Raw genomic sequence first — 57,671 nt, 5'->3', positions numbered from 1 at the left:
TATTTATTCTTATTTTTATTGGTATATGCAGCTTAGCAGACCACATAATGTATACAATCAGTAATTAGATCAATTCCATTTTTGCATATAGGTACAAGGAAAATGCAGATTGTATATTACATAATGGTTACAAAGTATCTAACACTTGATATTAACCTAAAATTTACAAACCAAAAATCACACAAAAATAACCAACAATAACAACAAGTTAAATTAGAGTTACATTGTCGTTTACGAAACCATAGTTGTGCATTTTTTTCTATATAACTAAAAAATACATCATATACTTACAAAAAGTTACGCTTTACAATTGCGAACTTTTCAATAACGACTTTTACAGCCTAATTTAACGTTTTATTTAAAGTTGTGGGTATTTATGCAAATAAAGGGTGAATAAATATTCCTCAAAGAATTCTAAACATATATAAATCAAGACATTTACTTTCAGTTGCTTAAGTTCTTCAGGAAATAACCTGATAGCCAAGTATAGTATTCAATTCATAAATTGAAATTAAACGACCAAGACTTTGTACCTAACTAATGCCGACACGTTGTAGCTTTAATTCAAATCCTAAACCGCGACTATTCCCGTAAAACGCCATAGGAGGGTTTTCAAATAGCCTGAGCATTGTGATAACCGAAATCCCAAATTATCTATTTATGAATCAAACGACTATCTAAGTGTTACGTGATTTTATCGATTGCGTACACAAGTAATGGATATAGTTAACCAATGAAGCACATTAGATTGATTACAAGTGACCAGCAAAGGAGGCAAAAAATTGAGTGGTGTTTGAAAAGAAGAGAGTTGATAACAAATAAAGCCAGAAATAATTCTGGCTTTAGAAAAATATCACTAGTTTTAATCAGTTATAAAATTAGAACTTATAACCGACTGTAACAAAGTACTCCATACCAACTGGGTTGTACTTAGAAATGTCTGCAAATGGCCACCACTCTTCTGATTCATGGAAGTGTGGTTCTTTATCAAACAAATTAACGACAGATGCAGATAGTTCTAAGTCATCAGTGATCCAGTAGTTAACGTTCAAGTTATAAGTTGTCCAAGCGCCGTAACGCTCGTTAACATCATCAGAATGCTCTACTGGAGATGAGCCTAAACGATTCATAAATAATGAAACTCTTAAGTCTTCACCTGACCAACCAACAGTTGCAGTAGTTTGTGTTCTAAACTCTCTATTCCACTGATAATCTCGGATATCTTCGATGTCATCTTCCGGTAAGAACCTTTCATTGGTTTCAAAGATATGCGTGTAGTTTACATTGAAGAAAATATTCCCTGCGTCACCTAAATCGTGAGTAAATCGAGATGATAAGTCCATACCTTCTTGCTGACGTAAACCAGTATTAAATGGGTTAGCATCAACAGAAAGTACCGAATCATCGCGATCACGACGTGTTACTCGCCCTGTCATTTCTTGACATTTAGGAGAATTAATATCAACAGATTGGCCATATTGATCAAAACCGACTTTACATTCAGCTTCATAGCGAAGCACTGTGTCCGCACCTATAACGCCTACTTTTTTCTCAAGCGTAATATCATAATAATCAAGTGTTAATGACCAATTGTCAGTGATATCCAATACAACGCCAACATTTAAACTGTCACCCGTTTCTTCTTCAAGATCTGTATCACCTTGTGAATATTGTCTAATATCACCGGTTGCATAATCTTGCTTAGAACATGGATCACTCCAGCTATCACCGCTACTAAGCCCTTCTGTTTGCACACACTCTAGGTAATCGGTACCTGAAGTATATGAAGAACTTCTTTCCGCATAGAGTAGATGCATGTCTGGCGCTCTAAACGATGTCGCATATGACGCTCGTACCATAATCTCTTCTAACGGTTTCCACGTTAAGCCATATTGGTATGTAAATGCACCATCAACGTTCGACTCATCATCATAATAGTCATAACGACCAGCTAGTTTACCTTCAACGTAACCAATTGCGCTATCTTCGCTAGCAATTGGAATAGCAAACTCTACGCCTGTCGAATAACGCGTGCGGTCACCGCGGCCAACGATGCCACTCCAGCCATATATTTGGCCTTCTACCGTTGGTTTATCCGTATCAAATTCATAACCTTCACGCATAACTTCAGTAATAAACGAAAACTGCAAGTCGCCAGCAGGTAGCTCTACGATAGAACCCGCTATATCAAAAGCTAAACTATATAAGTAAGAGTCACCTATACCTTCTGAGTTATGCGTTGCACTGTCAAACATATCAGGAGTAAGTGGACCCAAGATATCAATATTCGTTGGCAAGTAATTGTTGTCTAACGCTGATGGATTTACCGTAACCCAAGTATCGCCACTATCTTCCCAAGGCATGTCCCAATCGGTACCTCGTTCGCCAAATAGAAGCCCCATCATATCCTGGGTATCAAAGCGAACAACCGTATCTTCATAGTCGTATTGGCTAGCAGAAAAGGTAAGTGAGTAATCATATTCATCAGCGATAGTACCTTCGATACCCGCGATTGCCATAATCGAGTACTCTTCAAACTCTTGGTTAGAGGTAGGTACTTCAAAGTTTCTAAACCGACGCCAGAAGTGACGGCTTGCTTGTCCCGTCCAGTTGCCATCAGCATCATAAGGGTTAGCTACATCGTCATGAACACTGTAATGGGCACCGAAACTGTATCTGTAAATACCAGCGTCTGCTTCAGAGTGAGTTCCCATGATATTAGCGAATACTGTTGAATCTTCTAATTCCCATTCAAGGTTTATAAAAGCAGAAACTCTATCACGTTGGTTACGAACGGAATAAGTATCGTATAGGTTATCACCACAGTAGTAACGATCATCAGTTACATACCAAGGTTGTGCTTTCTCATAACCTAAAGGACCACACTTTTCCCCAATATCGATCAATTCCCAGTTAGAACGGTTCCAGAAAGACATTACTTGAGATAGGTCATGGCGAGCTTCATTAGGGCTATCATTTGGGTGATCCATCCAATCACGATCAGAACCGTAAATTGGGTCGCGCTTATCTACCTCTAACACGGCAGTGTAATTAAAGTTATCTACTTGACCACCCGTACTTAATGTTAGCTTCTGACTTTCGCCGCCACCGTGTTTGGTATCGCCTAAACGAAGGGTCGCCTTGCTTCCTTCATAATCATCTTTAAGGATAATGTTGATTACACCAGCAACAGCATCTGAACCATAAATAGCCGATGCACCACCACTTAACACTTCGACACGTTTTACAGCTTCGGTAGGAATCATTGCTAGGTTTACAACGGCACCTGATACAGCGCCAGCAGGTTTAGGAAGTACCGGAATGCGACGACCATTTACCAGTGTTAACGTGTAACCCGAACCAAAACCACGTAAGTTTAGCGCTTGAGCGTTTGCGTTAAAGTTATTACTGCTTTCTTCACCAACAAAAATACCTGTGTTCATAGAAAGCGCATCTAACGCGTCATATACGTTAGCATGACCTTGCATTTTAATATCTTCTGCAGAAATCACGACAACTGGAGAAATGTTTTCCATGTCTACGCGCTTAATGCGAGAACCAGTTACTTCAATAAGTTCTACTTCTTCTTCAGCTACTTCCGTATTATTTGCAGCTTGATCCTGAGCTAAAACAGCCATAGGTAACAAGCCTAAAGAAATAGCCACTCCCCTTGATATAGCTTTTAATTTCATTTTTTATTTTCCAAAATCGTTTAGTTACAAGAAACGTTTTTTAGTATTTGTTTAACGACATGTTAACATGATGTTACACGACATAAATATAATGTATACAATACGTAGTAATAGCAACAATTATTTGTAAATTTAATGTAAATAAATATGAAATTTTTGGTTTTTTGTTCGGTATCGGTGAATAATTATCTATATAGAAAAGTCACGATAGAAATTGATCTACAAGGTGCAATTGAAAAATAAATAACAATATTTCAATAAGTTAGAAGATAACTTATTTTCAATCTACAAAGAAAATTTATTTAAAAGGCTAAAATCAACCGGTGAAATTTTATTTTTGAGAAGGTCAGGGTTAGTACTGAATGGTATAAGATAAAAATATTTAAGATAAAAAAATACTAACCGAATACGTGAGGTATTCGGTTAGTAAACATTGGTTATCCGATGATATCAAGTAACTCAACATCAAAAACTAATGCGGCGTAAGGTGGAATAGCGCCGTGTGAACCACGCTCACCATAAGCTAAGTGATAAGGAATATGTAAACGCCACTTTGAACCTACATTCATAAGTTGAAGCGCTTCAGTCCAGCCTGCAATAACACCACTTACTGGGAATTCCGCTGGTTGACCGCGATCATATGAGCTATCGAAAACTTCACCATTAATAAAAGTACCATGGTAATGAGTTCTAACAGTGCTTTGTGCCGTTGGTTTGTCGCCGTCACCTTCAGTTATAACTTCGTATTGAAGACCTGACTCAAGTACAGTTACTTCTTCACGCTTTGCATTTTCCGCTAAATAAGCTTCGCCTTCAGCAGACTTTTCTTTAGCTGCTTCTTGCTCTTGCTCTTGAAGTTTCTTAGAAACAACAGCAAATGCTTCATTTAAGTCAGCTTCTGAAACTTGGCTTTCAGCAGCGGCTAACGCATCAGCAAGACCTGCTTGTACTGCAGTCACATCAAAATCTTTAAAAGGGTTGTTACGCAATTGATCACCTAGTTGGCGACCAACACCGTAACTTACGCGTTGTTCGATTGATTCAAACTTATTGTCAGACATAAATCTCTCTTTTAAGTTGGGAGCTTCTTAATACGAAAAAGAAGCGATAAAATAAACGCGCAAATAATATCACAGTGTTCAAAGACTCTGTAGTGAAAAGGCAATGATTTAATAACGATATGTTGCATAGGTTAGACAAGTATGCCATAAGAATTTCATAGACTTTTTAGCCAAATATATTATTGTGAGCAGTAACAATAATGACAATCACATATATATGAATAAAGCAGTTAATCACTCAAGCGAAAAAAATCCAATTGCCCTACTCCCATTCATTGTTTTCTTAGGTTTATTTTTAGGAACAGGTACAGTTTTAACCTTGCAAGGAGTTGAGTTCGCTTTTTATCAACTGCCCGCTAGTATCGCAATTATCCCTGCTATTTTATTGGCAATAGCTCTTGGAAAAGCCCCAGTAAATAAACAAATACAACAGTTTGTCGAGGGCGCAGGCCACAATAATATTGTCACCATGTGCTTAATTTATTTATTGGCAGGTGCTTTTGCTACAGTTGCAAAATCAACAGGAAGTGTTGATGCCAGCGTACAACTTGGATTATCGATATTCCCTGACTATTTGCTTTTACCGGGCCTATTTCTTGTAGCAGCGTTTATCTCTACAGCAATGGGAACCTCCATGGGGACCATTGCGGCAATCGCTCCAATTGCCCTAGGTTTTACTGAATCAGCAGATATAGATCCTAGCTTATTAGCGGGTGTTATTATTTCTGGGGCAATATTTGGCGATAACTTATCTATTATCTCTGACACAACGATTGCTTCGACCCGCTCACAGGGTGCCCATATGAAAGACAAATTTAAAGTTAACTTTACTTTTGCAGTACCTGCAGCAATTGCTTGTTTAGTCATTTTTTCTTCTGCAGGAGTTTCTATACCGGTTACTGAATCAAGCGAAGCTTCGTTTATTGGTATTGTCCCTTACTTAGTCATATTAGTATTAGCTTTGATGGGGGTGAACGTATTTATCGTTCTTTTGTTAGGTATCGCCTTAGCTGCCGGTGTCGGAATGGTAACACAAGATTATCAAATGTCTGCATGGATAAAGGACATCAACCAAGGCTTTGCCAATATGCAAGATTTGTTTATTTTGGCCCTATTTATTGGAGGGTTAAGCGAGCTGATCAAGCGACAAGGTGGTTTAGCGGCGTTAACAGATATGGTTAAACGTCTTGCATCTTCGTTAAGCAAAAACAACCCTAAGAGAGCCGCAGGGTTTGGTATCGCAGGCTTAGTATTTAGCAGTAACTTTTTTACTGCTAACAATACGGTTTCAATCATAGTAACAGGTGATACGGCTAAACAGCTAGCAGACAATGGTAAGTTAACGCCAGCCCAATCTGCCAGCATCCTTGATATTTTTGCATGTATAAACCAAGGGCTATTACCTTATGGTGCTCAAGCGCTATTATTGGGTACCACCCTTAGCATTTCTCCGATAGACGTTGTTAGCCAAGCATACTATCCAATGATTTTGTTTTTTGTTGCCGGCTTTGCATTTTGGCGCTTAACTAAGTTAGAAAAATAAACATAACTTTATAGTGTGAAAAAAGGCCAGCATAAGCTGGCCTTTTTTCAACTTAATATCGTATTTGGTTAGAACTGAGCAACTACCTGATTAACAATATCTGTTAACACGACATCTGGCTGCTCTTTGTCTGCAGAAGTAATTCTTTTTACCGCCCATCCGTGCCACGCAGGCTGATGCGTCTCTACATCAAATACATCTATCGCTAAGTGCCCTTCATCGTATTGTCTAACACGCGTTTCGGTAGTCGTCACGCTTCCATAATATGGCCCCCCCCAACGAAAGCCACCATGGTAGGTAGTGGGAAAAGAGTCCACTTTAATTTTTTCGCGGCTACCAACAGTATACGAAATGGCGAAATCAGCTTGCTCAGGATTACTCACTAATCGATACCCTTTAGCAACGAATGCTTGCTCGATAGAGTCTTCCAAACGAGCTTTTCGTACAGGGTTTACATTAACATTTTTTGTCAGACTCTTATTTTTATTTAGCCATGCAAATGTTTTGTAGTTTTGTGTATTAATGGCGCTATTACGATCAAATCCTACTTTCGCGGGATGAGTTGATGCACAACTGACAAGTAAGGACATTGCCATGATTGCTGTAAGTAATGTTTGTAGCTTTTTCATAAAAATGTTCCTTTTAAATTAGCTAGTTACTACACGTGAATATAAACAGCTTAGTATAAATATCAATAATAGTTGATTAAACTTTTGCAACTTTTTGTAATCAAGAAAAAACAGCCTTTAAGTCGCCTATTAAGCACTATAAATATTACGATTGTTCAAGGTTATACCGATCACTTTGCAAAACTAAAAAAAAGTTATCGTTAATTTGTTAATTTTTGGTTGACAGAAGTGACAACTTCTCTAAGATTACCAGTAGAAAGTATACAAATTAATATTTGAATAAATAGCAACTAATGAACAATTTACGCACAGTACTCAATGTCCTTCTCCTAGTCGTGGTGGTCTTTCCTTCGCGGGGGCGATAGCGTGCGTTTAATTTAAAGAATTTTACGAAACCCCCGCTCTACCAAGACCGGGGGTTTTTTATTGTTTTATTTTGCATAACAAGAGTAAAAGGTAACTCTAATGACGACACAACTCTATACAGGCGCAGAAATGGTGGTTAAAGCCTTAGCCGCATTGGATGTGGAATATATATTCGGCTACCCAGGCGGGTCAGTTTTGGATATTTATGATGCAATTTTTCAACAACAGGAAGTTGGCCATATACTCGTTCGTCATGAACAAGCTGCAACGCATATGGCCGATGGATACAGCCGTGCAACAGGTAAAGTTGGCGTCGTCCTAGCGACTTCAGGCCCAGGTGCAACAAACTGTGTTACTGGTATTGCAACGGCATATATGGATTCAATTCCAATGGTGGTTTTAGCAGGCCAAGTACCAACCAACTTGATTGGTGATGATGCTTTCCAAGAAACAGATATTGTTGGTTGCTCTCGTCCAATCGTAAAGCATAGCTTTAACTGTCGTGACTTGAGTGAAATTCCAAACGTTATTGCAAAAGCTTTTTATATTGCAGAATCTGGTCGACCTGGTCCAGTTGTTGTTGAACTACCAAAAGATATTCTTATTCCACAAAATAAAGCGGAATTTCATATCGAAACGGATGTTCAAATGCGCTCGTATAACCCGACGAAAAAAGGCCACCCTAAGCAAATTAAAAAAGCCGTTAAAGCCATTACAGAAGCTGAAAGATTAGTGGTTTATTCAGGTGGCGGTATTGTCTTAGCGGATTGTTCCGAATTACTTACTCAGTTAGTAGAAAAGCTCAATGCCCCATGCACAAATACACTAATGGGCTTAGGCGGCCTTTCTGGAACACATGACAATTTCATTGGTATGTTAGGCATGCACGGTAGCTTGGAAGCCAATAAAGCAATGGCAAACGCAGATGTTATTCTTGCCTTAGGCGCACGATTTGACGATCGCGTTACCAACAAGGTGGAAAAGTTCTGTCCTAATGCCACCATTGTTCATGTTGATATTGATCCAACCAGTATTTCTAAAACCATTAACGCTCATGTTCCTGTCGTAGGATTAATAGATATTGTCTTAGAGCAAATGTTAAAAGAGCTCGATGACATTGACTTCACTATCGATAATGACAAAAACCAATCTTGGTGGCAGCAAATTAACGATTGGCGCAGTGTAAACAGCATTAGCTACACACAAGACGAAGGAAAAATTAAACCGCAACGCGTGGTTGAAGCAATGTATAAAGTGACTAATGGCGAAGCGTATGTTTGTTCAGACGTAGGTCAACATCAAATGTTCGCCGCGCAGTACTACCCTTTTGCTAAACCAAGACAATGGATAAACTCAGGCGGTTTGGGCACAATGGGCTTTGGTTTGCCCGCTGCGATGGGCGTAAAACTTGCGTTTCCTGACAGCCACGTTATTTGTATTACCGGCGATGGTTCTATTCAAATGAACATTCAAGAGCTGTCTACATGCTTACAATACAACTTGCCTGTTGTTATCGTTTCTTTAAATAACCGCTCATTAGGTATGGTGAGACAATGGCAAGACATGATTTATGATGGTCGCCACTCGTCAAGTTACATGGAATCTTTACCCGACTTCGTCAAACTGGCTGAAGCCTATGGTCATGTTGGTATTCAAATTAACGAATTATCTGAATTAGACCAAAAATTAGAAGAAGCATTTAGCATTCGCAACAAGCTGGTTTTCGTAGACATTTTAGTTGATGAACTTGAACACGTATATCCAATGCAAATTCGTCACGGTGCCGTTGACGACATGTGGTTAGGAAAAGGAGTAAAAGCATAATGCGCCGTATTTTATCTATTTTGCTAGAAAACGAACCAGGATCTTTATCACGCATTACTGGCTTGTTTTCTCAACGCGCCTTTAACATTGAAAGCCTAACGGTTGCGCCAACAGAAGACGATACGCTTTCACGCATCACCATAGCAACAAGTGGAGATGACAGAGTCTTAGAGCAAATCGTTAAACAAGTGAATAAGCTGATTGATGTCATCAAAATATCGGATATCACGGAACGTGACCACGTTGAGCGAGAGATATTATTGATAAAAGTATTAGCGATGAACGAAAAGTCTCGGACCGAAGTCATGCGTATTACTGATATCTTTAGAGGCTCAGTTGTCGATGTAGGTAAACAAGTTTACACCCTACAATTGACAGGTGATGCTGATAAGCTAAATGCCTTTATTAAAACGCTCGCCAATGAAACGGAAATTGTCGAATCTGTACGTTCAGGCACCGTTGGTATTGCCCGTGGTGAAAAAGCATTACGCGTATAAAAATACCTCTCAGAAAACTAAAAAGCAGCTAATACAGCTGCTTTTTTTATGTGACGAATAATAGAGCAACAAATAAGTTTTAGCGTCTGTTAGCCATTTTTAATTTCAGTAACAATCCATCGCTAGCATCTTCCACTAAGTCCAATACGTATTGAAATCCTCTTGCGCCGCCATAGTATGGATCTGGCACTTCAGTATCTTGATAGTTTGACGCAAATTCCAAAAACAAGTGCATTTTATACCTTAAGTGCGGTGGTGCTATTTTTTCGAGTTCGCTAATGTTGTGTTCATCCATTGCTAAAACTAAGTCAAACTCAGCAAAGTCGTCGACGGTAACTTTACGAGATTTAATTTTATCGAAAGAATACCCTCGCTCCATACCGGCTTTTTGAGAACGATGATCCGGTTTTTCTCTTGCATGTGCACCTGTTGTGCCAGCGGAATCTACCACTAGATCCATCTTCTTTAGTTCTGCTTTCGTTCTAAATACCGCCTCTGCTGTGGGTGAACGACATATATTCCCCATACAAACAAAAAGTATTTTCTTAACTCCTTTAAGGTTTATTTCGTTAGACACAATATCCAACTCCTATCAGTGCTTGTTTAAATCAATCCCAACGTAAAATAAAATCAATAACTTGTAGATTTGTTTAAGGGAATTTTTAGAAGTAAATTAAAGGTAAAAAATACATCACTCGACAGTAAAAAGCGAATAGTAATATTTGATATTTTGCTTTAATTAGAAAATAGTTTGTTTTAGTGCAATTTATTGCATCAACCTAAATACAAAGATAGTTTTGGATACTAAAAGCACACAGTTGAACAATGGTGATATGGTAAGTAAAACAAGTTTCGAATATGGCGCAGTAGCAGTTGGAATATTCAAAGCTATGTTATGGTCGACAGTTCTGGTATTTGTAATAACCCCATATTACATCATACATTACATTGCTCTATTGAGTTTTTTAGGCCTTTTTCTAAAACCTTTACTAATAAAGACAGGACTTTACAATTTGTATCAAAGGTTCTTATCTCACAAAAATGACAGGACAAACCAAAAGTTAAAGCAAGGTTACAGCAAAAGAAATGCTAAGAAAATATCTCAACAATCGTTGAAACGAGAGAAGATGCGTCAAGCTTTGCAACCAAAACAAAAATAATGTTTGCGCAAGGGTTTCTATCTAATCTTTTATACTGAGTCTTTGAGGTGAAGTTACAAGCAGTTAATCATTGAGTTCTACCTGTTGACTATCCACTAACGTACCATTTTGCATCATACTCTCAAGTACTGGCACCATCAAACTTGCCAGTTTTGTCTCATATTCAGTAAGGTTTAGTTCGTATCTCCTAGCAGTTTTTAATCTTTTTTGTAGTATAGGGCTACCACTATTAGCGCCAAGCACTAACCAAGCATAATCCTCTACTCTTGCCTTTTTATAAAGGGCGTAGTGAGACATTTGTTCTGCAGCTACAGCTAACAATAATGTATTCCCCTGTTTATGAGCTTCGGCAATTGCTTTCCTCGCCCAATGCTCACCTTCTTTATATAAACTTTTATCTCTGTTCTCTAATATATTTAACGATAATTCCAATTGAGCCCTAAGGTTATTATTATTTCCCATTTCTCTCAATTCATCTTCATTATAAACGGTGTAATCTGTGTTGTAGATTTGCTTTACCCTTTCATCGCGCTCAAGTGCTACAGCCATTTCTATATCTGTGTCCTGCATACCTCCTTGCGAAGTACTTGAAGGTTGCTCATCATTTAGTGCCGCTTTTACCATTCCAATAGAATCAACGTCTTGCTTTGTATCTGGGGTATTTACAGCAGTTACTTGCTGAACTAAATAATTTGCGGGTACCTCCTTTTGTTCGCATTCAACAATTTCAGCCAAAGGTATGTGTGTGTTCGAAGAATCATCTGTCGTGTATATGTAAACTATGAGCAGAACAATGATACAAGTAAATACTATGTTTAATTTATTCATTACATTAATCCATTAATTTTGTTGTTCCAATATGTATTGTTACTTCTTCATGCCACAGTAATCCACTCAATTTCTTCAATTACTGCATTCTTGCTGACAGCTAACACTAGAGAGAAATTTAATAGCGCATCAAAACAATCTAACTCCGCAATAGCATTGAGCGCTTGCACCGATTTATTAAGATATTCCGTGCTCGATGAGGATAAGTAGACTTAACTCAATATCCCTTAAAACAAAATCAAAACACCTGTTTATTGTTACTCAAGTAAATAATTTGCTAAAGTTACCGTTAATTAAGGTTTTTTTCGTTGCCGTTAATGACAAAATTTAAGCGCTTTCTCTCATCTTCTTTTTTGCTCTTGTCTCTGCTTGTAGTTGCTACCCTACTCATCACAATCTACTATTTAGCTATCAATAACTTAACAGAAATAAATGACGACAGACTGTCACCTAATATCCACACAAAATACAGCTATTTAGTTGACAAAAAAAGTGAGTACACTCTTGAAAATTACCAAAGGTTCAAAGAAAAACTAATCCCTTCTACAAGTAACAAAATTCCGTTTGAACTGTCTGATTATACCTACTGGATACAAATTGATGTCGAAAACCTAAGTTATCGTTCTGAAGATTTAGTCTTGTATGCTGACAATAATTTACTCGACACTTTTGAAATCTACGCTGTCAATGCGAGAGACAAGTTCGAGCCAATGGCTCTGGAGGGAGAAAAGCGCTTTTCGCGTCTATATCCTCACACACTTTTTTCATTAGCGCATGACAGCGACATTTCGTTGCTATTGAAAATTCAAACCCAAGGGCCGCCTAACGTGCCTCTCATTGTGATGAGTGAAAGCAATTTTACTAAGCATACGCTTTACGCCCAGGTAGTGTACGGTGCCTTTATTGGCATCGTCCTGTTAATGAGTTTGTATAACTTTGTGCTTTATTTCGCAATTAAAGACAAAGTGTATTTAATTTATATTGGCTATTTACTGAGTGCATTTTTGGTTCTGTCGAGCTTAACTGGTTTTGGTAACCTGCTGTTTTCGCAAGACGTGCAAGGCTTTATTGATAAGTACCTGTTATTTATCGATTACTACTTAGTAATATTTTTACTTTATTTTACCCTGTTTTTTTTACGCTACGATCAACAAAACAACAAAAGCTATAAGTTTGGGCTATTGTTAAGTGGGTTGTTACTCATCACTTCTTTTGCTTCGTTAAGCTTATCTATTATCGAGCAAACCAAACTATTCTTTTCAATTCAACCAATATTCTATCTCTATGCTCTGTATCTGATCGGTAGAAGAATTCGTTCTGATTTTTCATGGGCAAAGTACTATGTGCTATCTTGGTGCCCTTTACTTATTGGGGCTGCAATTCAACCCCTCGTGCTTTTAAATTATCTGGATTACTCTTTTATCACCAGAAACGCGTTTTTATTTGCCATCATGCTGGAAATTACCTTAATGGCATTTGCCTTAGCAGAAAGAATGCGCAGAAATGAAAAAGAACGATTAACCCACATCGCTTATCATATCTCTAGCGGCCTGCCGAGAAAATCAAATTTAGAGAGTAAGATTAATGAACTTTGCTTGCAGGGTGGAAAAGACTTTAACGTTATTGTGATAAAGCCCGAGCATATCGAACAAGTTATTTTATATATTGATGATGAAGAAAATACCCTGTTATTTAGGCGCTTAGCGCAAAAGCTATCTGCATTATTCGAATATAACGATGCGATACTGCCGCTGACTGATAAACGAGAAAAAATCGCGTTTATCAATAACAATAGTTTTGCCATTATTCTTGATAACGTAAAGAATCAGCAGAAGATAGAAACCTTGATCGGCTCAGTACAAAAGATTGTACTTGATAACTTTCGCATTAAAGACATAGATTTGCCTTTAACGGCTTTAGTAGGAGTTGCCAGTTACCCCGAGCATGGTAACAAAAGCCACCAATTAATTAATCACGCCATGATGGCGTTACCGCAAGCAGAGCTTAATAGCAATAAGTGGAGTATCTATACCAGCTCTTCATCAGATCAGGCCAACTATTTGCTTCAACTTACCAGTGACTTAAAGGCAGCATTAGCAAGTGGTCAACTTGCGATTTATCATCAACCTCAAATTGATCTAAAAACGCAGCGAGTTTGTTCTAGCGAATGTTTAATCCGTTGGATTCACCCTGAAGAAGGGTTCATTCCCCCAACTGTTTTTATTCCATTAGCTGAAGACTTAGGCCTTATCAACCAATTAACTTACTGGGTTATTCGTCAGTCGCTTTCACAGCAGTATTATCTAATTAATGAACTTGGCTTTAACCATATGGTGTCAATCAACATTAGTGGCAAAGATATTTCTTCAAAAGCATTTTTACCAAATGTTTTACCTATCATTGAGGAATCTAATGTCCCTGCTGAGAAAATCATCTTTGAACTCACTGAATCTGCAAGTTTAACCGATAACGAGCACGCAATGTACGTGATTGAGCAGCTCACAGAACTAGGAATAACAATAAGTATCGACGATTTCGGTACTGGCTATTCTTCAATGTCACAAGTTAACCACTTACCTTTCCAGGAGCTAAAAGTAGACCGTGAATTTGTTGAGAATATTAATCACGACCCGAAACGTTTAATCATCGCTGAATCTACGGTAAAAATGGCAAAAGGCTTAGGTTTAGAAGTGGTAGCAGAAGGCATTAATAGCCAAGAAGACGAACACACACTTCGTTTATTTGGTTGTGATATAGGCCAAGGCTACTATTACGCTAAGCCTATGAAGTTTGAGGATTATCAACAATGGCTTGAAAAACTAGACCATGGTCGAATCCCTTCTCCAGTTGAAGGAATGTTCATTCCTAAAGACAAAAAAAGTGAAGCCTAAGCTTCACTTTTTTATTGTATAACGCTTTAAAGCAAATTTAGTTATGCGCTTCTACGTTTTGCCACCGCTTCATTTAATTGCGCTAACAAGGTTTCAGTATCTTCCCACCCGATACATGCGTCAGTAATAGATTGACCATAAGTTAACGGCTCACCTTCTACTAAATCTTGTCGACCTTCGACTAGGTGACTTTCTACCATTACGCCAAATATATCTTCATTACCTTTGGCAATTTGCTCACTGACGTCTTGGCAAACAAGCATTTGGTTTTCAAACTTTTTCATTGAATTGCCATGGCTAAAATCAATCATGATTTTACTGTTTAAACTGGCAGATTTTAATTGGTCAGTCACTTGGTTAACACTATCTGCATCATAGTTTGGCTGCTTGCCACCACGTAAAATGATATGACAATCACTATTTCCTGTGGTTTGTACGATGGCAGAATGACCGTACTTAGTTACCGACAAGAAGTGATGTGATGCTGACGCTGAACCAATTGCATCAATCGCAATTTTAATCGTGCCATCTGTGCCATTTTTAAAGCCTACAGGGCAAGACAAGCCAGAAGCCAGTTCTCTATGTACCTGACTTTCTGTCGTTCTTGCGCCAATAGCGCCCCAACACATAAAATCAGCCATGTACTGTGGCGTGATCATATCTAAAAACTCACCCGCTGTTGGTAAGCCAAGGTCGTTTAAATCAGCCAATAATTTGCGCCCCATGCGCAGACCATCGTTTAATTTAAAGCTATTGTTCAAGTAAGGGTCATTAATAAGCCCTTTCCAGCCAACGGTAGTGCGCGGTTTTTCGAAGTATACGCGCATCACGATTTCTAAATTATCACGATACTTCTCGCGCAATTTAACTAAACGCTCACCGTACTCAACAGCAGCTTTAGTATCGTGAATTGAACAAGGCCCTATAACAACAAGAAGTCTATCGTCTTGGTTATTAAAGATTTTTGAAATAGCCGCTCTACCACTAAACACTGTTTCCGACGCTTTTTCAGAAGCCGGAAATCGCTCCAGTAATGCCACTGGAGGTAATAATTCTTTAATTTTTTCGATTCTTACATCGTCCGTTTGGTAGAACATAATTTCTTTTTCTCTTTACTTTTTCTATTGATTAAATTGGTTCTAGAACCCTAGATTATTGACCCACGGGCTAATCTATCAGTCTTGAATTACGAAAGCCATCATAAACTAAGAAAAAAGCGATATAATAAAGGTCAAATAATTGTGGAGTATTATTTACATGCTTAACCCCAAATTGCCTTTGCTTGATTTGCACCGGCACCTTGACGGTAATATTAGACCGAACACTATATGGCAACTGGCTCAACAAAACGGCATAGCGTTGCCCGTTAAAGAGTTTGAATCATTCTTACCTTATGTACAGATTCAAGAAAACGAACCTGATCTTATTTCATTTTTGAAAAAGCTTGATTGGGGCGTTAACGTGCTTGCGTCATTAGATGATTGCTATCGTGTCGCCAAAGAAAACGTTGAAGACGCGTACAAGGCTGGCCTAGATTATACGGAACTAAGGTTTTCTCCTTATTACATGGCAATGGCTCACCAACTTCCTGTACAAGGTGTGGTTGAAGCAGTCGTTGATGCAGTAAAAACAACGTCTGACTCATTACCTATTCAAGCTAATTTGATCGGCATTTTAAGCCGCACTTTTGGTCAAGATGCATGTCAGCAAGAGCTTGACGGCATTCTTGCCTGTAAAAATGACATGACGGCGGTAGATTTAGCCGGAGACGAGTTGAACAAGCCAGGAGAGCTTTTTACCTCACATTTTGATCAGGTAAAGAAAGCTGATTTGCAAGTTACAGTGCATGCTGGTGAAGCAGCGGGCAGCGAGAGTATTTGGCAAGCGATCAACCAACTTGGCGCAACTAGAATCGGCCATGGTGTTGCTTGTCAGCACGATCCTGAGCTAATGGGTTTTATGAAGCAGCACAGTATTGCCATTGAGTCTTGCCTAACGTCTAACCTTCAAACAGGAACAGTTAAAGATTTATTTGACCATCCAGTCAAGTTATTTCTTGAGAATGACTTATTAGTTTGTTTAAATACTGACGACCCTGCCGTTGAAAACGTCGAAATTCAAGATGAGTTCGCCTTAGCTTCTGATATTGGCTTAACTGACTCTCAAATTTCGACGTTACAAGAAAATGCTATCGAAGCAAGCTTTCTATCAACCAATGAAAAGCAGGAACTTAGGAGTAAAAATCAATTTAATCGAACAACATTGATCGAGTAAATTGGATAATTAAGACTAAACTATTAAAAATACAAGAGAGTACTGACTATAATGAATGAAATTCTTTTAGCATTATTGGCAGGGTTTATTGTCGGCGTAATATTTACTGCGGTAAAATTGCCTTTACCTGCCCCACCTGTTTTAGCAGGTATCGCAGGCATTGTCGGCATTTATCTAGGCGGTGTTAGTTATCGCTGGATACTAGAACGCTTTGTCCAATAATTTAACAACTTAAGTAAACATTTATTTTTATCAGTAAAAAACCCTTGATAGCGGTGTATGTGGCATTTCACCGGCTTGAAACTTACTGAATTATTCTTTTAAAGGTATATTTCATGACAACACCACATATTGCAGCAAAACCAGGTCAATTTGCAGAAACAGTTTTAATGCCAGGTGATCCTCTTCGAGCAAAATTCATTGCCGACAATTTTTTAGAAAACGCAGAGTGCATTACCAAAGTGCGCAACATGCTAGGATTTACTGGCACCTATAAAGGCAAACGCATTTCGGTTATGGGCTCAGGCATGGGCATACCGTCTATATCAATTTACGCGACAGAGTTATACAAAGACTTTGGCGTTGAAAATATTATTCGAATCGGCTCTTGTGGCGCGGTTCGTGATGACATCAAAGTAAGAGATGTTATCGTTGGCATGGCGGCAAGTACTGACTCAAACGTAAATCGTCAACGATTTAATCACTGTGACTTTGCTGCGTCTGCTGATTACGGCTTGCTACACAAAGTTGTATCTACCGCAGAAAAGCTAAACAAGCCGGTACACGTAGGCAACGTGTTTACTGCCGACCTTTTCTACACTCCACAACCAGAAATGTTCGCTACCATGGAAAGCATGGGCATTTTAGCAGTAGAAATGGAAGCTGCTGGCCTTTACGGCGTTGCAGCTGAAATGGGTAAAAAAGCGCTTGCGGTATTTACAGTAAGTGACCACATAAAAACAGGTGAACAAACTACCGCTGACGAGCGTGAAAGCACCTTTAAAGACATGATGGAACTTACTTTAGAGAGCATATTATAATTTGCTAACTCTATTTCAATAGATATTAAAAAACCGGAGCAAAGCTCCGGTTTTTTATTTTTACTTCACTTAAAAAGTATCAACTAGAAGTTATAGCTAACTTCAACGCCCCAAAACGAAGGTTCGTTAACGAACGCAGTTAAGTTAAGGAAGTCTACGCCACCGTCAACAACAATTTCATCAGTAATGTTGCGGCCAACAAGAGCAACATCTAAACCTTCATCATTGTTAAAGCCTAAACGAACACCACCAATCCAACGAGATTCTGCAACAAACTCAGTTGCTTCATATAAGAATAAGTTTGAATCACTGCGATAGTTCCAGTCTGTTTGTGCATAGTAAAAGCCGTAATCTACTGGAATTTCATAGTTCAAGTGGATATTGGCTAACCACTCTGGTGCTCTAGGTAGTGGATTGCCATCTACGTAAACAAAAACAGCTTCACCAAATGGTGTAGGCTCTGTTTTCGAGATAGGATCAGGAGAATTACAAGTTGGTGTACTACCACAACGCTGTGCTTGCAGATCTTTATCTTGCATCTCAGTTTTGTTGTAACTTAAGTTTGCACTTAGCTTTAAGTTATCAGTTAACATGGCATCAAATGTCGTTTCAACACCAGAGCCTGCCGTGTTATCAGCGTTGTATAGAGCATTAGTTTTGTCTCCACCGCCTGTAGCGGTTAACTGATGATCTTTAATGTCATACGTGTAAACCGTTAAAGACCAACGAGCGTTACCATCAAACAGATCGGCTTTAACACCTGCCTCGTATGAAGTTAACGTCTCAGTTTCTGCATCGCTTGGGCTACCGAAGCGTCCAATAGTTACAGGACCACGAGACGCATTACCAATACGAGCGAAACCCGTCCAATCGTCATTAAATGTATAACGAGCGGCGATATCCCAGTTGGCGTAGCTATCATCTTTGTTGATTTCGTGAAGAATGTTCTCTGTACCACCTTCTCTGATATCTAGCTCTTTATCATCCCATGTGTATCGTAAACCAACAGTGAATGCCCACTTGTCATCTGGCTTGTACTCCACTTGACCAAAAACGGCTGAAGAGGTTGTCAGCTGATCTACTTGGATAAAATTGGTGGTATTTCCTTCTGTGTCTAAATCGCGGTTATCAACAGTAAAGTCTTCTTTAAAGTAAAATAGACCCACTTGATAATAAACAGTGTCTGTTTCACCAGATAAGCGAAGCTCTTGCATAAATTGGTAGTGATCTTCCAAGCCGTCACCTGACGCCACATTAAACCAAAGTTGTTTACCTAGTTGGTTTTCAACACCTGAAAAGTCAGTTACACCACCATCGATATCAGCATAACTCCAACTTTCGAGAGTATCGTAGCCAGTAATTGAAGTAAGCATCATGTCGTCAAAGTCATGCTCAAACTTCAAACTACCACCAAAATGTTTCATATCGAAACCAGACTGGCTGTCGTGGTAAATTTCACTTTCGTCAAATTCTTTACGTAAACCTTCTTCACCCAATTTAATTGCATTCGCATAGAAAATTTGTGGCATATCACCGTCTTGATCAAAGCCGTGCAGCTTAAACCAAGCACGCGTATCGGCTCCGTTGTCGTACATTAATTGAAGTCGATAAGCAAACTCATCATAACCACCTACTTCATCACCTGTCGTTAGGTTATCTACCCAGGCATCACGCTCGTTATGTTTTAATGAAACACGAGCAGCCCATTGATCTGATAATTCAAAGTTCTTTGCCGCTTCGATAAACCACGTACCACGGCTACCGTAGCCTGCTCGTGCGTATCCTTCATCAGTAAAGTCTGGCGCTACTGTATCAATTTTAACTATACCCGCCGTCGTGTTACGACCAAATACAGTACCTTGCGGGCCATTTAGCACTTCTACGCGCTCAACGTCAAAAAGCGGTACACCTTTTAACACAGAGTTTTCCAGCACGATGTTATCTAAGATCATAGATACTGGCTGGTTAGCGTTTACATCAAAGTCAGTGTTACCTAAACCCCTGATATAAAAGCGAGGCGATTGACGACCATTCGAAGATTCAATCTGTAAACTAGGTACACGACCAGCCAATGCTCTAATGTTTTCACCAGAGCCTAAGTAGTCATTGATTTCTTCAGTAGACATAGCCGACACAGTTGCAGGAACATCTTTAACTGTTTCAATTCTTTTACGCGCAGTAACTTCTATAACCTCTAGGCCTCCAGATTTATCATCTTCTGCACTAGCATCTTCTTGTGCCACTGCAAAATGCACAGGCATAAAAAAAGCGGCAACTACCCCTAATTGCACGCTTCTAGAAAGTCTACTGACTTTGAAACTCTTCATTTTACTCTCCCAAGATTTATAAGTATGGTTGATGATTTTGAATCCAAACCCACCAACCTACCTATTATACTTATTAAATTTCCTAACAAGTATAGCTAAGATACAAAATTCAGCAGTTTACACAGTAAAATCGTTTATTTTGCCGCCAACTCCTTTAAAAAGCTGGTGCCATAGTTTAATTTTGGCAGGGCAAACATCTCAGCAATGGTTTGACCTAAATCTGCAAAAGAGCTCCTTTCGCCCAAATCCACCGAAGAAATATTGTGATGATAAGCAAGCATAGGTACATACTCACGAGTATGATCAGAGCCATGCCAAGTTGGATCACAACCATGATCAGCTGTTAAAAACAAGATATCGCTATCAGACATGGCCTGATAAATTTCAGGTAAGCGCTTATCGAAATCTTCCAATGCTTTCGCATAACCAACAGGGTCTCTTCTGTGGCCAAAATCTTGGTCAAAGTTAACTAAATTGGTAAAGATAATCGTATTTTCCGGCTGTTTTCCTAAGTGCTCAAGTGTCGCGTCAACCAAAGCGTCAATACCTGTCGCTTTCGTTTTTTCAGTAATGCCTTGATGAGCAAAAATATCAGCAATTTTTCCAACACTTACAACATTTCCGCCAGCTTCAGCCATGTGATCCAACACTGTTTTCGAAGGGGGCAGAACTGAGTAATCTCGTCGATTTCCGGTGCGAACAAAGTTATCTTTATTATCACCAACAAAAGGACGAGCAATAACGCGTCCAATATTATACGGGTCTAACAAAGCTCTAACTTTTTCGCAGTAATCATAGAGAGCCTCTAAACCAAAGTGTTCCTCATGAGCTGCAACTTGGAATACAGAATCAGCTGAGGTGTAACAAATCGGTAGTCCAGTTTTAATATGTTCTTCGCCCAAACGAGCAATGATTTCAGTACCCGAAGCATGACAATTACCAAGAATACCTTGATACCCTGTTGCTTGGTTGACTTTATTAATAAGCTCGTCAGGGAAGCTCGGTGGCTCAGTTGGGAAATATCCCCAATCAAATAGCACAGGTACACCAGCCATTTCCCAATGACCACTTGGTGTATCTTTACCACTACTTAATTCCGCAGCATATCCAAAAGCGCCTTTTGTTGTTGGGTATAACTGATGATCAAAGCTTCGTTTGCCTGCAGCTATACAAGCATCAACCAGACCTAAGGCTGTTAAATTTGGTAAATCAATTAGTTTACCAGTCTCTTCAAAATAAGCGTCTGACAAATTAGCGAAGGTATTTGCTGTAACATCACCAAACTTTTCTGCATCTGGCGCATGACCAATGCCAAAACTGTCTAGTACTAAAATTATCGCGCGAGACATACAATTTGTCCTATTTAATCCAATAAAATATATGACCAACTAGTCAAGTTATGTTAATTTAACACTTTTCATCACTTAGTTATAGTAAATAAGTGGCAAGCGTATAATGATTTTTAAACCATATGGTTCATAATACGGTGCAACGAGGCACATAATTTAACGCCACTTTACAAAGGTAGTTTTACTTTGCATTCAACCAAACCCACAATTATCGCCATTACTGGGGCCTCTGCATCTGGGAAAACCCTATTTGCACAAACCATTTACCAAGAACTCAAAGAAGAGTTGGGCGAAAGTAGCATCACCATTATCAAAGAAGATGCTTATTATCATGCGCAAGATCATCTATCGATGACAGATCGTGAACAAAATAATTACGATCACCCTGATGCATTCGAACACAGTTTATTAGCCAATCATTTAAAACAACTACAAGATGGCCAACAAGTAGAGTCACCTGTTTATTGCTATAAAACTCACACGCGAGCAAAAGAAACAAAAACAGTTTCACCTTCTAACATTGTTTTAGTAGAAGGTATTTTGTTACTTTCAAATGAAGCGCTGCGCGATACGTTTGATATCAAAGTATATATGGATACCCCATTAGATATATGCTTAATTAGACGTATAAAACGCGATACCATCGAGCGAGAGCGTAGTATTGAATCAATTACCAATCAATACTTAACGTCGGTAAGACCTATGTATTATCAGCATATCGAGCCAAGTAAAGCGTTTGCAGATATCGTGGTTACCAGAGGTGGTAAAAATAGAATGGCAATCGAAGTCATCAAAGCAAAAATTCGCCAACTCATTAAACAACAAGAATAAAAGAGGAAAAGAATTCATGGGAGCATTGCACGGTCTTTTTGGTATTTTCGTTTTAGTAGCGATTGCCTATGCATTGTCGACTAATCGAAAAGCAATCAACTTTCGAACGGTAGGCTTTGCCTTTTTACTGCAGATAATTCTCGGCGCTTTTGTACTATACGTTCCTTTTGGAAAAGAAACGTTAGAATCTATCACCTTTGGCGTTCAAGCCGTAATTGATAGTGCTAAGGCAGGCATAAACTTCATTTTTGGTGGTTTAGGTACTGATGCTATGTTTGAAAATGGCGTCGGCTTTGTCTTCGCTGTTCGCGTGCTACCTGTCATCATTTTCTTCTCATCACTTATTGCCGTTCTTTATCACTTAAACATTATGCAGTGGGTCATTAAGATTATTGGTGGTGGGTTACAGAAGTTATTAAAAACCAGTAAACCAGAATCTTTATCAGCAACGGCTAACATTTTTGTTGGACAAACAGAAGCTCCGTTAGTCGTTCGTCCATACATTGCCAAAATGACCAACTCAGAGCTGTTCGCTATTATGGTTGGTGGTCTAGCATCTGTAGCCGGCTCTATTCTAGCGGGCTATGCAGGTTTAGGTGTTGAGCTAAAATATCTGATTGCAGCATCATTTGATGGCAAAAATTATCATGCCAGAAACTGAACCTGAAAAAATTAACGAGCAGTCTGTCGAAATAGCTGACGCTGACGACAAGCCAGTAAATGTCATTGACGCAGCCGCTTCTGGTGCTGCTGCTGGCTTAAAGCTTGCGGTCAACGTAGGCGCAATGTTGCTTGCCTTTATCGCACTCATTGCACTGTTAAATATGTTGGTCGGTAATATCGGCAGTTTATTTGGTGCAGAAAATCTTACCATTGAATATATTCTCGGTTACATATTCGCTCCGCTAGCATTTTTGATCGGTGTTCCTTTTGATGAAATGCTTTCAGCAGGTAGCTTTATTGGGCAAAAAATTGTCGTAAATGAATTCTTTGCCTATGCTAATTTCGTCGAAATTAAAGACACGTTGTCACCAACAACTCAAGCTATTATTACCTTTGCGTTATGTGGGTTTGCTAACCTTTCATCTATCGCTATTTTACTTGGTGGGATTGGCTCTATGGCACCAAGTCGCCGTCACGATATTGCACGCTTTGGTATGAAGGCAATGTTAGCTGCTACTTTAGCCAATTTAATGAGTGCGGCTATCGCTGGTGTATTTTTAAGTTTATAAGGGAAACTTATGTCAGATAAAAAACAAATTGCTAAGTTATCATTGTCGTTAATGGATTTAACCAGTTTAACCAACGAAGAATCAGAGCAAGATATTATCAATTTATGCCAACAAGCACATGGCGAATTTGGCGATACTGCGGCTATCTGTATTTACCCTAAATACATTCCTATCGCGAAAAAAGCATTGGCAGATTTAGGTGATAACACCATTAAAATCGCAACTGTTACTAACTTCCCTGACGGTAGCACCGATTTATCTCGTGCCGTAAAAGAAACCGCAGAAGCCGTTTCTTTAGGTGCTGATGAAGTCGATGTTGTTTTTCCTTACAAAGCACTAATCAACGGCGATGAAACCATTGGCTTTGATCTAGTACAAGCCTGTAAACGTGCGTGTGGTACATCAGTATTACTGAAAGTTATTATTGAATCAGGCGAACTAAAAGAAGAAGCATTAATCCGTAAAGCCAGTGAAATATCGATTGCTGCGGGCGCTGACTTTATTAAAACCTCTACAGGTAAAGTGGCTGTGAATGCAACGCCAGAAGCGGCTAAAATTATGCTCAATGTTATCGAACAAACTAACCCTAATGTCGGCTTTAAAGCCGCCGGTGGTGTTAGAAGTGTCGACGATGCAGAAATTTACCTTAGCCTTGTTATGGACAGCTTAGGCGCATCTTGGTTAAACCCAACTCACTTTAGATTTGGTGCTAGTGGTTTACTTAACAGTTTAAATAACACCTTAAGTGGCAACGACACTGACAATTCAACAGATAGTGCTGCTTATTAAGCAGCACATGTAGCCAAAACATCTAAAACACCTTAATAAGAAACAACTTTTCATGGCGCAATTATATTTTTACTATTCTACGATGAATGCAGGTAAATCAACCCACCTGCTCCAGTCTTCATATAACTATCGTGAACGTGGTATGAAAACCCTACTGTTCACCGCTTCAATAGACGATAGGTTTGCCAAAGGAAAAGTATCATCTCGTCTTGGCATTCACGCTGAGGCCAGCTTATTCGATCAAGAAAGTGATATTTATTCGATAGTGTCACAGCAACATGAAACAGAAAATTTGAGCTGTGTACTTATCGATGAATCCCAATTCCTAACCAAAGCACAAGTGAAACAACTAACAGACATTGTCGACTACTTAAAAATCCCAGTATTGGCTTATGGTATTCGCACCGACTTTATGGGGGAAACTTTTGTTGGCAGTGCTGCACTATTAGCTTGGGCTGATAAATTAATTGAGCTTAAAACTATTTGTTTTTGCGGTAAGAAAGCGAACTTTGTTGTTCGAAAGAATGCCGACGGTGAAGTGGTTAAAGGCGGTGAACAAATTGAAGTGGGTGGCAACGAACGTTATGAGTCGTTATGTAGAACCCACTTTAAAGAACTTGCCTGGTAATAAGTAAAAGAATTCTACATTTATCCTAAGACATTGTTAGAAGTGCTGTGCTAGTATGCTTGTCCATAACAACCTTCTATTTATCAGATTAACTAAGAATAAGATTTAACCAATGAAAATCATCTCTTTTAATATAAATGGTCTGCGCGCTCGTCTTCACCAATTGCAAGCAGTAATAGACAAGCATCAACCAGACATTATTGGTTTACAAGAAATCAAAGTACACGATGAGGCTTTTCCATTAGAAGATGTTAAAGCTATGGGCTATCACGTTTATTTTCATGGTCAAAAAGCTCACTACGGCGTAGCAATGTTATGCAAAAAACCAGCAGAAGTAGTGACTAAAGGCTTCCCTACTGATACCGAAGAATCACAAAAGCGCATGATCATGGTGACGACAACTAATGATAAAGGTGAAAAAGTCACTGTGCTAAATGGTTATTTCCCTCAGGGTGACAACATCGCACATGAAACTAAGTTTCCTTACAAACGTCAGTTTTACAAAGATTTGATGCAGTACCTGAATGAACATCACACGCCTGAAGAAAATATCGTGGTCATGGGCGATATAAATATTTCACCAATTGACTTAGACATTGGAATTGGCGAGCCAAATCGCAAGCGCTGGTTGAAAACAGGTAAATGTAGCTTCCAACCGGAAGAGAGAGAATGGCTAGCCACCTTAATGGACTGGGGCTTTAAAGATACCTTCCGCGAATTACACCCAGAGCGAGAAGAGAGATATTCATGGTTTGATTATCGCTCTCGTGGTTTTGACGACAATCGTGGTCTACGAATAGATGTAGTATTAGCAACTGAGAAATTAGCTGCAACTTGTGTTGAGTCAGACATTGATTACGAATTACGTGGTATCGAAAAACCTTCTGATCATGCGCCAATTTGGTCAACTTTCTCATAAAGAGTTAACGCTTTAACAAGCTTTAGATATAATTAGGGGAGTATGCTCCCCTTTTTTGTTTTTATTCGCTTAATAATACTATTTGATAATGACTTTATACCACTGCCCTATTTGTCACACACCATTATCCCTTCAAGACTCGAGTTATCGTTGTGAAAAGAATCACAGCTTTGATAAAGCAAAAGAAGGCTATGTAAATTTGTTGCCTGTTCAATTTAAGCAATCAAAGCAACCAGGCGATAATAAGGCAATGGTAAATGCTCGTAGAGAGTTTCTAGAACAAGGCTATTACTTACCTCTTCAAGAACGAATTGTCGCCTTATTTACAGAATATTTAACCGACAATACCGCATTACTCGATGCTGGCTGCGGCGAAGGAAATTACACAGAGAAACTTACCGATTTAACATCAAATACTTATGGTGTGGACATTGCCAAAGAAGCGATAAAAAAAGCGGCAAAGAAATACAAGCAATGCCAATTTTCGGTAGCCACTTTGTCAAAGCTTCCTTTTGACGATAACACTTTTTCCGGACTACTTTCTGTTTACGCGCCAATATTAGAAGCAGAGTTTACCCGCGTTCTTCAAAAAGAAGGCATTCTTATCACAGTAACACCAGGTAAACAGCACCTTCATCAACTCAAAGCGCAAATATACAGACAAGCAACAGAGCATGATGAACAGCGAACTCCCATTGAAAATATGACACTTGTTCACCAAGAGAAAGTCAATTACGAGATGACCCTTACCAACGGACAAGCCGTTTTACAATTATTATCGATGACCCCTTTTGCTTTTAAAGCAACAAATGAAGTCAAAGAGTACTTATCTCAACAAGTATCTTTCGCTTGTCAAGCAGACTTTCTTATCAAGGTATATAAGAACTGTGTTAGTGAAGCGTAAACACCAGTACATATGATGGTGTTTACGTATTAAATAGTGGTGAGAATTAGTGGTGTTTTGCTTGTGAAAAGCTGACATTAAGCAGCTGCGCTAAGTCTAAATACCTTGGCTTTTGCACTGATAGTTTCATTTGACCGCCATTTTCATTAATTCTAGCGACCCCTTCTCTATACCAAGTTGATAACGATGGCGGCAGCAGTTTATCTGCTTTTGCTCCTAGCATAACCAACGCTTGCACCGGAATGCTCAACATAAAAACAGTGTAAACAATCGCCTGACTCAATAAATCCCAGCCACCAGCATATAGCTGCATGATAAACACAAACAGTGCAATTCCGGGAAGATATCGACAGACAAGTCGACTTACTTGAATAGCTCGATACTCAGCAAAATAATTTCCAAGCTCGGCTTGTTCTGGCCATAAAGATAAGTACTTTCGACCTAACTTGATCATTTCTACAACAGTCATATTCATAGGCCTTACACTACAACAACGATTATTAAAAAGATAGCACAAAGATGTAACCTAAACGAGAAATTGAACGGAATAATTTATAACGATAAATATCTGTTGAATTTTCTCCATTAACTCGACAATCTCATTACATACTAAAACAGGTGAATTAATATCAACTGAAAAAGTGAAAAACTTGCGTTTAATCAACTCCCTTTCATTTAAAATTGACTATACTTAGCCCTACTATTGAAAAAGTATAATCAATTGAAATGCAAGAAAATGTCTTAGTTATTAATTGCGGAAGTTCTTCCGTTAAATTTTCCCTGATCAACGCACAAACAGAACAGACGATGTTAACCGCATTAGCAGAGAAATTAACCTCTGATGAAGCGCAATTAACCATAAAGCATCAAGGAAATAAAATTACCCAAGCCATAGCATCACCTCATGAACACCAACAAGCTATTAATCAATTTGTACAATGGTTAGGTGATAACAATTGGTTATCGACAGTGGTAGCCGTTGGCCACCGTGTTGTGCATGGCGGAGAGAAGTATAGCCACCCGACATTAATCACCTCAGAAACTAAAGAAGAAATTAATGCGCTTAGCAAATTAGCTCCCCTTCATAACCCTGCTAATTTACAAGGCATTATTGCCGCTGAAACTGCATTTCCATCACTTTCACAAGTCGCTGTATTTGATACTGCATTTCATCAAAGCCTCCCACAAGAGTCTTATCTTTATGGCTTACCTTTTAAATTGTATAAAGAGTCTGCCATTCGTCGCTATGGCTTCCATGGTAGTAGCCATGAATATGTCAGCACAGAAGCCTCAAAGATATTAAATAAATCATCAGATGAAACACAGTTAATTACTGTTCACCTTGGGAATGGTTGCAGTATATCGGCAATTAACGGCGGTAAGAGTGTTGATACTAGCTTAGGTTTCACCCCGCTTGAAGGGCTAATTATGGGTACACGATGTGGTGATATTGATCCAAGTATCATCTTTTATTTGCATCAACAGGAAGGAATGTCTATCAAGGCCATCGAAGCTTTACTCAATAAGGAAAGTGGCTTGTTGGGTATTTCTGAGTTAAGTAATGATTGTCGAACCTTAGAGCAGGCTGCACAAGAAGGCAACGAAAAAGCAGCACTAGCACTTGAGATGTTTTCCCGTAAAGCAGCAAAAACCATAGCTTCCTTTTTAATTAATGTTGATCAACTCGATGCAATTGTATTTACCGGTGGTATCGGTGAAAACTCATCCTTTATTCGCAAAAAAATTATCGGGTATTTAGCTGCGCTACAAATCGATTTGAACCATCTAGCGAATGAAGAAACTATTCGAGGAAAACAAGGTACTATCGGCCAAAGCAGCCAAACTAAATGCCTCGTGATTCCAACCGATGAGGAAGCAGTCATCGCAAGGCACACGTTAGCCTTGATTAACAGCAAAAACCGAGGGCAACAATAATGGCAAGACGAATTATGTTAGTACCTGTAGGTTTCAATGTTGGGCTAACCAGCACAGCATTAGGTTTAGTTCATGCTTGCCAACAACAAGGCATGAATGTCGGCCACTTTAAGCCTATAACTCAACCTTCTAGAAACGTTATTTCCAATAAAAACAAGCCCATTAATTTTTCCGATAACGATAAGTTTATATCGCTTCAGCAAGTAGAACACCAAATGGCTGATGGCAAATTAGGTGTAGTATTAGAAGAGCTAGTCGCTAATTTTAATGCCTTTGAAAGCGAACAAGATGTGATATTTATTGAAGGGCTATTACCAACACAACGTCAACCTTACGCAAGTAGAATCAACGCCGAAGTTGCTAAAGCACTAAGTGCCGAAATAGTACTTATTGCAGCACCTGAAACCGACAATTTAGACGAATTTGAAGACCGAATTGATGTTAGTGCTAAGTTATTTGGCGGTATTAAAAGTAGAAAACTAATTGGCTGTATTATTAATAAGGTAAACGCACCTGATAGAGACGAAGAAGGTCTACTACCGCGAACAGAGCCTGACAAACCAAAGCAAGAAACAGATTGGCAAGCCATGCCTATCTTTAGCAATTCGAACTTCGATTTACTTGGTACTATTCCTTGGTCAATAAACTTAATTGCGCCTCGAGTTATTGATATTGCCGATTACTTGCAAGCCGAAGTACTGCACGCTGGAGATATGGCGCACCGCCGTATTAGAAGTGTCAGTTTTTGTGCGCGTACGGTAGGCAACTTGGTGAGCCATTTACAGCCAAGTAGACTTATCGTTACTCCTGGCGATCGTATTGATATCTTAATCGCAACTTGTTTGTCAGCCCTTAATGGTACAAAAGTCGGCGCAATATTATTAACCAACAGCTATAAGCCATCAGAAGATGTGATGTCTTTATGTCAGCAAGCATTTGAGACAGGCGTCCCTGTTCTCTCAGTTCCTTGGGACACATGGCAAACATCTAGACACTTGATGAATTTTAACCCTGAGCTACCTATAGATGATGACCAGCGCATCGGTAGGATCAAACAACATGTCACTGACCATGTAAGTAACGCTTGGCTAGCCTCTTTAGCGACACCGGCAAAAACTAACGAACATTTGTCACCACCAGCGTTTAGATATCAGTTAACAGAACAAGCACGTATCGCTAATAAGCTCATCATTTTACCTGAAGGCGAAGACGTTAGAACGATAAAAGCTGCAGCAATATGTGTTGAACGCGGCATAGCGAGGTGTCAACTATTAGGCTCTCCCGAACAAATACATTTGATCGCTGAACAACAAGGGATCAATTTACCTGATAATTTAATGATCACGGATCCTGAATTGATCCGCCAGAATTATATAAACCCATTGGTAGAAGCACGATCTCACAAGGGCATGACCGAGCTTAAAGCTGAACAAGAGTTATCAGATAATGTCATGCTAGCGACTATGATGCTGCAGCTTGGTCAAGTAGATGGTTTAGTGTCGGGAGCTGTTCACACCACCGCTAATACTATCCGCCCTGCTTTACAGATAGTAAAAACGAACCCTGAAAGTCCCCTTGTATCTTCAATATTTTTTATGCTATTGCCAGATCAAGTACTCGTTTATGGTGATTGTGCCATTAACCCAGATCCTAATGCTGAGCAACTTGCAGAAATAGCGATTCAATCGGCAGATTCTGCAAAGGCATTTGGTATTCCTCCACAAGTTGCCATGATCAGCTATAGCACAGGCAAATCTGGCAAAGGCAGCGATGTAGAAAAAGTTGCTAAAGCAACAGAACTGGTCAAAGCTAAACGCCCAGATATTGTCATTGATGGCCCTCTACAATATGACGCAGCAGTTATGGAAAACGTCGCCAGAAAGAAAGCGCCTGACAGCCCTGTTGCTGGTCACGCATCAGTATTTGTCTTTCCAGATCTTAATACCGGTAACACCACTTATAAAGCGGTACAACGTTCTGCTGATGTCATTAGTATTGGCCCTATGCTACAAGGTTTAAACAAACCTGTTAATGACTTATCCAGAGGTGCTTTAGTGGACGACATTGTCTACACCATAGCGCTTACTGCAATACAAGCAAAACAGTAAAGATCAAAATAACCTCACTATTTTCACGGATTATTAACGACTAAAATTGCAAAAATAGCAGCTTTAGTCGTTAATCTATTTAAGTTCCGCTGTAAATCATTTTTTTTATTCCTGTGAATAAAAACCAAAGGTGACAAAAAACATACAGTACAAATTACCTTTATAAAACATACACATAACTATTTAAACCAAGGTTTCTCACAAAGATATCCACAACTTTTGTGGATATTCACAAGGTAACAAGCCGTGCTTAATTAATAGTAAAAAGGATCTTTTTCCTTAATTAACCACAATTTTGCCCAGTTATAGCGCTAATTCTTAATAAATTTACCATTATTTAATTTTTCTTATTGACAACCCAACGCTTTTACCAATGTTTATTGAAGCATTCAACAATGCAGTAATGACAGCTGAGTCCGATTCAAAGGTAGAGTTAATGTCTGCAACAGGTTAGTATAAAGACACCTATTATCGTTTCTTAACATAGCCACTACGCTATTTCACTAGAGGGAAAAATGAAAAAGCTTACCTTAAAAAGGCTTGAAGAAAATTTTACTATCCATAGCTTACCCCCTGAAAGTAAAGTTCCTGAAGCGGTGTTTTCTGCTCCTATTTATTTCATGGCCAAAACCTATGAAGAAGTGTCAATTGTCTTACCTAGTAACATTGACATTGCCAGTGATGACAGCGAACCAGACTGGTTAGCACTCGAAGTTATTGGCCCTTTGGATTTTACCTTAACTGGTATTTTGTCCAATATATCAACGGTATTGGCAAATGAAAAAATTAGCATTTTCGCTATTTCAACTTTTGATACCGATTACATCCTAGTAAAATCAAACACTATAGATAGTGCAGTTGATGCATTAAGAAAAAACCAATATCAAGTAATTTAATATGACAACAATTTACGGCATTAAAAACTGTGACACAGTTAAAAAAGCACGCAAGTGGCTAGACAACCAAGGTATTTCTTACGAGTTTCACGACTTTCGTGAACAAGGCTTAAACGAGGCATTGTTAAACCAGTTTGTTTCACTAAGTGACTGGTCGCAGTTAATGAACAAGCGCAGTACCACTTTCCGTCAGTTGCCTGAAGATCTAAAAGCATCAATGACAGATCAGCAAGCATTTGAACAGGTTATGCAACAACCTACATTAATAAAACGCCCTGTTCTACTTCACGGCGAGCAATTGTTTGTCGGCTTTAAAGACTCTCAATACCAAGAGATATTTAGCTAATGAGCAAAACAACCGAAGTTGTTAACCTAGCATGTGAATTAATTGCTCGTGTATCTGTGACGCCTGAAGATGCAGGGTGTCAGGATTTAATGGCTGATCGATTATCTGCATTGGGTTTTCATCAAGAGACCTTAGTGTTCGAAGACACGACAAATATGTGGTGTCGAAAAGGCAAAGAAGCACCTGTATTTTGCTTTGCTGGTCACACAGATGTTGTGCCTGCAGGCAACTTAGAATTGTGGAAAACACCACCTTTTGAGCCCGTAATTAAAGATGGTATCTTATATGGTCGTGGCGCTTCTGATATGAAAGGCAGTCTTGCGGCAATGGTCATTGCCACAGAACGCTTTGTTAAAGACTACCCTGATCACAAGGGCTCTATTGCTTTTCTGATAACCAGTGATGAAGAAGGCCCATTTATTAATGGTACAACTCGGGTTATCGATACCCTTGAAGCTAGGCGTGAAAAAATAGATTACTGTATCGTCGGTGAACCATCAAGCACCACTGACGTAGGTGATGTCGTTAAGAATGGGCGTCGAGGCTCTATTTCAGGCGAACTTGAAATATTCGGCAAGCAAGGCCACGTAGCTTATCCAGAGCATGTGGTAAATCCTATCCACCAAGCAATGCCAGCCTTAGCTGAGCTAGCGCAAACCCACTGGGACCATGGCAACGAGTACTTTCCACCAACCAGCTTTCAGTTATCAAACATTCAATCTGGTACCGGCGCAACTAATGTTGTTCCGGGGCACTTACACGCATGGTTCAACTTGCGCTACAGTACCGAGCTTACCGATCAGAAAATCGTTGATAAAGTCAACGCGATATTAACTGAGCATCAACTTGATTACGATATCAAATGGACATACAACGGTAAGCCATTTATTACCGAACCCGGAGATCTGGTAAACGCTGTCGAAAACGCAATTTCTGAAGTAACAAAGCGCTCAACAACTTTATCAACGTCTGGTGGCACTTCTGATGGTCGCTTTATCGCGCCAACAGGCGCACAAGTTATTGAGTTAGGACTAAGCAACGAAACCATTCATCAAGTCAATGAATGTGTTAAGTGCGAAGACCTCGATACGTTGACAGATATCTACTATCAATCGTTAGTTAATTTGTTAGCGCCTTAATTTGCTTATACGCCAATTGTAGAGAGAATCGAATCATTCAAATGAACATCGCGCAACTTATTGGTAAAGACACATCGCACTTAGCTGAACTGCCATGTAAAAACCTGCTTCACCAAGAAGTAGTTTCACCATGGACTTCCCTACAAGAGGCAGCTAAAGCAGCAGGCTTTACTTTAACGATAGCTAGTAGTTTTCGTTCATTTGAACGTCAGCAAGTTATTTTTAACGAAAAGCTGAAAGGGTTAAGGAAAGTGAGTGATATTAACGGCTCACCTATTGATTTAGATAGCCTTAGCGACGAAGAAAAGCTGCACGCAGTCATGTTATTTTCAGCTCTTCCTGGTGCTAGTCGTCATCATTGGGGAACGGAAATTGATGTGTTTGACCCAAACTTGCTTGCAGAGGGGGAACGCCTGCAATTAGAGCCTTGGGAATATCAAGAAGGTGGCCCTTTTTATGAACTCAGTGGTTGGCTAAAACGGCACGCTAGCGACTATGGTTTTTATTTCCCATATGACAAATTTAGGGGCGGCGTTGCGCACGAGCCTTGGCATATCTCTTTTTTTCCAATTGCTAGTCAATGTATGGCAAAATTAACGCCTAAAGCTTACATAGCGGCGTTAGCGAATAACGACCTTTCGCTTCAAGCCTTAATCACTCACCATATTGAAACGCTATGGCAGCAATACGTGGTGAATGTCGGAGAACCTCCTCGTGGATAACTGGATAATTATTGTCGTTTTTGTTGTATTTGCCTTAGTGATTATCGGTAACTTTAGTACCGTTAGACGCAACGCGAAAACACCAATGCGTAAAAAGAGCTTAAACGATTTAGAAGAAACCCTGCCTAGAACAAACAAAAAGGCACAGAAAATGGATACGTTTTCGAAAAAGTAACATTAGAGCAGCTTAGGTTGCTCTTTTTATTTTTTAAGGTTGATTTTCTTCCAACTCAGCCAACAACACTTCTCGCTGAGAGTAGCTAGGAATACTTATCCAAAGCACAAAATAAAGTATTAGACCAAAACCAAACAACGCTGAGATAAGAAACACGAATTGAAGTCCATTTAGGTTTAAATGATAGTAATCTGCCAAACCGCGTAAGGTGCCAGACACCAAACCATGCTTAGCTTTAGTTAGCACTTTAATATCTGATGACAAACTTTCTTCCCTTTTATTCATCAATTGCTGTCGTTATTTAATAGTGATTAAACTGACAAAGCTGCAATAGCATCACTTATCGAATGAAAGTGAATTTTAGTTAAGCAAGTTTCTGCTTTCGAAAACTCATGGGCTTGAATAAGCTTTGTAAGCTCTGCTATCGACAATTCTTTGCCTAATGATGTGTAGGAAACGTTTGTCCCTTGATCAATCACTACGGTAAAAATAACACCATTTGAATCCACCAAGATATCTTCATCGCTAAATATCATAGGTGCAAGTTCTTCGACAAGCGCCTTCTCTGACGAGAAATACATCAGTTCATTTTCACCAGCTAGCTTAAATATACTAGGCCACTTAATCATTAGGTTTCAATTCATTAGAGCAGGTGCAATAATTAATTTAATCATTAACCAAATTTTAATAGAAACCAACATCTTATTTGTAACTACATTTGTATTATCATCGGTAAATGAAGCTTCCGTTATAGTGTTTGCATTAATTGAATAAAATTGCCGCAAGTGTCATCGAGTACGGCAATTTTAACTGTACCTGCCTCTTTAGGCGGCATAGAAAACTCAACGCCCAAAGCCGTTAACCGTTTAAACTCCTCGTCTATATCATCAACAGAAAAAGCAGTATAAGGAATTCCTGCTTCTTTTAACGCCTGCTGATATTGCTTAGCGGGCTCAAAGGCCATCGGCTCCAACAATAATTCGACACCAGATTGCTCTGCTGCCGAGACAACCGTTAACCACTTGTGTTCACCTACAGGCACTTCTGTTTTCTTTACAAATCCCAACACACGTGTATAAAAGTCTAATGCTTTATCTTGGTCGTCTACTGGGACACTCGTTAAGTCAATTTTTATCATTGCACTACAAATCTCATATTTGTTTAAACTCTATATAGCTTACACAAGCTTACCTTATTAAACTTATTCTAGATTGCTTTTGTGTAGTTGTTGAAACTCTCTAGGTGAGAGACTAGTGCACTTTTTAAATGTTGAAGAAAATGAAGGTAAGCTCTGGTAGCCAACAGCTAAACACACTTGAGTAATAGCAACGCCTTTCTTGAGAAGCTCTTTTGCTTTCGCTATACGTATGTCACGCAAATATATTCTGGGCGTTACGCCATACATACGCTGGAACATCCTTACATAATGAAATCGAGACATAAATGCCTCTTTAGCAAGATCGTCTAACGCTATTTTCTCGCCATAATACTTTTCCATAAATGCTTTTGATTGACGCACATGAATATAGTGCTCAGCTCGCAAAGGGTCTTCTCGTTGTAGCCGATCAATTTCTTGTTCAAAATAAGATAATTCTTTATTGTTCATAACAAGTATCGCTCAGGCTCACCAGAAAACACCTTGCACTAAGCACTTTAATTAACAGCCCTGTTCAAACTGCCCTTTTAAATCACAGGGCGTTTACAGCTTGGTCTCGCATTCGCTTGAAAATGAGAATCAGCTTTAGGTAGATTTTCTGATAAATCTGCAATTCGAGTTTTATTGGAAGGGTGTGTAGACAAAAACTCCAACGGCTGAGCACCACCTTGCTTGGCCATATTTTGCCAAAGCTTGATGGCTGCTGCTGGTTTAAAACCCGACTTAGCCATAAGGTTTTGACCAACAATATCCGCTTCTGATTCATGCGTGCGGCTATATGGCATTAAAAAGCCATACTGCGCAATAGCCAAACCTGCCATCATGTATAGTTCTTTGTTTTCAACGCCTTGGCTAGTAAGCAATGCATCCCCAGCTGCCGCGCCAATTTGCGTTAACTGGTTTGAAGACATGCGCTCATTTGAATGGCTTTCTATTACATGTGCAACTTCATGACCCATGATTGCCGCTAACTGATCTTGATCAGAAGCCACTTTTAGAATGCCCGTATAGACGCCAATTTTACCACCGGGCAAGGCAAAGGCATTGACTTGTTTAGAGTCAAAAACAACCACTTCCCATGTTCCTGAATGAGCAGATTTAGGCACATTTTTAGTAATGGCATTGGCGACACACTGAACATAGCGATTAATTTTAGGGTCGGTGGCAATTTTTTCTTTTTTCTTAAGCTCTTCAAATGACTGAGCTCCCATCGCACTTAGCTCTGAGTTGGAAAACAAAGTAATTTGACTTCTTCCTGTAGACGAAGTGCTACACCCCATAACTGTCGCTGCGGCAACTAACGCCAAAATCGTTTTTTTCATGTAGAGTCCCTATTAATATCTATTCTCTGGACCATTTCAGTCCCAATAAGTAAATTGTAGAAAAATCTAATAAAAACATCGACTCATTAATTGAAAATTTCACTTAATTTTAATGACACGCCAAAACAAAGCATTAACTAAGTACCACTTAACTGGCCTTTGTCTAAGGTGAAACTAAACTCAGTACCACGGCCTAATGCGCTTTTAACGCGGATTTCGGTTTGTAACAACTCAAGTAATTTTCGGGTTATTGCCAAACCTAAACCAGTATGTTTACCACCTTCATTAATCGCATTGCTGGCGCGATAACGGGTATCAAAAATATAGGACAACTCTTCTTGTTTAATACCCGTCCCGGTATCTTTAACTGACAGTTGGCAGCGAGTTTGCGACACTTCGTCAATCACTAAGGTAATGTCACCACCACTGGGTGTATGGCGAATAGCATTCTCAATAAGATTGGTTAACACGCGTTCTAACTTAGCAATATCACTATAAATTACAACATCACTAGAGGCAGGATCGATAGCAATATTGATGTGTTTTTGTTTTGCCGTCAGTGAAAATTTAGCGATAACATCATAAAGCAATTCAGCCAAATTAAAGTTTTCTAAATTAAGAGATACCTGACCACCTTCTAAATGCGCCAATTCAAAGATTTGATCAATAAGTTGCTTTAACTGTTTGGCATTTTTTAGAGACGTTTCAATACAAGCTTGTTGTTCTTTAACTGACAATTTATCGGCGCCTAAAGAAAGCGTTTCGATGTAGCCTTGCAGCGCAGCTAACGGTGTTCGCAAATCGTGAGAGATATCAGCGAGTAGTTCGCGTCGATTGACATCAGCCTCTTTTAACTGCTTTAACTGTAAATGAATTTGTATCGCCATTTGCTGAAAGACTTCACCTAACAAATGCACTTCATTAAAGGTGTTTTTTTGCCAGCTTGTTAACTCAACTTTAGAGGTATCAAAGCCAGCTTCTTTCAATTTTCGCATGTCTTTGTTTAACAGCCTAAGAGGCTTTGTAAAATAGGCAAACAAGCCAAGCATCACGGCAAAGAGAAACACAACTGCCGCTACAAGTAACATCATAGATAGCTTAGCTTGATGACTTAACTGAGGGCGATTATAAGCAGATTCGTATTGCTCACCAGCAACAATGACATAAAGGTACCCTTGAAGCCTATCTTTGTTATAAACAGGCGCTGCTGAAAACACTTTTTGTCGTGAAGCGTTTTTAGGATCGTCACCATAAATAGGCAATGCTTGTTTGCCATCAATAATGGCTAACAAAGGTTGCAAATCAACCCTATCCCGCTTTATAAATTCTGGCTTTATCGAATGAGTAAGAATATTGCCATTGGGATCTAGTAAGTAAAATTCGAATGCTGGACCTAACACCATGAGCGTATGAAACAAGTTTTTCAATGCTTCATAATCATAAACACCTTGTTTTAACACAGGGTTATCACTTGCTAAATTCTCCGCTAGCTTGAGGTGAAGGTGCTGTTCAGACTCATACCTAGCTTGTAGTTCTAGTTGCTGAGCCCAATAGTAAAAAACGACAAAAATGGCGATAAAAACGGCGAGTAAAGAAAGCGATAAACGTTGATATAAGCTGAGTTTCACTATGCAACTCCTTCGGAGCAAAATTTATAACCTACGCCCCAAACCGTTTGTACGATTTCAGGTTTAGCAGCATTGCGTTCCACTTTGCTGCGCAAGCGATTAATATGAGAATTTACCGTATGTTCGTAACCGGTATGATGATAGCCCCACACAGAGCTCAATAGCTGTTCGCGAGAGAATACTTGTTCGGGATGTGAGGCGAGAAAAAATAACAAATCAAATTCAGTGGAGGTAAGCTCTAACTCTTTACCTTCAAGTACTGTTTTATGGGTAAGGGAATCAATGTGTAAGCGACCTAATGACAAATGCTGTTCGGGCTGTTGCTGTTGCATACATTTGTATTGCTGTTCTCTTAAAATGTGAACACGCCTTAGTAAACTGCGGACTCTTGCCTGTAATTCTCTAATGCTAAATGGCTTGCCCATATAGTCGTCAGCGCCAAGCTCTAGTCCTAATACGCGATCTATTTCAGCATCTCGTGAAGTCAGCATTAAGATAGCTTGCTCTGGGTTTGACTCTCTTACCAAACGGCACACATCGAGCCCAGACATGCCAGGAAGCATAATATCTAAAACAAGTAAATCCACCTCTTCATGGTGGTAAGCGTCCATAGCTTCTTCCCCAGTAGCATAATGAGACACCTGTAATGAAAGTTCTTGTAGGTGTAGTTGAATCAGTTTTGCAATATCGTGATCATCTTCGACAAGCAGCACTTTATCCATATTATTTCTCCAGCATGAAACCAAATAGGCCGGAAAATAAATAAGGAAACGCGGCAACTCAATCGCTGCCGCAGCTGTCAATGGCGATGATTATTGCGTACGTGAAATTTCTACTTTCAACGTAGGGTTATCAAATCTATGCTCTTGCATAAGCACAGACATTGTTAAGCCATCATCTTGCGTTACAACCCCAGGGTGCATGGCGACAAAGTTCACGTCGTCTCTCTCGGCGTTAAACCCCTCTCCCGTGCCACCACTAGCAGGCCCTGGTATACTGGCCATTGACTCAGTATTTTTTTCCGTTCCTGCGTCATAAGACACAGTCATCAAGGAAATACTTTCACCAACGGCTAAATTTGTTATATCAATAGCATTTAAACCAGTAAACGCATCGTTAGTATTTACCAGCATTGTCGCCATTGAAAGCTTCATTGGCATCATGTCTGTAATATCGACACTGATAGTCTCGGCCATACCAGGCATCAACATGCCTGCACCACCTTGCGAAGCGAGTGCAACCGATAAACCTAATATTCCTGAGTTGTCACCACTTTCAGCTAGATTTTCTAGTTCCGCTGACGCCTCAGCACCTACTTGCCACAGTTGACCTTCATCATGAAGCAATACCGCAATCGGTGACATTGGCTGTGCTAAAGTCAAATTAGTGATTGTAACTTCATAGGTATATGTTACCGGCGTAGGCATCGGCATTGGGTCGTCCATCATATCCATACTTGAATTGTTATCGCTACCACCACAACCAGCGAGTATTAGCGCAGGAACAACCATTAACGGTGTTAATTTTTTAATTAATGTAGTCATGGCAAACTCCTAGTTAACAACAATAGTCACTTTAGCTACCGGGTTTAACCAACGATGAACAGTGTTGTCTAAATCACTTTTACCGCCCATGTCGTCATCGTCACCTAAGTTGCCACGGTGTACATGAATGTAGCCATGCTCAGCTGCTGCGGTAACGCCTGTGCCGCCCGTTCCTGAACCACCTGGCGATGCTGGAATTCCCGGAGTACCAGCCGCGCCGCCACCATTTACGATTTCATCATTAGCTTCTGTGCCAGCATCATATGCGTTCAAATGAATATGGTAAGTACCTGGTTCAGTTGGGATCATCCAACTATTTAAGCCGACAAAGCCGTCGTTTGTTGGAAGCATCATAGCAGCAAGTGATAAGTAGTTATTACCATCAGATGTATCGATAGAGGTCATTGTTGACATTGCTGGTGCTAATAAGCCCGGAACAGGATCTCTTTGAATATTTGCCCCTGCGTTCATAAGAATACTTTCTAAACCATCAAGCATACCTCCTTCAGCCATCGCTTGTAGTTCAGGTGAAGCGGCTTGACCAATTTGATAAAGAGACGCATCACCGTTATGAGCAGCAACAATAATAGGAGTAAAGTAAATACCTTGAGTTAAGTTAGTTACGGTTATGTCCACCTGAGCAGCGTTGCTAGTCATGGCAGCTGAGGCAAGTGCAACACCTGCAAATAGAGTATTAAGTTTCATAAGTATTCCTTTTTCATCGTTGTTTAAGTTTGAAACACGAGCTGATTATGAAAAAGAAATCTCGCAAGCTATTCACGAATAAATCACAAAATTATCACAATTGTCATACGTGAATTTTATGAAATTTTTTTTGAATTCTACCGTTCAAGGAAGTTTCAGCAGGGGTAAAATTGACGAATAACAGCATCTACACTGTTGTTTTTATTATGGTTTACCTAGGTACTATCAAGGTAGTTTTATCTTTCGCTACCCCATGAATATCATTAGCATTAAAGCCCAAAGTAACATGAAAATCTTTATTTTTTAGTAATAAATTTTGACGATAAAACTGGCCATCACTTGAGGTAGCAACAACAAAGTAGCAGGTATCATCCCCTCGACTGACTTTCCCTAACCCATGTAAAGACACACGAATGCTTTGCTGACTAAGTTGTAGAGGTTTGCCTAAACCTTGGTATTCAGGCGGACTAACTAAAGTTAAATGAAAAACACCATGATCACGCGCAGATTGTCGACGGCGGTATTCAGAAAACTCTTCACCTAAAATGTCATTTAGCTCTGTTAGATAAGGCTGTAAGCTTGCTTTCGATACTATTGCGCCAATATATTGATTGCCTTTATTGTCCGTTAACAGTTTTGGGGTGATGACGATATGTTGGCTTTGCAAGCCCAATTGTTCTTCTTTCGCTATAGCTTGCAGCGCTTTAGCGTGAGATTTAGGAATGTTGATTTTATTTTCTTGCCCTTCAAAAGCGGCCGCTAGAGTACCTTGAGGTAAAACACTTATCGCTAAGCCCGCAATCATTACATATCCCTTTACATTCAACATATTTAAATTCATCAACCAGCCTGTTAAATTTTACATTATACTTAAATTAGTTAAGTTAGCCTCACACCTTGAATTTGGCAGAGGCGCATTAATGTTACTGAGTCATTAGAAACTGAGTATTCTTATTCGTTCAACAATTCATTATTAAAAAGGCAGTAAATGAAGCTTTGGTTTAGTCCCAACTTATTTAACAATATCGCTATCAGTGTTTCGGAATATCGCTGGACACTGGTAGGTTGGAGTCTATTTGCCTTTTTAATGTTTGCCCTTTTACAAGGAAACATCAGCCAAACAACACCTGAATCATTAATTTGGCTGGCAATATTTATTTTGTTCTTTGCATTACAAGCGTTAGTACTTGCGGCTTTTATTTTTTTCTTTCAAGTATTGCCATCTTCAAAAGTAAAAGACAAACAATTGCAAAAATTCTATAAGTCAGTGGAGTGGTGCGAGGCGGCAATCTTTGGGTTTATACTTCCCGTCCCCACACTACTGTTTATCTACGCATTCCTGTCTATTTGACCCATTAAATTTGGCGCTGCTTTTGGGCGTAAGTTCCAAGACTAAAGAAAATAAAGACAATCAAAGGAACAATATACGCATTAGGTATTTTGCCTAATTGTTCAGCCAGTAAACCTGTCAGCCAAACGGTTGCTAACCCATATCCAAACGCGCACACCACCACAAAGGCCAAGGTACGTACAACGAAGTGTTGTTTTCTAAACATGTGCTTTATAGCACCATTAATATCATTACCAAATAACACCAATAATGTTGCGATAATGGCTAAGGCCGCTTGGTATTGATAGGGGCGAAACATTGCGCCTATTTCAGCTAGCCACTCCATTTACACCTCAATTCCATGTGATTTTAACAGCGCTAACATTTGCTCTTCTGTTAATACTTCAACACCTAACGATTGGGCTTTAGTTAATTTAGAACCTGCTTTTTCACCAGCAACTAAGTAGTGAGTTTTAGCTGAAACACTACCGGAAACCTTAGCACCTAATGATTGCAGGTGCCCTTTCGCTTCAGTTCTGCCCATTTGCGACAATGTCCCAGTTAAAACGAATGTTTGGTCTTTTAACGGTTGCTCATCTGAAGATTTCACTTCAATTGCTGGCCACGACATAATACTTTCTAACTTGGTAACCACCTCAATATTATGAGGCTGAGCAAAAAATTGGATAATATTCTTAGCAACTACTTCGCCAACATCAGGCACTTCTTGTAACGCCTCGACATTTGCCGCTTTAATATTGTCAAAAGTTAAAAAGTGTTGTGATAGGTTTGCCGCGGTAGCTTCACCTACCTCTCGTATACCTAAGGCATAAACAAACTTTGCGAGTGTTGTTGTCTTAGCAGAATCTAATGCGGCGATCAGATTACTTGCTGATTTTTGCCCCATGCGCTCCATAGTGCTTACATTTAACTCTGTTAGTTGGAATAAATCCGCTGGTGTTTCGATCAGCTTTTCATCCACTAACTGTTCAACTAACTTGTCACCAAGGCCGTCTATATCAATCGCTTTACGCGAAGCAAAATGCTTAATGGCCTCTTTTCGTTGTGCTCCACAATATAAGCCACCAGTACAACGAATAACAGCTTCGCCCTCTTCTCTGTGAACATCTGAATCACATACTGGGCAAGAAGTAGGAAATTCTATATCAACCGCATCATCAGGTCTTTTATCGAGCACAACGGAAACAATTTGTGGGATAACATCACCAGCGCGACGAATAACAACGGTATCTTTAACTTTTACGCCCAAACGCTCTATTTCATCCTGATTGTGCAGTGTTGCGTTACTGACAGTTACACCACCAACAAATACTGGTTTTAAGCGCGCTACAGGAGTAATAGCGCCTGTTCTTCCTACTTGAAATTCAACATCTTCTAACAGGGTTAACTCTTCTTGCGCTGGAAATTTATAAGCCGTTGCCCAACGAGGTGCGCGTGCCACAAACCCTAGTTTCTCTTGAAGCGCTATGCTATCAACTTTAAATACCGTACCGTCTATTTCATAAGGAAGCGCATCGCGGCGCGTTAGAATATCTTGGTAGAATACGTCAACTTCTTCACTTGACGACAAGGTTTTAACCTCTGGACACATAGGCAAGCCTAAACCTTTTAACTGCACCAAGCGATCATAGTGAGAGTCACTCAGCCAACCTGTATTCTGGCCTTCGCCATATTCCACATAACCTAAGCTATATGCATAAAAAGCAAGATTTCTCGAGGCGGTAATTTTTGAGTCTAACTGACGCAAACTACCTGCTGCTGCATTTCTTGGGTTGGCAAATACCTTTTCACCTTTTTGTATAGCCTTTTCATTAAGCTGCTCAAAACTTGCTTTTGGCATAAAGACTTCACCGCGCACTTCAAGGATCGCAGGATAATCTTCGCCTACAAGTTTTAGAGGAATAGATTTAATCGTTCGAATATTTTCTGTGATATTTTCACCGGTAGTACCATCACCACGAGTAGCTGCTTGAATAAGAACACCATTTTCATAACGCAAACTTACCGCAAGGCCATCTAGTTTAGGCTCGGCACAAAAGACAAGGTCACTATTGTCTTTTAATCGATCTTTGATTCGCTCAACAAAGGCAAGCCATTCATCTTCAGAAAAAACGTTATCAAGCGACAGCATTGGTACTTGGTGAGTTACTTGGGTAAAGCTTTTAAGCGCTTCCCCCCCCACCTTTTGACTCGGAGAATCAATCGATTTAAGTTCAGGAAACTCTTTTTCTAGACCAATTAATTCACGCATCCGTCTGTCATACTCTGCATCAGGAACCGTCGGTTCGTCTAACACATAGTACTGGTGGTTATATCGATTGATTTGCTCTTTTAATTGAGCAACTTGCTGCTCGGCTTGTTGTTTATTCATTTTTATAACACTGAAGTAAAAATAAGCCTCGAATGAGGCTTATGTATTAAATATTGGATTACGCTGTTGCGATACGATGCCTGCGTTCAAATTCTCTAATTCTGCTTTGGTAATGTTGCTCTGTTTGCTTGGTCATTACACTGCGTTTGTCATCAAGCAGTTGCGCATTAAATTCAAGTGCTAATTGCTTTGCTGCTTGCATCATATTCTCAAAGACACTAAAAGGATCTGCGGCATTAGGTAATGTCATAAACAAAGTTAGACCTTGCGTGGCAAAGCTTTCAATTTCATCTAAGTCAAACGTACCTGGGTTCATCATATTTGCCAAACTAAAAGTGACTTTACCATTACCAGCATTGTCTTCATGACGGTGGAAAATGTTCATCTCGCCATAACGAAGGCCAAGCGTAAGAAGGGTTGGCAACAAAGCAGCACCGGCTATTGTTCCACCTTCTGGCATAACAACCGATACCACGATAACTTCAGGATCAATCTCTGGCTTATTGTCTTCAATGCTATCAGTAGCCGACATAGAGGGCATATCATCTTCAACGGCAGCGTCGCCAAAATTCATTTCCATTTGGTTACGTTTAAGTTTATCGGTAACCGTTTGTTTTACTGAGCGCTTACGCTTTGGTTTAGGCTTTGATACAGGCTCACTATAAACAGCTGTTTCTTCAACTTCTTCATGCAGATGCTCTGGTTGTTGCATCTCCACTTGTTCTTGCTCAGGTGCAACTTCAGAGGTTTGCACTGGTGGAGGCGTATCATCTAATGGTGGCTGCTCAGCGATATCGCTTAAATCTCCCATAGAAATATCTAACGCAGGTTCTTTTTTCTCTTCGCTAGTTAAGTCCGTTGGTAGCGGCTCTTCTGCGTAATCAGGTGCTGGCGCTGGCTCTTGTGGGATCTCTTCTTCCGTCAACCCACTAACAACTCTTACTTTTCCTACACCATCTTGGTCAAAGCCTTGCGTATCGAAACCTCGTTCGATTGGGTCGATTTTTTCATTTTTAGCTTTTAATTTATACGGGTTTTTATTTTTTCTAATCGTCCAAAAACCGTGAACGAAAATCGCCGCAATAACAACTGCGCTGATTATAATTAATGCGTTTCTAAAATTATCTTCCATCATCTAGCCTTTATTATCACACTTCAGCCATGGACAATGCTTCGTCTATATCCACTTCTACTAATCTGGATACGCCCGGTTCAAACATGGTAACTCCGGATAAATGAGCCGCCATTTCCATCGCTATTTTATTATGACTAATGTATATAAACTGTACTGTTTGCGACATTTCGTCGACAAGCTTACAAAACCTTTCTACGTTTGCATCATCAAGTGGCGCGTCCACTTCGTCAAGCATACAAAACGGTGCTGGGTTTAGTCTAAAAATTGCAAATACCAAAGATAACGCGGTTAACGCTTTTTCTCCACCTGATAATAAATGAATACTGGTATTTTTTTTACCCGGCGGTCTCGCCATAATAGTTACACCAGTAGACAGCATGTCGTCTTCAGTTAGCGCTAAATAAGCACTGCCGCCACCGAAAACCTTGGGAAATAGCCCTTGCAAGTCTTCATTAATAATATCAAAGGTATTTTTAAAGGTTACTCTTGTTTCTTTGTCTATTTTTTCTATCGCTGATTCTAACGTTGTAATCGCGATATTTAAATCCTGATTTTGCGAATCTAAGTAATTTTTTCGTTCTAACGCCTGCTGATATTCATCTATTGCTGCTAAATTAATCGCTCCTAAGCCATCGAGTTGCTTTTTCAACAGCAATTGCTTTTGAGACCAATGAGCTTCGTTAGCTTTTTCGTCTAAATGCTCCAGTACAGTTTCAACCGTCATTCCTGTTTGCGCTAAATTCTCTAGCTCATGTTCAGCTTTTAACTGAGCATTTTCAAACGCAAGTTGCGCCTTGGTCAATTTATCTTTTAATCTCGTTAATGCTTCGACCAAATTCGATTGATTTTGTTCCTGCAAAGTAATTTTTTCTAATGCTACTTTATTTTCTTGATGAAACTGACTGAGGTGTTGCTCCGTTGCTGCTAATACACCTTGTTTAACCGCTAACGCTTCCTTTCGCTGTTCTAGTGAAATCACGCCTTGTTCAACTTTATCCTTTAACTGCTGTAATTGCTGGTTAAACACTTGGACATTGACTTGAGAAGAGTTGACGTTTTGCTCAGCAAGTTTAAGTTCAGTGCTAAGTCTCTCTTCATCAAGTTCGGCTTTGTGTAAGCTTTCTTTAATTTTACTTTTAGATTCAAATAACGCGTTTATTTTTTCACTATAGCTATCTAATTGTCTTCTTAAAGCCAGCTCATCGGGAAAATCACTGCTCGCTTTAGGCATTACCAGTAGCGATAACTCTTTCTCTACATTTTCCAATGCTTGCTGACATAGAGACTCTTGTTCTTTAGCCGACGCTATCTGGCTATCTATTAATTGACGCTGTTGCTCGCTTTTTTTTATCTCTGCTTCACGCTGCGAAATAGTCGTTTTAAATCGCTGCAGCTTGCTTGAGAGAGCCCCCATTAATTCTTGTTGCTCAACTAATTGCAACTGGCATTGGCGCTCTTTATCTTTAGCTTCAAGCATCGCTCTGTCGAGTGTCGATATTTCCTCAATCAATAACTGATGTTGTTTTTGTAAATCAATTCTTACTTTGTGCGCTGAAGAAGAAGCACTCGTCCCTTTAGATAAGAAAGCACCGTTTAGCCATAGCCCTTGTCGACAAATAACCGAGGTATCCTCTGTAGGCTCTTTCTCCATTAAAGATTGATACTTTTCAAAAGACTTTTGCGGATCTTCAGCCACTTGGATTTGATTAAAAAATGCCGTTAGTCCATGTTCACCTTTTACTTTTTCGGCTAATGTTCCTGCCTTCGGTTGAATTGAGTTAACTTGAAAAGGACTGGTTCTCCAAAATAAATGACCGTTTTTAACTTGGCTTAAGCAATTTTCGGCGTCCGCCAAATCATCAACAACAAAGCTATCAGCAAACTGTGCCAATACAGTTTCTACCGCTAGTTGCCACCCCTCTTCAACATCTAAAAGTTCTAATAATGGTGTTATTTGAATATTACCAACACGCAAAGAGGCTTCTAACTCAGATTGTTCGCTTTCAGCATCCCTAAGCAACTTTTCTATTGAATGCTTTTGTTCTTCTTTTACCTTTAATTTAGCCACTATCTCGTGGTTAATGAGTTTTTGTTGTTGTTCTTTTTCTTGTAATGCTTGCAATGCTAACTGTGCGTTTTGGAAATCATTTTCAACGGCTTCGCTTTCAGATAACAATGTTTTTAAAGGTAGCTCAGCATTATCTTTATCGACACTCTCGAGATTAAAGTCACCTTCTTCAGAACTAGATCCAGAGTTTGTCTCAGATACAAAGGTATCCAGCCTTTTTAATAACGCTAGATAGTGTTGGTTTAACTGCTCTGCTTGGCTCATGAGCTGCTGTTTTTTGCCATTAAGGTTCGCTAAAGTCTGCTGGTAAATTTGTTGCTGATTAAGTTCTGTCGACTTTTCCCGTTGAACAGTTTGCCACTGGTCATTTAACAGTTTGGATTCTTGTTGGTATTGTTTCAGAGCTTGTTCTATGTCGTCTAATTCGGCAGATTTAGCTTGCTTCTCTGGGCAGTTTAATTGCTTCTGTTGTGTTAAATTCGTAATTAAACTCTGCTGAGCTAAAAGCGATGTTTGCGCATTTTCAAGCTGCTTCGCTGCTAGTGCTTTTTCTTCAATATCGGAATGATAACTTTGAGACTGGAAAGCAACTTGCTGCTCTAGTTTTGCCACTTCACCAGCAACCACAACTTGATCCTGCTGCATTTTTTGCAATTGTTCACTCGCATATTGAGTCGTTTTTTTCGCGGCGGCCACTTCTGTAGAGAGTATGCTTAGCGCTTGCTCCTTGCTCGAAATCTCCTGCTCAAGCTTGTCTATCTGCTCTTGTTTATCAGAAGCATGCTGAGCTAGCTTTTGACCTTTAATTACCGCCAACTCTGCGCGCACAGTTCGCTCTTGTGCTTTTAAAGACTTAAACCGTTTCGCAGCTTCTGCCTGACCAAACAGTTTTTCTAATTGATTTTGCAGCTCATGACGAATATCGGAAAGTCGCTCTAAGTTTTCACGAGTATGACGAATGCGATTTTCCGTCTCTCTTCTACGCTCTTTAAATTTAGAAATTCCAGCGGCTTCTTCAATAAACACTCTAAGCTCTTGCGGCTTAGACTCTATTAAACGTGAAATTGTGCCTTGTTCAATAATGGCGTAACTTCGCGGGCCTAATCCAGTACCAAGGAAGATATCAGTGATGTCTTTACGTCGACATTTGCTGCCGTTTAAGTAATAAGTATTTTGACTTTCTCGATTGACCACGCGGCGAATAGAAATCTGCTGACGGTCAGCTAAAGTACCTGAAAATTGGTCGTTTGTTTTTTCGAAAACGAGTTCAACACTTGCTTGCCCCACGGGCTTTCTTGATTTAGCGCCATTAAAAATAACATCAGTCATGGAATCGCCACGTAAATGCTTCGCAGAGCTTTCCCCTAACACCCAACGAACCGCATCGATAATATTTGACTTGCCACAACCGTTGGGACCAACGATTGCCGTCATATCGTGCTTAAATTCTACCTTTGTCGGTTCGACAAAAGATTTAAAGCCAGCAAGTTTTACATAGGATAAGCGCATTTAGGCGATAACAAAGAAACGTTATTTTTAAAATTTACTCTACCAGACTTTATGAGAATTTGTCACACTTGCTACAGTTAACAGATTTTTAAATAACCTAACTGGTTATCCTGCGTACAAAAGGAAGATAATTTAATGGTTCAAGGCAGTATCAAACGCTCTGGCTTTAGTTACTTTTTACAAGGCTTTTCATTGATCACCACCAAAGGAGTTAAACGCTTTGTTATAGTTCCTTTGCTTATAAACCTGCTGATATTTGCAGGCGCTTTTTATCATCTGTATTTAACCTTAGATCAGTGGGTAACGGCGATTGCTGAGTACCTGCCTGAAGGTTGGGACTGGATTACCGCCTTTATTGGTCCGTTGTTGCTATTTTTCTTTTTGCTATTCTACTCGCTTGCCTTTACCACAATTGCTAACTGGATCGCCGCACCTTTTAACGGTTTATTATCTGAACGAGTAGAAGCAAAGTTAACTGGAAAAGAGCTCCCTCCACAATCCATGTGGCTGTTACTAAAAGAAGTACCAAGAACATTAGGACGTGAATTCGTTAAGCTTAGTTACTATTTGCCGCGCGCCATCGTGTTCTTTTTAGTGTATTGGTTTGTGCCTGTTATTGGACAAATTTGCTGGTTCTTGTTTCTCGCTTGGATGATGGCAGTGCAATATATCGATTATCCATTTGATAATCACAAAATCGGATTTAGCCAGATGAAAGTGGCGTTAAGAGAAAGAAAAGTATTGAGCTTCGGCTTTGGTATTGGCAGTGCAATATTTGCTATGGTACCTATTCTCAACTTAGTTGTTGTGCCAGTATCTATTTGCGGTGCGACGGCGCTTTGGGTAGACCACCATAGAGATAACTTTGCTGAATAATTAAGTATTACAAACAAAAAAATCCAGCGATTACCGCTGGATTTTTTTCTTCTTTATAAACGTTATAAGTTTTGCTCAAACAACTTATAGATTCTACGGTATTCATCTAACCAAGAACTCGGCTGAACAAAACCATGCGGCTCCACAGGGTAAATAGCCGTTTCAAAGTTTTCTTTTTCAAGCTCAATTAAACGCTGCACTAAACGAACGGTATCTTGGAAAAATACATTGTTATCAATCATAGGCGCATTGATAAGCAATGGCTTTTCTAACCCTTCAGCAAAGTAAATTGGTGAACTTCTTTCAAACGCTATCGGGTCAACACCCGGTGTATTTAAGATGTTAGAAGTATAGCCATGGTTATAATAAGCCCAGTCAGATACCAATCTTAATGCCGCACCTGCTTGGAATAAATCTGGCTCTGTAAACATAGACATCAAGGTTAAGAATCCACCATACGAACCACCATAAGTACCGATACGGTTTCTATCAACATTGGCGTTTTCTACTAACCAATCGACACCATCGCTCATATCTTCCACTTCTGGTTTACCCATGTGGCGATAAATAGCGGTGCGCCAGTCACGGCCATAGCCTTTCGACGCGCGGTAATCCATGTCGATAACAACATAGCCCTGTTGCACTAACATGCTGTGAAACATGAATTCTCTGAAGTAACCTGACCAGCCCATATGCGAGTTTTGCAGATAACCAGCACCGTGAGAGAACATAACAGCGCGGTTTTTCTCTGCTGTTTTGTCAAAGTTTTCTGGTAAATACACACGAGAGTAAACAGGATCTTCTTGCTTTGACGAAGGCACAGCGACAATACTTGGCGCAGTCCATGGCATAGACAAGAACTCATCTGATACTGTATAAGTTAAGCGAGTCGCAGGTGAAGTACCTGTAATATCTTTAACATAAAGCTCAGGTGGCATTAGCAATTCTGAGTGTTGAATTAGCAACTTAGATTGATCTGGACTTAAGGCGTAATCGTTCATGCCGCCTAAATCCGTTAGTGCTTTCATGTCACCTGTAGCTAACTCAACTTGGTAAATTTCATAAATACCAGGGTGCTTTTTGTTCGCTTTAAAAATAACGCGTTGCTCATCATTGGTGAGCGTTAAGTTGCTCACCTCAAAACGGCCTGTGGTTAATTTTTTCGACTTACCTACTAAAGACTTAGTGTAAAGGTGTGAATAACCCGACTCTTCTGACAAGAAATATAATTTGTTACCTGCCCAACCAAACTCATTAAAGCCCCAGTTGATCCACGCATCATCTTGCAATTTATGCTGCTCAACCAGTTTATTTTCTAGTAAATCAACGTTCGCTAACCAACGCGTTTTGTTGTCCCATGCTTCTAACATTAACGCGACTTTTTTGCCGTCTTTGTGCCACTTGATAGAACGACTAGAACCTTGGATGTGAATGTCACGAGGTGCCGTCTTACTTTGATAACTTTCACCTTTCTTCACGGCATTTTCTTTCTTAACAGCCGCTAATACATCAGCGTCGTAGTCTGAAAGAGTCTCATAAGAAAGCGGAAATTGTTGGCCTGATTTCAAATCCAACAAAATGACTTCTTCACTGTACTTACGATTATTCGCAACGCGAGCACGCACTTTAACTGGTGCGATAGTGCCGTCGTCAGTAATGTAATTCGGCATAATATCCGACTTATCACGGCTCGAACCGGCCTTAGTAATACTCACAATTAGCTTGTCACCGTTTGGCGATAAACTTGCCTTAGCGATTCGCTTACCTGCTCCTAAATAAAACTCAGACTGCGTAATGCTTGAGTTATTAGCTTTAAGCTTATCATTTTGTTCGCTTTTTAACTTCTTGTTGCGCTGTTGCAACGCAATGTAGTCAATCAACTCAGTTTGTTGTTCGGCTAAATAACTTGGCTTTTTCTCTGACGGCGCGGCAGAAAATTTGATATTCGCTAATTCGATAACTTGATTACCGTTTAGCTGATGCTCGAAAAACTTGTTACCAACACGATAAGCAACGTTGCCATTATTCAAAAACATTACGGCACTTTCATTCGCCGATGTTTTAGTGAGCTGCGTTACTGCTCCTGTATTTAGGTTCTTAACGAAGACGTTTCCTTGAAAAATATACGCCTCTTTAGAGCCATCGTTATTTAACACTGCGCCGCGGTCAGCAAGCTGATGTTGCTTTGCCAGATCAACTTGCTTAGCTGAGTTAGGCGATGTAATCGACATTTGATATAAATCTCGAATCGGGTTGCCCTCTCGCTTTTGCTTATAAAATATCGTTTGGCTATCGTCGCCCCAATACCAACTTTCTGGTGCACGCGAAATCCAATCAGGGTCAGACATTATTTTTTCTAAAGTGATTACCGTGTCACCTGATGCGGTTTTTGCTGATTTCGCTACAACGACTTTTTCAACATTAGTTGGTGCTTCTGTATTAACTTTCTGAACTTTTGCGGCTTTTTCATTGATACTTACAGGAGAAGCATCCAGCACACCTTCCGCTGTTTGCTCTTCTGTCGTAGCAACACAGCCAAATAACGCCATAGAAATGGCAACTGCTAAGATTTTATTTTTCATCATGTATTTGCTTGTATTTTTATTAAGTTAAGAATTAGTTTCTAAACGATTCAGTTTTTCACTGAGTTGATTGTAAGGCTACCTTATCTTTGCCTACATTAAAATTAGACTAACGCCGCAAAATTTACGACCAAAATTCTTGCTGCTGTTAATTCGCTATTTTGCTATAATCGCGCGCCCAGATACTCACAGCCTTTTTTACTTTAATTGGATAGGCGCAGGTGAATTGGTGGCGGCAATGAACAAATGCTACATTTATTCGTGTGCTTAACACCGCTGGCGAGTAATTATTTGTGTAAATTAACATAATGCTTTTTGCAAAATTGTAAAAAAGTTTAACTTTGTAGGCGACATTAATGATCCCATTACCTAAAACCACTTTATTCGACTACCCAAAATACTGGGCAGAATGCTATGGCGTGGCTGATTTTCTTCCGACTTCTCGTGAAGAAATGGATCAATTAGGCTGGGATAGCTGCGATATTATTCTAGTTACAGGTGATGCTTATGTAGATCACCCTAGCTTTGGTATGGCTGTTATCGGTCGCATGTTAGAAGCACAAGGGTTTAGAGTCGGTATAATCGCTCAGCCAGACTGGCAGTCAAAAGAGCCTTTTATGGCTCTTGGGAAACCCAACTTATACTTTGGTGTAACAGCTGGCAATATGGACTCTATGATCAATCGATATACTGCTGAAAAGCGCCTACGCCATGACGATGCGTATACACCAAATAATGAAGGTGGTAAGCGACCAGACCGTGCTGTACTCGTCTATTCTCAGCGATGTAAAGAAGCCTACAAAGATGTTCCTGTTGTTATTGGTGGTATTGAAGCAAGTTTGCGCCGTATTGCTCATTACGATTATTGGTCAGAAAAAGTAAGACGTTCAATTTTATTTGATGCGAAAGCGGATTTACTTATTTACGGTAATGCAGAAAGACCTCTTGTTGAAGTAAGCCACCGCATTGCCAAAGGTGAAGCAGTTGAGACACTTACTGATATTCGCGGCACGGCATTTTTAGCTAAACAAGCTCTACCAGACTGGCACGGAATAGATTCTCGCTCTATTGATAAGCCGGGAAAAATCGATCCTATTCCAAGTCCTTATCAAGAAATTGATCAAACAAGTTGTGATTCGGCGCCAGAGAATAAAGATGCTAACAGTGACGTTACTCAAGTAGCGCAAGCGGTTAATGTCGTTGAATTTAAAAGTGACAAGTACCGCAATAAATCTTGGAAAGATAAAAAGAAGCCTTGGCTTACCACTTACATCAACCTACCCACTTTCGAGCAAGTGAAAGATAACAAGGTTTTGTACGCCCACGCGTCTAGGATTTTCCATCAAGAAGTTAACCCAGGCTCAGCTAAGCCGTTAGTGCAGCGTCACGGCGACAGAATTATCTGGTTAAACCCTCCTGCTTACCCATTAAGTGAAGCAGAAATGGACGGAGTATTTGGGTTGCCTTACAAGCGTGTTCCACACCCAAAATACGGCCAAGCAAAAATTCCTGCGTATGACATGATCAAAACTTCCGTCAATATTATGCGCGGATGTTTCGGTGGTTGTACTTTCTGTTCGATTACCGAGCACGAAGGACGCATTATTCAATCGCGCTCTGAAGAATCGATTTTACAAGAAATAGAAGATATTAAAGAAAAAGTGCCCGGCTTTACCGGTGTTATTTCTGACTTAGGTGGCCCTACGGCAAATATGTATCAGTTGCGCTGTAAAAGCCCTAAAGCTGAAGCAACCTGTCGCAAGCCAAGTTGTGTTTGGCCGACCATTTGTGGTCATTTAGATACGGATCACACGCCGACGATAAACCTGTACCGTAAGGCACGTAATATTAAAGGCATTAAAAAAGTGCTCATTGCATCTGGAGTCCGTTACGACTTAGCCGTTGAGGACCCTGCTTATGTTAAAGAATTAGCAGAGCATCACGTTGGTGGCTATTTAAAAATTGCCCCTGAGCATACTGAAGATGGACCACTCAATAAAATGATGAAACCGGGCATGGGTAGCTATTATCAGTTCAAAGAACTCTTTGATAAATACTCAAAAGCCGCAGGAAAAAAACAATATCTGATCCCATATTTTATCTCCGCGCATCCAGGAACATCAGATATGGACATGATAAACCTTGCACTGTGGTTGAAAGAAAATGATTTCAGACTAGACCAAGTTCAGAACTTTTATCCTTCACCATTGGCAAACGCTACAACGCTATATCACACGGAAATAGATTCGTTACGCAATGTTAAAAAGACCAGTGACTCCGTAGTGGTGCCTAAAGGTGGTCGTCAACGTAGATTACACAAAGCAATATTGCGTTACCACGATCCAAACAACTGGCCAATTATTCGCGAAGCACTGACCAAAATGGGCTTAGCTAGAAAGCTTATTGGTACCAAACCTGGTTGCTTAGTGCCACCAGAGTCAAAAGGTGAAGGCAATTACAGCCATTACAAAAAGTCAGGTAAAGGTAAAAACAACGCACAAGGATTCAAGAAAGGTGAAGGCGTTAAAAAATCAAACAACAAGCGTTATAAATCAGGCTTAACGCGATTTAGCGATAATCAATTTGATTCTGGTAATTCGCTCAAGAAAAAGCGTAAAAGCAAAAGATAAGAGGTAAGTAAGAATTAACCTCTTATCATATATTCGTATCAGGTTTAAGCGTAAGCACCTTGCGCTTCAAGCTCGATTTGTTTTGAAATTTCAATCAATTGAGACTTAGGAAGCTGATAGTATTTAGTGATATTGTCAATCACATCATTTTCGTAATTTGTACTGATAATAAGCCTTGCAAGCCTTCTTAAGACACATGCGAATTCAATAGCAGAAACGCCTGAAAAATTGGTTAGTTCTTCAATTAGCAAACTGGATTTTAACTTATTCATATCCCCTCCTTTACTGCGTGAAAGAGTATATGATCTACAACCCAGATTTTTGTGACGAAATTATGAAATTGTACAAAAAAGTTATCTATGAAATGCTTTTTTGTTTTACAAGCGGCGAATAGTTATACATTTCAGTTAGTTACTAAAACAAGCTTACTGGAAAAATGTTCACTAACAATAGGTTACTATCAAATATGATCAGCCACACTTTGTCTGTAGCTGATCGATTGCTAACTGCCAAAACTGGCGAGCCGTTACTCTGTCACCACGCCTGTAATAAAACAATGCTTGTTCTACATATTGATAAACCATTGAGCTATTCCTAACTATTGACGAAGTGTTTATTGTCTATCTTTTGTACAAAGCAAGCTGTATAAGAGTTGTTCTAAGTTACTATCAAAAAGTAACTCCTTAGTAACATTTTGTTATTGAGAAGCGCTAACAAGCGATATGACGCCTGTAAGTTGACATTAATTGCCACCAGTGAGAAGAAATTACACTAGAGTGTATTTTACTCACAGATGATTCGGGTATAATTGCCGCCAATTTTGTTACACACAACTATTTCTGGAGTCTGTTATTTTAGTCGCCAACAACATAACACAGCAGTTTGGAGCAAAACCGCTGTTTGAAAATATCTCGCAAAAATTTGGTAATGGAAACCGCTACGGTTTAATTGGTGCCAATGGTTGTGGTAAATCTACATTAATGAAAATTCTAGGTGGTGACTTAGAGCCAACCAGCGGTAACATCAACTTAGATCAAAACGATCGAGTCGGTAAACTTCGTCAAGATCAATTCGCTTTCGAAGAATACAGTGTTGTTGACACGGTTATTATGGGTCATACCGAACTATGGGAAGTGAAGGAAGAACGTGACCGCATTTATGCTTTACCAGAAATGAGTGAAGAAGATGGTATGCGCGTTGGTGACTTAGAGTCTCTTTACGCAGAAATGGATGGCTACAGCGCAGAAAGCCGTGCAGGTGAATTGTTAATTGGTGTTGGTATTCCGGTAGAACAGCATTACGGCAAGATGAGTGAAATTGCACCTGGCTGGAAGCTTCGTGTATTACTTGCTCAGGCACTATTTTCTGATCCAGATATTTTGCTATTAGATGAACCGACCAACAACTTGGATATTCACACCATTAAGTGGTTAGAAGACACGCTTAACGAACGTGAATCCACCATGATTATTATTTCTCACGACCGTCACTTTTTAAATTCAGTATGTACGCACATGGCGGATTTAGACTACGGTGAGCTTCGCGTTCACCCAGGTAACTACGACGAATACATGCTTGCAGCAACGCAAGCTCGGGCTCGTTTACTTGCCGACAACGCGAAAAAACAAGCACAAATAGCTGACTTAAAAGCGTTCGTTGCCCGCTTCTCAGCAAACGCATCGAAAGCAAAACAAGCGACTTCACGTGCACGCCAAATTGACAAAATTAAAATTGATGAGGTAAAAGCATCAAGCCGTGTTAACCCTTACATTCGCTTCGAACAAGAAAAGAAATTGTTCAGAAATGTGCTAGAAATTGAAAACCTGAACAAGAGTTTCGACGACCTTCACCTATTAAAAGACATGAACCTAATGGCAGAAGTTGGCGAGCGCATCGCAGTAATCGGTGAAAACGGTGTAGGTAAAACCACTTTCTTACGCTGTTTAATGAACGAGCTAGAGCTTGATAGCGGTGAAATTAAATGGTCTGAAAACCACAATATTGGTTACTACGCTCAAGACCACGCTCATGAGTTTGAAGAAGATATGAATCTTTTCGATTGGATGAGCCAGTGGCGACAAGAAGGCGACGATGAACAAGCTATTCGCGGCGCATTAGGCCGTATGCTATTTTCAGCCGACGACATTAAAAAGTCAGTCAAAGTGCTATCTGGTGGTGAACAAGGCCGTATGCTTTTCGGCAAGCTAATGATGCACAAGCCAAATATATTAGTGATGGACGAACCAACAAACCACTTGGATATGGAATCAATCGAATCGTTAAACATGGCACTATCACAGTTTGAAGGCTCATTAGTGTTCGTATCACACGACCGTGAGTTTGTTTCTAGCTTAGCGACTCGTATCATCGAAATTAAAGAAGATGGATACGTTGATTTCGCTGGAACGTATGATGAGTACTTAGCTAGCCAAGGTAAATAAAACAACCTAGCATCAACATTAATAAAAGGAGTAGCGCTCATGCCCTACTCCTTTTTTTGTGTCTATTAAAACTACCTAATCGTTTTCAGAATTTAGCTAATGGCACTTAATGGCAACATTGCTTTTATAAGAGATTGAATTGCTGATAATTTCTGGTAATTTAAAGAGATAGTCGTAGATGGATATTACTGAGAAGTCTACATAAGATACTGTTTTAAATTTAGAGAATATCAGAACATGGATGAAAA

49 protein-coding genes and 1 pseudogene (1 of these 50 cut by a window edge) are annotated in these 57,671 nt (G+C 39.7%); 25 read left to right on the top strand and 25 right to left on the bottom strand.

The features are described 5' to 3' along the window. Positions 1–878 precede the first annotated feature (878 nt). Positions 879–3,692, bottom strand: a complete 2,814-nt coding sequence (locus ACOB80_RS04830; RefSeq protein WP_473164672.1) for a TonB-dependent receptor plug domain-containing protein — start codon at positions 3,690–3,692, stop codon at positions 879–881. A 437-nt stretch (positions 3,693–4,129) separates the two neighbouring features. Further along, entirely contained in the window at positions 4,130–4,753 is a 624-nt protein-coding gene (gene bamJ, locus ACOB80_RS04825) for a BamJ family beta-barrel-assembly machinery protein (protein WP_473164671.1), read from the bottom strand. A 217-nt stretch (positions 4,754–4,970) separates the two neighbouring features. Between bamJ and ACOB80_RS04820 the strand changes: the two genes are divergently transcribed. Next, positions 4,971–6,296 (top strand): Na+/H+ antiporter NhaC family protein, encoded by a 1,326-nt coding sequence (locus tag ACOB80_RS04820; RefSeq protein WP_473164670.1) that lies wholly within the window; start codon positions 4,971–4,973, stop codon positions 6,294–6,296. 68 nt (positions 6,297–6,364) lie between these two features. On the opposite strand, the gene ACOB80_RS04815 is transcribed toward ACOB80_RS04820, so the two are convergent. Beyond that, positions 6,365–6,925: a DUF4136 domain-containing protein gene (locus ACOB80_RS04815; protein WP_473164669.1), complete on the bottom strand. Its 561-nt coding sequence runs from the start codon at positions 6,923–6,925 to the stop codon at positions 6,365–6,367. Positions 6,926–7,390: 465 nt separating this feature from the next. Between ACOB80_RS04815 and ACOB80_RS04810 the strand changes: the two genes are divergently transcribed. Both ACOB80_RS04810 and ilvN read left to right on the top strand, forming a co-directional pair. Next, positions 7,391–9,115 (top strand): acetolactate synthase 3 large subunit, encoded by a 1,725-nt coding sequence (locus ACOB80_RS04810; RefSeq protein ID WP_473164668.1) that lies wholly within the window; start codon positions 7,391–7,393, stop codon positions 9,113–9,115. Then, on the top strand, positions 9,115–9,612 hold the full coding sequence (gene ilvN / locus ACOB80_RS04805) for an acetolactate synthase small subunit (protein WP_473164667.1): 498 nt from the start codon (positions 9,115–9,117) through the stop codon (positions 9,610–9,612). The genes ACOB80_RS04810 and ilvN overlap by 1 nt, the downstream gene beginning before the upstream one ends. 79 nt (positions 9,613–9,691) lie before the next feature. Here the strand turns inward: ilvN and ACOB80_RS04800 are convergent, their stop codons facing one another. Together ACOB80_RS04800 and ACOB80_RS04795 are read right to left on the bottom strand one after the other, a co-directional pair. Next, on the bottom strand, positions 9,692–10,189 hold the full coding sequence (locus ACOB80_RS04800; protein ID WP_473164666.1) for a low molecular weight protein-tyrosine-phosphatase: 498 nt from the start codon (positions 10,187–10,189) through the stop codon (positions 9,692–9,694). 646 nt (positions 10,190–10,835) lie between these two features. Further along, positions 10,836–11,600: a hypothetical protein gene (locus ACOB80_RS04795; protein ID WP_473164665.1), complete on the bottom strand. Its 765-nt coding sequence runs from the start codon at positions 11,598–11,600 to the stop codon at positions 10,836–10,838. Positions 11,601–11,917: 317 nt separating this feature from the next. Here ACOB80_RS04795 and ACOB80_RS04790 point away from each other — a divergent pair, with 317 nt between their 5' ends. Then, complete coding sequence (locus tag ACOB80_RS04790) at positions 11,918–14,491, top strand: EAL domain-containing protein (RefSeq protein WP_473164664.1); 2,574 nt, start codon at positions 11,918–11,920, stop codon at positions 14,489–14,491. Between the two features lie 41 nt (positions 14,492–14,532). On the opposite strand, the gene aroG is transcribed toward ACOB80_RS04790, so the two are convergent. Then, positions 14,533–15,588 carry a 3-deoxy-7-phosphoheptulonate synthase AroG gene (gene aroG / locus ACOB80_RS04785; protein ID WP_473164663.1) on the bottom strand — a complete coding sequence of 352 codons (1,056 nt, stop codon included), beginning with the start codon at positions 15,586–15,588 and terminating at the stop codon, positions 14,533–14,535. Positions 15,589–15,748: 160 nt separating this feature from the next. Between aroG and add the strand changes: the two genes are divergently transcribed. The 3 genes from add to deoD all read left to right on the top strand — a co-directional run bounded on the left by add (position 15,749) and on the right by deoD (position 17,805). Further along, the gene (gene add / locus ACOB80_RS04780; protein ID WP_473164662.1) at positions 15,749–16,765 is read left to right on the top strand and encodes an adenosine deaminase; all 1,017 of its coding nucleotides are present in this window, start codon (positions 15,749–15,751) and stop codon (positions 16,763–16,765) included. Between the two features lie 51 nt (positions 16,766–16,816). After that, positions 16,817–16,987 (top strand): XapX domain-containing protein, encoded by a 171-nt coding sequence (locus ACOB80_RS04775; protein ID WP_473164661.1) that lies wholly within the window; start codon positions 16,817–16,819, stop codon positions 16,985–16,987. A gap of 113 nt (positions 16,988–17,100) precedes the next feature. Then, a complete protein-coding gene (gene deoD / locus ACOB80_RS04770; RefSeq protein ID WP_473164660.1) occupies positions 17,101–17,805 on the top strand; it encodes a purine-nucleoside phosphorylase in 705 nt (234 codons plus the stop codon). Positions 17,806–17,888: 83 nt separating this feature from the next. Here the strand turns inward: deoD and ACOB80_RS04765 are convergent, their stop codons facing one another. Next, on the bottom strand, positions 17,889–20,132 hold the full coding sequence (locus ACOB80_RS04765; protein WP_473164659.1) for a TonB-dependent receptor: 2,244 nt from the start codon (positions 20,130–20,132) through the stop codon (positions 17,889–17,891). Between the two features lie 134 nt (positions 20,133–20,266). After that, positions 20,267–21,481, bottom strand: a complete 1,215-nt coding sequence (locus tag ACOB80_RS04760) for a phosphopentomutase (protein ID WP_473164658.1) — start codon at positions 21,479–21,481, stop codon at positions 20,267–20,269. Positions 21,482–21,667: 186 nt separating this feature from the next. Here ACOB80_RS04760 and udk point away from each other — a divergent pair, with 186 nt between their 5' ends. The 6 genes and pseudogenes from udk to rlmA all read left to right on the top strand — a co-directional run bounded on the left by udk (position 21,668) and on the right by rlmA (position 26,784). Beyond that, entirely contained in the window at positions 21,668–22,312 is a 645-nt protein-coding gene (udk, locus tag ACOB80_RS04755) for a uridine kinase (protein WP_473164657.1), read from the top strand. A gap of 16 nt (positions 22,313–22,328) precedes the next feature. After that, a pseudogene (locus tag ACOB80_RS04750) lies at positions 22,329–23,544 on the top strand (NupC/NupG family nucleoside CNT transporter). 9 nt (positions 23,545–23,553) lie between these two features. Further along, positions 23,554–24,333: a deoxyribose-phosphate aldolase gene (deoC, locus tag ACOB80_RS04745; RefSeq protein ID WP_473164656.1), complete on the top strand. Its 780-nt coding sequence runs from the start codon at positions 23,554–23,556 to the stop codon at positions 24,331–24,333. Between the two features lie 52 nt (positions 24,334–24,385). Further along, the gene (locus ACOB80_RS04740) at positions 24,386–24,961 is read left to right on the top strand and encodes a thymidine kinase (RefSeq protein ID WP_473164655.1); all 576 of its coding nucleotides are present in this window, start codon (positions 24,386–24,388) and stop codon (positions 24,959–24,961) included. A gap of 112 nt (positions 24,962–25,073) precedes the next feature. Next, the gene (xthA, locus tag ACOB80_RS04735) at positions 25,074–25,880 is read left to right on the top strand and encodes an exodeoxyribonuclease III (RefSeq protein ID WP_473164654.1); all 807 of its coding nucleotides are present in this window, start codon (positions 25,074–25,076) and stop codon (positions 25,878–25,880) included. 88 nt (positions 25,881–25,968) lie between these two features. Further along, positions 25,969–26,784: a 23S rRNA (guanine(745)-N(1))-methyltransferase gene (gene rlmA, locus ACOB80_RS04730; protein WP_473164653.1), complete on the top strand. Its 816-nt coding sequence runs from the start codon at positions 25,969–25,971 to the stop codon at positions 26,782–26,784. A 46-nt stretch (positions 26,785–26,830) separates the two neighbouring features. Here the strand turns inward: rlmA and yfbV are convergent, their stop codons facing one another. Continuing rightward, positions 26,831–27,253, bottom strand: a complete 423-nt coding sequence (yfbV, locus tag ACOB80_RS04725) for a terminus macrodomain insulation protein YfbV (protein WP_473164652.1) — start codon at positions 27,251–27,253, stop codon at positions 26,831–26,833. A gap of 257 nt (positions 27,254–27,510) precedes the next feature. Here yfbV and ACOB80_RS04720 point away from each other — a divergent pair, with 257 nt between their 5' ends. The 7 genes from ACOB80_RS04720 to ACOB80_RS04690 all read left to right on the top strand — a co-directional run bounded on the left by ACOB80_RS04720 (position 27,511) and on the right by ACOB80_RS04690 (position 34,105). Continuing rightward, complete coding sequence (locus tag ACOB80_RS04720) at positions 27,511–28,719, top strand: acetate/propionate family kinase (RefSeq protein ID WP_473164651.1); 1,209 nt, start codon at positions 27,511–27,513, stop codon at positions 28,717–28,719. Then, positions 28,719–30,827: a phosphate acetyltransferase gene (pta, locus tag ACOB80_RS04715; protein ID WP_473164650.1), complete on the top strand. Its 2,109-nt coding sequence runs from the start codon at positions 28,719–28,721 to the stop codon at positions 30,825–30,827. The genes ACOB80_RS04720 and pta overlap by 1 nt, the downstream gene beginning before the upstream one ends. 515 nt (positions 30,828–31,342) lie before the next feature. After that, entirely contained in the window at positions 31,343–31,723 is a 381-nt protein-coding gene (locus tag ACOB80_RS04710; protein WP_473164649.1) for an ACT domain-containing protein, read from the top strand. A 1-nt stretch (position 31,724) separates the two neighbouring features. After that, positions 31,725–32,069, top strand: a complete 345-nt coding sequence (locus ACOB80_RS04705) for an ArsC family reductase (protein ID WP_473164648.1) — start codon at positions 31,725–31,727, stop codon at positions 32,067–32,069. Beyond that, positions 32,069–33,208, top strand: a complete 1,140-nt coding sequence (gene dapE, locus ACOB80_RS04700) for a succinyl-diaminopimelate desuccinylase (RefSeq protein WP_473164647.1) — start codon at positions 32,069–32,071, stop codon at positions 33,206–33,208. The genes ACOB80_RS04705 and dapE overlap by 1 nt, the downstream gene beginning before the upstream one ends. Positions 33,209–33,249: 41 nt before the next feature. Then, a complete protein-coding gene (locus tag ACOB80_RS04695) occupies positions 33,250–33,930 on the top strand; it encodes a M15 family metallopeptidase (protein ID WP_473164646.1) in 681 nt (226 codons plus the stop codon). Continuing rightward, positions 33,923–34,105, top strand: coding sequence for a hypothetical protein (locus ACOB80_RS04690; protein WP_473164645.1), 183 nt, complete (start codon positions 33,923–33,925; stop codon positions 34,103–34,105). The genes ACOB80_RS04695 and ACOB80_RS04690 overlap by 8 nt, the downstream gene beginning before the upstream one ends. A 33-nt stretch (positions 34,106–34,138) precedes the next feature. Here ACOB80_RS04690 and ACOB80_RS04685 read toward each other — a convergent pair whose 3' ends face one another. The 10 genes from ACOB80_RS04685 to ACOB80_RS04640 form a co-directional block, all read right to left on the bottom strand. Beyond that, entirely contained in the window at positions 34,139–34,390 is a 252-nt protein-coding gene (locus ACOB80_RS04685) for a PspC domain-containing protein (protein WP_473164644.1), read from the bottom strand. A gap of 26 nt (positions 34,391–34,416) precedes the next feature. Continuing rightward, positions 34,417–34,734, bottom strand: coding sequence for a DUF4144 family protein (locus ACOB80_RS04680; RefSeq protein ID WP_473164643.1), 318 nt, complete (start codon positions 34,732–34,734; stop codon positions 34,417–34,419). A 119-nt stretch (positions 34,735–34,853) separates the two neighbouring features. After that, on the bottom strand, positions 34,854–35,243 hold the full coding sequence (locus ACOB80_RS04675; RefSeq protein ID WP_473164642.1) for a VOC family protein: 390 nt from the start codon (positions 35,241–35,243) through the stop codon (positions 34,854–34,856). A 63-nt stretch (positions 35,244–35,306) separates the two neighbouring features. After that, entirely contained in the window at positions 35,307–35,711 is a 405-nt protein-coding gene (locus ACOB80_RS04670; RefSeq protein WP_473164641.1) for a helix-turn-helix domain-containing protein, read from the bottom strand. Positions 35,712–35,788: 77 nt separating this feature from the next. Further along, the gene (locus ACOB80_RS04665) at positions 35,789–36,583 is read right to left on the bottom strand and encodes a M48 family metallopeptidase (RefSeq protein WP_473164640.1); all 795 of its coding nucleotides are present in this window, start codon (positions 36,581–36,583) and stop codon (positions 35,789–35,791) included. Positions 36,584–36,720: 137 nt separating this feature from the next. Next, entirely contained in the window at positions 36,721–38,211 is a 1,491-nt protein-coding gene (locus ACOB80_RS04660; protein ID WP_473164639.1) for a sensor histidine kinase, read from the bottom strand. Beyond that, positions 38,211–38,933 carry a winged helix-turn-helix domain-containing protein gene (locus ACOB80_RS04655; RefSeq protein ID WP_473164638.1) on the bottom strand — a complete coding sequence of 241 codons (723 nt, stop codon included), beginning with the start codon at positions 38,931–38,933 and terminating at the stop codon, positions 38,211–38,213. Before ACOB80_RS04655 ends, ACOB80_RS04660 begins: the two co-directional genes overlap by 1 nt. Positions 38,934–39,023: 90 nt before the next feature. Further along, complete coding sequence (locus tag ACOB80_RS04650; protein WP_473164637.1) at positions 39,024–39,755, bottom strand: spondin domain-containing protein; 732 nt, start codon at positions 39,753–39,755, stop codon at positions 39,024–39,026. A 9-nt stretch (positions 39,756–39,764) separates the two neighbouring features. Beyond that, positions 39,765–40,460, bottom strand: coding sequence for a spondin domain-containing protein (locus ACOB80_RS04645; RefSeq protein ID WP_473164636.1), 696 nt, complete (start codon positions 40,458–40,460; stop codon positions 39,765–39,767). 211 nt (positions 40,461–40,671) lie between these two features. Beyond that, the gene (locus ACOB80_RS04640) at positions 40,672–41,289 is read right to left on the bottom strand and encodes a hypothetical protein (RefSeq protein WP_473164635.1); all 618 of its coding nucleotides are present in this window, start codon (positions 41,287–41,289) and stop codon (positions 40,672–40,674) included. A 159-nt stretch (positions 41,290–41,448) separates the two neighbouring features. On the opposite strand from ACOB80_RS04640, the gene ACOB80_RS04635 reads away from it, so the two are divergent. After that, positions 41,449–41,811 (top strand): hypothetical protein, encoded by a 363-nt coding sequence (locus tag ACOB80_RS04635; protein WP_473164634.1) that lies wholly within the window; start codon positions 41,449–41,451, stop codon positions 41,809–41,811. A 4-nt stretch (positions 41,812–41,815) separates the two neighbouring features. On the opposite strand, the gene ACOB80_RS04630 is transcribed toward ACOB80_RS04635, so the two are convergent. The 4 genes from ACOB80_RS04630 to smc are packed head-to-tail and all read right to left on the bottom strand — an operon-like array spanning position 41,816 to position 48,894. Then, positions 41,816–42,136, bottom strand: a complete 321-nt coding sequence (locus ACOB80_RS04630; protein WP_473164633.1) for a DUF3392 domain-containing protein — start codon at positions 42,134–42,136, stop codon at positions 41,816–41,818. Next, positions 42,137–44,182 (bottom strand): NAD-dependent DNA ligase LigA, encoded by a 2,046-nt coding sequence (gene ligA, locus ACOB80_RS04625; protein WP_473164632.1) that lies wholly within the window; start codon positions 44,180–44,182, stop codon positions 42,137–42,139. A gap of 58 nt (positions 44,183–44,240) precedes the next feature. Continuing rightward, complete coding sequence (gene zipA / locus ACOB80_RS04620; RefSeq protein WP_473164631.1) at positions 44,241–45,314, bottom strand: cell division protein ZipA; 1,074 nt, start codon at positions 45,312–45,314, stop codon at positions 44,241–44,243. Positions 45,315–45,330: 16 nt separating this feature from the next. Next, entirely contained in the window at positions 45,331–48,894 is a 3,564-nt protein-coding gene (gene smc / locus ACOB80_RS04615; protein ID WP_473164630.1) for a chromosome segregation protein SMC, read from the bottom strand. A 135-nt stretch (positions 48,895–49,029) separates the two neighbouring features. On the opposite strand from smc, the gene cysZ reads away from it, so the two are divergent. Then, the gene (cysZ, locus tag ACOB80_RS04610; RefSeq protein ID WP_473164629.1) at positions 49,030–49,770 is read left to right on the top strand and encodes a sulfate transporter CysZ; all 741 of its coding nucleotides are present in this window, start codon (positions 49,030–49,032) and stop codon (positions 49,768–49,770) included. 62 nt (positions 49,771–49,832) lie between these two features. Here the strand turns inward: cysZ and ACOB80_RS04605 are convergent, their stop codons facing one another. Continuing rightward, positions 49,833–52,355 carry a S9 family peptidase gene (locus ACOB80_RS04605; protein ID WP_473164628.1) on the bottom strand — a complete coding sequence of 841 codons (2,523 nt, stop codon included), beginning with the start codon at positions 52,353–52,355 and terminating at the stop codon, positions 49,833–49,835. 353 nt (positions 52,356–52,708) lie between these two features. Between ACOB80_RS04605 and ACOB80_RS04600 the strand changes: the two genes are divergently transcribed. After that, positions 52,709–54,982: a YgiQ family radical SAM protein gene (locus ACOB80_RS04600; protein WP_473164627.1), complete on the top strand. Its 2,274-nt coding sequence runs from the start codon at positions 52,709–52,711 to the stop codon at positions 54,980–54,982. A 44-nt stretch (positions 54,983–55,026) separates the two neighbouring features. Here ACOB80_RS04600 and ACOB80_RS04595 read toward each other — a convergent pair whose 3' ends face one another. Further along, positions 55,027–55,254: a hypothetical protein gene (locus ACOB80_RS04595; protein WP_473164626.1), complete on the bottom strand. Its 228-nt coding sequence runs from the start codon at positions 55,252–55,254 to the stop codon at positions 55,027–55,029. A gap of 579 nt (positions 55,255–55,833) precedes the next feature. Between ACOB80_RS04595 and ACOB80_RS04590 the strand changes: the two genes are divergently transcribed. Together ACOB80_RS04590 and ACOB80_RS04585 are read left to right on the top strand one after the other, a co-directional pair. After that, positions 55,834–57,423: an ABC-F family ATPase gene (locus tag ACOB80_RS04590; protein ID WP_473164790.1), complete on the top strand. Its 1,590-nt coding sequence runs from the start codon at positions 55,834–55,836 to the stop codon at positions 57,421–57,423. A 237-nt stretch (positions 57,424–57,660) separates the two neighbouring features. Further along, positions 57,661–57,671, top strand: the 5' portion of a protein-coding gene (locus ACOB80_RS04585) for a DUF3144 domain-containing protein (RefSeq protein ID WP_473164625.1). It continues 226 nt past the right edge of the window; 11 of the gene's 237 nt are visible here — the first part of the coding sequence; it begins with the start codon at positions 57,661–57,663; the stop codon falls past the right edge of the window.

It is taken from the genome of Thalassotalea coralli (assembly GCF_055786205.1).
This window is presented reverse-complemented; position numbering and strand designations above follow the sequence as displayed.

Coding starts and splice junctions, on each gene's coding strand:
- ACOB80_RS04830 (WP_473164672.1), bottom strand. CDS start 3,692: ATGAAATTAAAAGCTATATCAAGGGGAGTGGCTATTTCTTTAGGCTTG.
- bamJ (WP_473164671.1), bottom strand. CDS start 4,753: ATGTCTGACAATAAGTTTGAATCAATCGAACAACGCGTAAGTTACGGT.
- ACOB80_RS04820 (WP_473164670.1), top strand. CDS start 4,971: ATGAATAAAGCAGTTAATCACTCAAGCGAAAAAAATCCAATTGCCCTA.
- ACOB80_RS04815 (WP_473164669.1), bottom strand. CDS start 6,925: ATGAAAAAGCTACAAACATTACTTACAGCAATCATGGCAATGTCCTTA.
- ACOB80_RS04810 (WP_473164668.1), top strand. CDS start 7,391: ATGACGACACAACTCTATACAGGCGCAGAAATGGTGGTTAAAGCCTTA.
- ilvN (WP_473164667.1), top strand. CDS start 9,115: ATGCGCCGTATTTTATCTATTTTGCTAGAAAACGAACCAGGATCTTTA.
- ACOB80_RS04795 (WP_473164665.1), bottom strand. CDS start 11,600: ATGAATAAATTAAACATAGTATTTACTTGTATCATTGTTCTGCTCATA.
- ACOB80_RS04790 (WP_473164664.1), top strand. CDS start 11,918: ATGACAAAATTTAAGCGCTTTCTCTCATCTTCTTTTTTGCTCTTGTCT.
- aroG (WP_473164663.1), bottom strand. CDS start 15,588: ATGTTCTACCAAACGGACGATGTAAGAATCGAAAAAATTAAAGAATTA.
- add (WP_473164662.1), top strand. CDS start 15,749: ATGCTTAACCCCAAATTGCCTTTGCTTGATTTGCACCGGCACCTTGAC.
- ACOB80_RS04775 (WP_473164661.1), top strand. CDS start 16,817: ATGAATGAAATTCTTTTAGCATTATTGGCAGGGTTTATTGTCGGCGTA.
- deoD (WP_473164660.1), top strand. CDS start 17,101: ATGACAACACCACATATTGCAGCAAAACCAGGTCAATTTGCAGAAACA.
- ACOB80_RS04765 (WP_473164659.1), bottom strand. CDS start 20,132: ATGAAGAGTTTCAAAGTCAGTAGACTTTCTAGAAGCGTGCAATTAGGG.
- ACOB80_RS04760 (WP_473164658.1), bottom strand. CDS start 21,481: ATGTCTCGCGCGATAATTTTAGTACTAGACAGTTTTGGCATTGGTCAT.
- deoC (WP_473164656.1), top strand. CDS start 23,554: ATGTCAGATAAAAAACAAATTGCTAAGTTATCATTGTCGTTAATGGAT.
- ACOB80_RS04740 (WP_473164655.1), top strand. CDS start 24,386: ATGGCGCAATTATATTTTTACTATTCTACGATGAATGCAGGTAAATCA.
- xthA (WP_473164654.1), top strand. CDS start 25,074: ATGAAAATCATCTCTTTTAATATAAATGGTCTGCGCGCTCGTCTTCAC.
- rlmA (WP_473164653.1), top strand. CDS start 25,969: ATGACTTTATACCACTGCCCTATTTGTCACACACCATTATCCCTTCAA.
- yfbV (WP_473164652.1), bottom strand. CDS start 27,253: ATGACTGTTGTAGAAATGATCAAGTTAGGTCGAAAGTACTTATCTTTA.
- ACOB80_RS04720 (WP_473164651.1), top strand. CDS start 27,511: ATGCAAGAAAATGTCTTAGTTATTAATTGCGGAAGTTCTTCCGTTAAA.
- pta (WP_473164650.1), top strand. CDS start 28,719: ATGGCAAGACGAATTATGTTAGTACCTGTAGGTTTCAATGTTGGGCTA.
- ACOB80_RS04710 (WP_473164649.1), top strand. CDS start 31,343: ATGAAAAAGCTTACCTTAAAAAGGCTTGAAGAAAATTTTACTATCCAT.
- ACOB80_RS04705 (WP_473164648.1), top strand. CDS start 31,725: ATGACAACAATTTACGGCATTAAAAACTGTGACACAGTTAAAAAAGCA.
- dapE (WP_473164647.1), top strand. CDS start 32,069: ATGAGCAAAACAACCGAAGTTGTTAACCTAGCATGTGAATTAATTGCT.
- ACOB80_RS04695 (WP_473164646.1), top strand. CDS start 33,250: ATGAACATCGCGCAACTTATTGGTAAAGACACATCGCACTTAGCTGAA.
- ACOB80_RS04685 (WP_473164644.1), bottom strand. CDS start 34,390: ATGAATAAAAGGGAAGAAAGTTTGTCATCAGATATTAAAGTGCTAACT.
- ACOB80_RS04680 (WP_473164643.1), bottom strand. CDS start 34,734: ATGATTAAGTGGCCTAGTATATTTAAGCTAGCTGGTGAAAATGAACTG.
- ACOB80_RS04675 (WP_473164642.1), bottom strand. CDS start 35,243: ATGATAAAAATTGACTTAACGAGTGTCCCAGTAGACGACCAAGATAAA.
- ACOB80_RS04670 (WP_473164641.1), bottom strand. CDS start 35,711: ATGAACAATAAAGAATTATCTTATTTTGAACAAGAAATTGATCGGCTA.
- ACOB80_RS04665 (WP_473164640.1), bottom strand. CDS start 36,583: ATGAAAAAAACGATTTTGGCGTTAGTTGCCGCAGCGACAGTTATGGGG.
- ACOB80_RS04655 (WP_473164638.1), bottom strand. CDS start 38,933: ATGGATAAAGTGCTGCTTGTCGAAGATGATCACGATATTGCAAAACTG.
- ACOB80_RS04650 (WP_473164637.1), bottom strand. CDS start 39,755: ATGACTACATTAATTAAAAAATTAACACCGTTAATGGTTGTTCCTGCG.
- ACOB80_RS04645 (WP_473164636.1), bottom strand. CDS start 40,460: ATGAAACTTAATACTCTATTTGCAGGTGTTGCACTTGCCTCAGCTGCC.
- ACOB80_RS04640 (WP_473164635.1), bottom strand. CDS start 41,289: ATGTTGAATGTAAAGGGATATGTAATGATTGCGGGCTTAGCGATAAGT.
- ACOB80_RS04635 (WP_473164634.1), top strand. CDS start 41,449: ATGAAGCTTTGGTTTAGTCCCAACTTATTTAACAATATCGCTATCAGT.
- ACOB80_RS04630 (WP_473164633.1), bottom strand. CDS start 42,136: ATGGAGTGGCTAGCTGAAATAGGCGCAATGTTTCGCCCCTATCAATAC.
- ligA (WP_473164632.1), bottom strand. CDS start 44,182: ATGAATAAACAACAAGCCGAGCAGCAAGTTGCTCAATTAAAAGAGCAA.
- zipA (WP_473164631.1), bottom strand. CDS start 45,314: ATGGAAGATAATTTTAGAAACGCATTAATTATAATCAGCGCAGTTGTT.
- smc (WP_473164630.1), bottom strand. CDS start 48,894: ATGCGCTTATCCTATGTAAAACTTGCTGGCTTTAAATCTTTTGTCGAA.
- cysZ (WP_473164629.1), top strand. CDS start 49,030: ATGGTTCAAGGCAGTATCAAACGCTCTGGCTTTAGTTACTTTTTACAA.
- ACOB80_RS04605 (WP_473164628.1), bottom strand. CDS start 52,355: ATGATGAAAAATAAAATCTTAGCAGTTGCCATTTCTATGGCGTTATTT.
- ACOB80_RS04600 (WP_473164627.1), top strand. CDS start 52,709: ATGATCCCATTACCTAAAACCACTTTATTCGACTACCCAAAATACTGG.
- ACOB80_RS04595 (WP_473164626.1), bottom strand. CDS start 55,254: ATGAATAAGTTAAAATCCAGTTTGCTAATTGAAGAACTAACCAATTTT.